Genomic DNA, 57,671 nt, shown 5'->3' with positions numbered 1-57,671 from the left:
AATGGTTTTTCATTCTCTTTTAATATAGTGATAGCTTGGTCCAATGTTTGAAATACCAATTTATTATTGTTTGAATGACCCAATACTTAGCTAATAATAGAGCCATCATAAAGATCTAAAATGGCGCTTAAATATGTTTTTCTTCCGTTTCTTAATTTGAACTCTGTGACATCTGTTACCCATTTTTCATTAGGCTTGCTTGCAGTAAATTCACGATTGAGGCGATTTTCAGCGACATATTGCGCTGACGAGGGAACATAGCGTTTTCTTTTTCGACGAATCACGGACTGTAATCCAGCGATGTGCATTAAGCGATAAATGCGTTTATGGTTAAACTTTTTATGGTATCTTCTATTAATATTTAATTTCATTCTTCGATACCCATAAATGCCTCCTACTTGTTCATAAATAGCTTGAATATCTTGAAGAATTGCTTCATTTTCTAACTCTCTAGCTGTTGGCGTACGTTGTAGCCATTTGTAATAAGCGGCACGAGATACACCGGCAATTTCACATAAAAGGATCACTGGCAGATTTTCGTTCGCATGTAAATCTTGAATTGCTTTATATTTATTTTGTAGACGAATGCTTGTTAACGACGCCTCCTTTCGAGTTCCTCTAACTTTTTTAAAAAAGCATTTTCTGCACGTAATCGTTCATTTTCTCGCTCTAAACGTTTCATTTCCAGCTTAAACTTTTCTTCATCTGTTAATTCATATTCCTCTTTCTTTCGACCACGTTTGTCTTGTAGTGCCTTTTCACCATGTGCTTCAAACTTCTTGACCCATTGATATACCTGTTGATAAGAAACTTCATAGCTTTTGGCTGCGAGTTGATAGCTTTTCTGATGTTGTAGACAGTAATTTACAATTTGAATTCGTTCTTCTAATGTTGTTTTTCTTCTACTTGTCATAGAGTTTTTCATTCCTTTACCAGTATCATTTAATTCTCTATGACTATTATACTTTTTAATCCATTTTCCTAAAACCGCAGTACTGGATATATTGTATTTTTGGATAACCTTGCTTAACGAATAGTGTCCTGATAGATAATCATTGACCGCTGCTAACTTTAGCTCTTTTGAATAAGACTTCCAAGAAGTCGCTTCTGTTAAACCGTCTTCACCATTCATTTCATATCTTCTCTTCCAATCTCTAATCGTACCAGGATCAACAGAAAACTTAGCTGTAATGTCAGCTATTGAATGATGACCATCTTTATAAAGGGTTAAAATAGCCAGTTTTTCAGCTTTAGAATACTTTATTCGAGCCATAGAAAATACTCCCCTTAGATAAACAAATTTTATTTTTTATCTGTCTACCTAATGGGGAGCATATCAAGATTGATCAAAACGGATTCATTTTTTAAAGAATCCAGTTGCAACAATATATTATGTCTTCTAGTTTGAATATCCTCTTTTTAACTTTAGTAATGAAAATAAGCCGATATTATGCAACTTTGTATAAAAAGCTGCATAATATCGGCTCTAAGGATTTTATACGTTATAGAAGATTAGCTTTTTGTTACATTAACAGAGCCTTTCTAATTAAAAATTATAGGAAAAGTAAATGTAACGAAAGCTGCCCAAATTCCGTAGACTGGCAAATACTTAGTAACGGCATCTTGGATAGTTGAAGGTCCAGATTTGTTTTGTAGAAAACGCATATAGGAGAGCATAATCCAAATTAGATTTGCCCAGATAAGTATGTTTACTCCTAAAACAGCAAGTCTATTAGGCGTAATCCCATAAGAAGAAAGTCTGAACACGATGGCTGACAAAGCCACACTGTCAATGATAAGCGTAAGAACAATTAAGGCGAAATTTATATAATCTGAAATGTTCTTTTTCTCGTCTGAGTCGCTCTCGGTAATGGAAAATATGGTAACGGCCAATACACCAAGGAGTATTCCGTTGAAGGCTATCAGGAAATTGCGGTCCAAGAATGGATTTTTTCCGGCCCATATAACCGTTATAAGATAGACCAACAATGTGACCAGGACAAGAGGACTAAAAATTTTAGCTATATATGGTGTAATATTCTTAGCAAGTTTAAGATTCATTGATACCAGATATGCAGCCACAATAGCTAGAGCGGCGGCACCAAATAAAACGACATTACTAAAATAAAAGTCTTCTATATCCAAGTCAACAAAGCTAAATAACTGCATGGTTAATGCTGCTAGTATCATTCCGCTAACTGCCATGCTGGCGTAGAGAATACAATATTCCAAATTAAATTTAATATAGGCTAATCTTGTACTGCCTTTTGAATATTCATTTCCTGTAAATGCAAGCCCTACCAATACCCATAAGAATATGGGAAGGTGTAAATAAGCAAGGATAATACTGTCTTTATAATTTAATGGCAGCATATTAAGATAAAGCCCGGAGATTAGGAACAACGCTGCAAGGGAATAAATAACACTTTTTTTCGGAGTATTATTGTAAACAAAATAGGCAGCAATAAAGGGAATTATACCAAAAGCCAGGTTAATTGGAGCAATTGCTTCCTGTTCGACAAAATGGAAAATGATTCTGGTGCTTATCCCGGCCAGAATGGCTAAAATGCCCATGAATAAGAAACCTTTTTGAAGCAAGGAAGATTTTTCTGTATTTGCCGTCTCATTGAAATGCAATCTTTCATACCAAACGCCAAGAACCTGAGAATCAGAATTTTGTTCCCATGCGTGTGAGAATGACTTTTTAAAAGTTTTCGGGTCTTTTCTATACATTCTCTCCAGCTCATGAGGGTTAGCAAGATTTTCAACAATCAAATTGTTAATGTCCATAGTTATACCTCCCCTAATAATTGTTACATTAAGTCTCCTCAATATGTTTAACTGTCTTCGTCACTTATGTATTCTAAAATATCTCCAGGCTGACATTCTAAAGCCTTACAAATTGTCTCTAAAGTGGATAGTCGAATCGCTTTTGCCTTTCCATTTTTCAATATAGAAAGGTTCGCCATTGTTATTCCAACCTTCTCCGAAAGTTCTATTACGCTCATTTTCCTTTTTGCTAACATCACATCAATATTGATTATAATTGCCATTGTTATTCACCTCAGACCGTTAAATCATTTTCTGATTTGATATTAATTGCTTCTTGTAAAAGTTTTTGGAGAACAGCCGCAAAGACTGCGATAACCATCGAAGCAAAAGGAACAACCAATCCGACAAAGATAACTCCTGGTGCGTCGTCTACTTCCGCAAAGATATAGAAGAGCGGCCAAACTAGCAAATGAAAAATAATGATTGTGATGGCACAGTATTTGATTTTCTTTAAAGCTTTTACAGATAAATCGGAGAAAGCTTTATTTTTGTCAATATAGCGTAAGAGTTTGAAAGCCTGATACAAAGCAAAGTAAAAAGGTATCGCCGATGCATCAAAAGCGATGAAAACGAGATATTTTATAAAAGAAAACTCTGGAAGAAATTTTGCTGCAAGATTCGCCATCTCAGGCACAAAAAAGATGCACAGAGCAAGAACTGGGATTCCTAAAAGAATAACAGCTACTTTTAAAAATAACGTTGTTACTTTTTCTATAAAAAGCACCTCGCTTATTTATTCTGATTTTGATTTTAATATATATTTTATTGTTTTACAATAAAATTTTATTAATTTGAATAAAATTTTTATTGTGAGTTTTTGTTTTAAGCAAAAATAAAAAGCATTCCTCATTCAAAGAAATGCTCTATAATTTTAAACCACTAAATTTATAACTTTTACAGCTATTCTTTATATCTGATGTGCTAAGTCCATGATAAAAACATAAAGATACTAACAACGATTCTTCAGGGAAATTTAACATATTTTGTTTAATTGCTTTTTCTACAGCCTTTTGTTCCTCTATGGTTAAAGGGGGAGTAGTTGGAGGTAAAGCTCTTGATTTCTCTTTCGTTAAAGGCACATGTGTTATAAATTTTTTTCGCTTTGCCAACTTAAGCAACACCAATAAATCTTTCCTGACAATCTTTCTATTTTTAGGATTCAAAGTAAGTAAAAAATCATATGTATCATCTTATTGAATCATCTTCCAAGAACGAATATGTGGCTTAAACTCCACAATGAATCTTACACACTATGAATAAATGACTTTTTTTATTGGCTTATGAACATACACACACCGCTTATTATCGCTCTACTTCATAGGTAATCCCATACTTCTTCAGCTTCTTATATAAATTAGCCCGGGACATGCCCAGCTTTTTCGCAGCAATGCTTTTATTTCCGTACGTGTCTTCGAGAGCTTGTATAATTCTAGTTTTCTCCAAGTTCTTTTTCGCATCAGTGAGTGAACGCTCTGTGTGATGGACAGGCCTCTGCAACGGCAATAGCTGTAAAATATTTGATTCACGTATTTCTTTACCGTCATGAAGGACAATCAATCTTTCTATTATATTGCGCAGTTCACGAATATTACCCGGCCAAAAGTACGCATGCAGTCGATTCATTGCTTCTTGATGAACGAAAGGAGCGGGCTTGTTATATTTAAAAGAAAATTCCTTTAAGAAATGATGCACTAAAAAAGAAATATCATCCGTTCGCTCTCTTAGCGGCGGGATGTGAGCTGTGAAAACATTTAGTCTATAAAATAAATCAGATCGAAATGTCCCGCTGAGCACCATATCTTCTAACATACGATTCGTTGCGGCGATCACTCTTACGTTTATCTTTTTCGGAGCTTGCCCACCAATTCGGTAAATCTCTTTTTCTTGTAAAGCGCGAAGTAGTTTCACTTGCATATCAAGCGGTAGTTCTCCCACTTCATCTAAAAATAAAGTGCCGCCATTTGCTAGTTCTAACTTTCCTGCTTTTCCGCCTTTAGCGGCTCCAGTATATGCACCAGATTCATAACCGAATAACTCACTTTCAAATAGAGCGGCAGGGATAGCGCCGCAATTAATCGGGATAAAAGGTTGCTTGTTTCTAAGACTCGCTTCATGAATGGCCTGGGCAAAGAGCTCTTTCCCAACGCCGCTTTCTCCTGTGATTAAAATCGTCGCAGCGGTTTTGGCTACTTTTTTCATGTTGTGGATAATGTGTTGAAGTGTTGCATTATTTCCTTTAATCGTGCTGAAGGGGTCATCTTGCTGATGTTGAATCATTTGTTTTAATTGCTGTAATTCTTCAGAAGTAGAGGATAATTTTTCATTTAACTTAATCGTCGCGGTAATATCTCTTTCTACAGACATAGAACCAACTAATTCATCGCTGTCGTTATAAATAGGAGTCGTACTAATTAGTACGTGCTTATCTGGCCGAGGAAGATGATAAATATCTCGAACCGGTTGCCCGCTCTCAAGAACTTTTAAATTCATAATATCTTCTTTTGAAAAGAACTCCTGCACATTTCTACCGATAATATCTTCTTTTCTTATGTCATACATTTTTTCTGCTGCCTCATTCCAGTACAACATAACACCCTTCGTATTTACGATAGAAATCGCTTCTTCCACGTAAGAAAGGAGTGTATGTAACGTTGGAACTGCAAAGTTATCGAATTGTTTCATAGTATATCCTCCAAAGATTTTATCCCGCTATTTGTGGACAGTAAGATTCCCACCTCAAAAATCAGCGAATGCGAGGGTGTTAGGTGGAAGTCGGGCTATCCGTAAAGGCCCGATTGGTGTGGGCTAATAATCAGTGGGAATGGAAAAGACACCCACTGATTAAAGTGTAACTTTATAAAAAAGTAGACAGTGGTATACAGATTTGTTGCCAAAAGGATACACCTTTTTCAGAAAAATGTAAACAAATTAACGCTCGGCATGTTGGCATGATACTTGCAATGAAAAGGTTATAGAAAATATGAAGGAGAGATAGAAATGAAGATTAGTAAAATATACACGACAATTGATGCTCACGTAGCTGGAGAACCACTTCGAATCATTACGGGCGGAGTGCCAGAGATAAAGGGAGAAACGCAGCTAGAAAGACGCGCGTACTGTATGGAACATTTGGATCATCTTCGTGAGATTCTTATGTATGAACCGAGAGGACATCACGGCATGTACGGTTGTATCATTACTCCGCCTGCAAGTCCTCATGCTGATTTTGGCGTGTTATTTATGCACAATGAAGGCTGGAGTACGATGTGTGGTCATGGAATTATTGCTGTTATTACAGTTGGAATTGAGACGGGTATGTTTGAAGTGAAAGGTGAAAAACAAAAATTCATTATTGATAGCCCTGCTGGGGAAGTCATTGCGTACGCAAAATATAACGGGAGCGAAGTAGAGTCAGTATCATTTGAAAACGTTCCTTCGTTCGTATATAAGAAAGACGTTCCTATCAAAATAGATGACTATGAATTTCAAGTAGATATTGCATTTGGCGGAGCATTCTACGCTGTTGTAGACTGTAAAGAATTTGGTTTGAAAGTCGATTTCAAAGATTTACCTGCTATTCAAACGTGGGGCGGTAAAATTAAGCACTACATTGAGAGTCAAATGGAAGTAAAACATCCACTTGAAGAAGGTTTAAAAGGAATATACGGCGTTATTTTCTCAGATGAATCGAAAGGAAAAGACGCTACTTTACGAAATGTAACGATCTTCGCTGACGGGCAAGTAGACCGTTCCCCTTGCGGCACAGGAACTTCCGCAAGAATCGCAACCCTTTTTGAAAAAGATGCCTTACAAAAGGGAGAAACTTTCATCCACGAATGTATCACTGACGGCCAATTTGAGGGAGAAGTATTATCCGTAACAGAGGTAGATAAATATGAAGCAATCGTTCCGAAAGTGACAGGGCAGGCATTTATTACAGGGTTTCATCAGTTTGTTGTAGATCCGAGGGATGTTTTGAATCGGGGGTTTTTGTTAGCTTAATGTTTTCTTAAGGGAGGGACCTTTGGATGAAGTGGTGGCGGAAATTAAATTTACCTGTGAAAATTTTGATAGGGGCATTAATCGGTATTGCGTTAGGGGTAGTATTTGGACCGAAAGTAGCTGTTTTAAAACCGATTGGGGATATATTTATTCGTTTATTACAAATGATTATCGTGCCGTTAACTTTTTTAAGTATCGTCTCAGGTATCGCACAACTTGAAAATCCGAAAATGTTAAGGGCAATTGGCGGAAGAATTTTCATTTACTATGCAATGACAGCTGTATTAGCGACAAGTATCGGCGTAGTAATTGCTTATATTATCAATCCTGGTAAAGGAGTAGAAGGTCTTCTTGCGAATGGGCAGAACTTTAAAGAAGAGGAATTTAGTTTTATAGATAATATCGTACAATGGTTTCCTTCTAACATCATTCAAGCGGCTGCAGAAACAAGTATGCTTCAAATTATTATCTTTGCTATTTTTGTCGGCATGGCACTTATTCTTCTTGGCGATCAAGCGAAAGGAACTCGTAAATTAGTTCATGAAGGATCAAAAATAATGATTAAAATTGCAGAAATCATTATTGGATTTGCTCCGTACGGAATTATGGCGTTAATTGCTCATGTAGTTGGCACATTTGGAGCAGACATGCTTACTGCGGTCGTTAGCTATGTAGTAGCTGATTACTTATCATTACTACTCATTCTGTTCATTATGTACCCAATTGTACTGAAAATTTTCGGGAAGATAAGCCCACTTCACTTCTACAAACAAGTGAGTCCAGCTATGCTCGTAGCTGCTAGTACAACATCAAGTAGCGCTACTCTTCCGGTAACGATGGAAGTTGCGCAAAAAAGACTTCGTATCCCTGAATCGGTAGCTGGTTTCACCATTCCGCTTGGAGCCACTGTTAATATGAACGGACTATCAGCGGCGCTCGGTGTTTTAGCGGTCTTCGCATTAAATGTATATGGAATTCCGATTACATTTGGGCTTATTATGCAAACTGTATTTTTAGGAATTGTCCTTGCAGCCGGCTGTGCCGGAGTAAAAGGTGCGGACGTTATTACCGCGACCATTTTACTCTCTACACTAGGGCTTCCGCTAACAATTATCCCGATCATCGCAGCTGTTTCTCCGCTCGTTGATATGGGCCACACAGTTGTAAATATTACGGGTGATTTAGTAGGAGCACAGGTCGTAAACGAAAATATTGCATCTAGTGAAGAGAAGAATTTAGAAAAGGGTGAACAAATATGCTAGTCATAAGCGCGAACGAACAAAAAAACTTAGTAAATATGAAGGAAGTCATTGAATATGCGGCGCTTGCTTTAAAAGAATTTTCCGCAGAAAGAACGATCACACCAATTCGCGGCTCATTACCATTTGCGAGTGAACAAAATACCGCGTTAATTATGCCTTCAGTCGCGGAAGGACTTGAGGCGCTTGGAGTAAAAATAGTAACGGTAGCCCCTCATAATAAGAAGCTCGGAAAGAAAACGATAAACGGGATTGTGATGCTATCAGACTTTCAAACGGGAGAACCACTCGCACTTTTAGAAGGTTCTTATTTAACAATGATCCGAACAGGCGCCTTATCAGGTGTAGCGACAAAACATTTAGCTCGTCATAACGCAAAAAACTTATGCATCATCGGCACAGGGGAACAAGCGAAAGGAATTGCAGAAGCTGTATTCGCGGTTAGAGATATCGAAAAAGTCATTCTATATAACCGAACGGAAGAAAAGGCCTATGCATTTGCACAATATATACAAGAGAAATTCAATAAACCTGCATACGTTTACAGGGATCCAGATGAAGCAATAAGTGAAGCCGACATCATCGTCACAACAACGAATGCATCCATACCAGTCTTCACAGAAACATTGCAAAAAGGCGTCCACATAAACGCCGTCGGTTCATTCAGACCGAGCATGCAAGAACTACCATCTCACGCCGTCGCGAACGCAAACAAAGTAGTAGTTGAATCAAAAGCAGCAGCACTAGAAGAAACCGGTGACCTTCAAGTTCCGATAAAAGAAGGCTTATTTAAGGCAAGTGACATCCACGCCGAACTTGGTCAAATTATAAGCGGGGAAAAAACTGGTAGAGAGAACGATGAAGAGATTACTATTTTCAAATCAGTAGGTTTAGCGGTAGTAGATATTATTGTTGCAAAGTATTTGTATGAGAAAGCGGTGGAGCGTGGAGTGGGGAATATGATTGAGTTTTGAGGCTGCCTTTTGGTGGTCTTTTTTTTGTATGGGTGGGGTTGGTTGACAGGTTATACAAAGAGGCCACCTCTTCAAGGTGACCTTCTGTAATTCACTATTTTGAACTAGTACCGTTCTTTAAACTATCTTCACCACTCAACTCCGCCTCAATCTGCGAAGTCTTCGAAGATTCTGCCATACGCCAATATGTGATAAAGCTGATCGCGATACATCCAGCTACGTAGAAGTAGAATAGTGACTCCATTCCGATACTCTTTAGCCATAAAGCGATGAACTCAGCTGTTCCGCCGAATATCGCAACTGTTAGTGCATATGGTAAACCTACGCCAAGTGCGCGAATTTCAGTTGGGAAGAGTTCTGCTTTTACAATTGCGTTGATTGAAGTGTACCCAGTAACGATAATGAGGCCGACCATCATAAGTAAGAATGCTACGATGGGTTCTGTTGTTTTTTCCATAAAGAAGAAGATTGGTGCTGTTAGTAAGGTTCCAAGAATACCGAAAGCCATTAATAGTGGGCGACGTCCAATTCGATCGGATAGTAGCCCCGCAATTGGTTGAAGTACTACGAAAATAAGTAGTGCGACAAAGTTAATCCAGCTTACAACTTCTTTCGGGAGACCGACTGTGTTTACCATGAATTTTTGTAAATATGTTGTGTACGTATAGAATGCAACAGTGCCTCCTAGTGTTAGGCCGACTACTGTTAATACTGCTTTTGGGTGTTTCATAAGAGCGCGAATTGTTCCTGCGCTTTCACGATTTTTAGATTCCATGTTTGAGAACTGCTCCGATTCATCCATCGTGCGGCGAAGCCATAATACAGCTACTGCGCCCATCGCTCCAATAATGAACGGAATACGCCAGCCCCAAGCTTTCATATCTGGTTCGCTTAGTAATTGCTGAAGAACAATTTGAACACCTAACGCAACCATCTGCCCTGCAACGAGCGTTACATACTGGAAGCTTGAATAGAACCCACGGCGTCCACTACTAGCCATTTCAGATAAATACGTTGCGGAAGTTCCGTACTCTCCGCCGAGTGACAATCCTTGAAGTAAACGAGCAAGAACTAAAATAATTGGTGCCATAATACCGATGCTTTCGTAACTAGGTGTACAGGCAATAATTAAAGAACCACCGGCCATAACCGTAATGGAAAGAGTTAATGCTGCCCGGCGTCCGTGCCGATCTGCATATCGTCCCATTAATAAACTTCCGATAGGGCGCATTAAAAATCCAACTGCGAAAATAGCGGCTGTGTTCAGTAATTGACTAGTCGGATCTCCTTTAGGAAAGAACTCTGCTGAAAAATAAACGGCGAAAGCAGAGTAAACATACCAGTCGTACCATTCAATTAAATTGCCGACAGAACCTTTAAAGATATTGCCAGCGACTCGGTTAGATTTTGCTTGAGCCATAATAATTCCTCCTCGTGCTTATAAACAAAAAATATATATGAAAGCGCGTTCATTATAGTTGAATTGTACTATTCTTGAGTTGTAATCTCAATATTATGACAATTTTATTCTTTTTGTACTTTATGTACATGGAGATTTTAATAGTTGATTCATTTTCAGTTTTGTCATAATAATAGAAAAGGAGATTGATATTTTTGAATATTTTATCAAAGGATATGAAGGATGAAAAAATCACGTAAAGTGTCATTACAAACGAAAATATTAGGCTTAATTATTACATTAATTTTATTTGTCGTTCTCCTGTTAGCGGGAATATTTGTTTACATTCAGTCCGTTGATACGAAGCGCCAAGTGGAACAGTTAGCACTGCAAACGGCTAAATCTCTTTCTTTTATGCCAGCTATAAAAGAGGCTTTTCAATATAACGAGCATAAAAGTACCATTCAATCCATTGCGGAACAAGTTCGCGAGCAAGCTGGTGCAGATTATGTAATTGTGGAAGATCGCTATGGGGTTATGTATTCACATTCTAATTCGGAGTTGATTGGTACAAAGAGTAACAATCCATATAACTATGAAGCACTTACTTTTGGAGGGTATTATACGCTCGAAGGAAAGGGAGTAAGTGGTCCGGCTTTAATGGCGAAAGCACCCATTATCGTTCATAACGGAGACTACGATCAAGTTGTAGGCATTGTTACAGTAGAGTTTTTAATAAAGGGTATTGAATCTAACATATTGAGCAGAACGAAAGAAATTATCCTCTTTTCTTTAGCGGTATTACTAGTTGGAATTGTTGGCGGCATTCTTTTAGCACGTAGTATCAGGAAAGATACACTTGGTTTAGAGCCGAATGAAATCGCAGCGTTATACCGGGAACGAAGCGCAATACTACTATCTATAAAAGAAGGGATTATTGCGATTGATCAAAACGGTTTTATTACTATGATGAACATTTCGGCAGAAGAGATGCTGCATGTAAACGGTGATTATATGCAGCAGCACATTTCAAAAGTTTTACCTGATTTTAATATGGAGAGAGTACTAGAAAACGATCAAGAAATCGCGTTTCAAGATAAAGTGTTTATTTTAAACATGACACCGATACTTGAAAATAATAGTACGGTAGGTGTTGTCTGTAGTTTTAGAGATAAAACTGAATTGCAAAACCTTGTTAACACAATATCTGAGGTAAGAAAGTATTCAGAGGACTTACGCGCTCAAACACATGAATTTACAAATAAACTTTTCGTCTTATCAGGTTTATTGCAGTTAGGGCACTACAGAGAAGCAATTGAATTTATCCAACAAGAATCTAATATTCATCAAAGCCAAAACCATATTTTATTCCATCAAATTCATGATGCGAAAGTACAAGCTATTTTATTGGGGAAACTTGGAACAGCGTCTGAGAAGAAAATCGATTTTCATATTGAAGGAGATAGTGCACTTCATCCGCTACCAGATCATATAAAAGTTTCGCACCTTATTACGATCCTTGGAAACATTATCGATAATGCGTTTGATACGGTGAGTGAACAAGGGGAGAAGAACGTTTCTTTCTTCGTTACGGATATTGGGCACGATATTGTTTTTGAAGTAGTAGATAGCGGGATAGGAATACCAGCAGAGAAAATCATGAATATTTTTCAAAAAGGATTTTCAACGAAAGGAAACAATCGTGGTTACGGGCTAGCGAATGTGAAAGAAATGGTAGATCTACTAGAAGGAACAATTGAAATTCAGAACGAGAAAAATGGAGGAGCTATTTTTACAATCTACCTTCCGAAAACATTAAGAGAAAGTAAATGACAAACAGGGGGATGGGTATATGTTAAAGGTTGCAATTGCAGAAGATGATTTCCGCGTAGCACAAATTCAGGCGGAGTTTTTATCAAAAATAAAAGATGTAAAAGTTATCGGAAAAGCATTAAACGCAAAAGAAACGATGGAACTACTACAAAAGGAAGAAATCGATTTACTTCTATTAGATAATTATTTACCAGATGGAATTGGAACCGACTTATTATCGAAAATCCATGCTGACTTTCCAAACGTTGACGTCATTATGGTTACAGCGGCGAATGAAAACCATATGTTAGAAAAAGCAATTCGAAATGGCGTAAGCAACTACCTTATAAAACCGGTCACGTTAGAAAAATTTGTTCGCACAATTGAAGACTATAAAAGAAAGAAGCAACTATTACATAGTAACAATGAAGTAAATCAAGCGCTAATCGATAACTTCTTCGGAACTTCACAAATACAAGATTTGAAAAACTTACCGACAGGTGTTGATCCGTTAACACTGCAAAAAGTGAAAGGAATTATAAAAGGATTCGAAGAGGGAATTACAATAGAAGAAATGGGAGAACAAATGGGGGCCTCCAGAACAACCGCAAGAAGATATTTAGAATACTTAGTAGCGACAAATGAATGCACAGTAGAGTACACATACGGCATTATCGGACGACCAGAACGAAAGTATCGAATAGGACGAGGGTGATGAAAAAACGATTATTGTTATGTATATGGATCGTGACAGGAGTAATAGCTGGTTGTTCTTCGGAAAAACCTCAAACGAATACAGTAAACATAGACAAAGTAGAAATCGTTGCGCCAAACGTTCAAGGAGCGGGCTGGGACTTAACAGCGCGAGCGATGCAAAAAACGCTGACAGAAGAAAAAATCTTCACAAAACCAATCACTGTCACAAACAAAGTAGGCGGCAGCGGTGATGTCGGATGGAAATATACGAAACAAAAAGGCGGTCACGTACTTGCGATTAACTCAAGCTTACTTATAACGAATAACCTACTAGGCCACAGTAAACTAACATATAAAGACTTCACACCGCTCGCAACATTAGCGTCGGATTGGGAAGTCGTTGTCGTATCAAAAGACTCAAACATAGACAACGCGAACCAACTAATGGAACAACTAAAACAAGACAAGAAAGACTTCAAAATCGGTGTTGCCCCAGGCCTAGGAAACGACGATCACCTATCCTTCGTACAAGTAAGCAAAGCGTTCGGCATAAACCCTGCCGAACTAGAATTCTTCGTCTATGAAAACAAAGAAAAAATCATAAACGCCCTAACGAACAAACAAATCAACGCCGCAACAATGACCCTATCCGAAGCCGAAAAGCAATACAAAGCCGGCAAAATAAAAATATTAGCCGTATCCTCCGAAAAACGTCTAGACCGATTACCTGAAATTCCAACATGGAAAGAACAAGGAATCGACGTCGTCTTCCAGCATTGGAAAGGAATTATGGGACCGAAAGATATGACGGAAGAAGAGGTTGCTTATTGGGATGATGTGATTAGGAGGATGGCCCAGAGTGATACTTGGAAGGGGATTTTGAGGGAGAGGGGTTGGGAGAGTTTTTATAAGGGGAGTGGGGATAGTAGAGTGTTTTTGGAGGAGAGTGATGGGTGGTATGGGGGGATGGTGAAAAAAGAGGCTTAAGAGGGAAGTGTTCAATCATGCTTTATTTTTGGAGTTACTTCTATATAATATAAAAGAGATGAGAGTGTTAGGCTAATTACATTAAAGGTGCTAGATAGGAATAGATAAAATCTATCTTACTGATTAAAAATATATTAGTCGTTAAAAGATATAAAAGCATTTTTCAGTCTATAAGGTGTGGGAACGTAAATTATAGAGTTTCAGTGAGATTTAAGGAGGACATAATGAAGAAAAATATTTATGTTGTTGGAGCGGTAATTGTTCAAGATGAGAAAATTTTATGTGCGCAAAGAGGACCTTCTAAGTCGCTACCTCTTATGTGGGAATTTCCAGGTGGAAAAATAGAAGAGGGAGAATCACCTCAAGAGGCTCTAAAACGTGAAATTAATGAAGAAATGCATTGTAGTGTGCAGATTGGTGAACAAATTGATTATACAGCCTATGAGTATGATTTTGGTATTGTTCATTTGAAAACTTTTTATTGTAAGCTTGTTGAAGGAAGCCCAGTTTTAACTGAGCATGTAGCCATTAAATGGTTATATCCCAATGAACTAGCAGCTTTAGAGTGGGCACCTGCGGATATCCCAACTATTGAGAAATTATCAAAGGCATCGATTGTAAAGTGATTTGATTAAAAACTATTCGTTTTATGCGGATAGTTTTTTACATTGCAATAAATTTGCACTTTAAATCAGTGAGTAATACAATTAGTATAAAAATTTGTCATAAATGGTGATCATATGGAGAATTTCATTCAAAAATTAGAGGGATCTTTATATAAAGGGTTTATTGATCAAAAACATAATCATCCCGGAATATATAAGCCAAAATTATTAGTAAACAATACGAAAAAAAATGAAAATGTTTTAAGCTCATTGTTGGAGGAGTTAGAAAATAGTACATCCTTTATTTTCTCAGTGGCTTTTATTACGGAAAGTGGGCTGGCGACTTTAAAATCACATTTCCTTGATCTTAAACAAAAAGGGGTTAAAGGACGTATATTAACATCTACATTCTTAAATTTTAATACACCGAAAGTGTTTAGAGAGTTAATAAAACTTGAAAATGTAGAAGTAAGATTAACAAACTTATCTGGTTTTCATTCAAAGGGATACATATTTGATAACAAAACACATTGTTCATTAATTGTCGGTAGTTCAAATCTGACTGCACATGCTTTGAAGGTAAACTATGAATGGAACGTCAAGTTAACATCGCATGAAGATGGAGAGATTGTTCAACATTTTAAAAATCAATTTGAAGAAGTCTGGGAGCATTCTCAAGTATTAACTGAAGAATTGATTGGAAATTACGAAACAATATATGAGCAAGTTGCAGAAAATAAGATGCTAGATCGAGTTATAGAATTACCTAGTCAATACCATAATTCAATTGAAGAAGCTTTGAAAATTACTCCGAATAAAATGCAACAAGCTGCGTTAAAAGAAATACAAGCTATTCGAGAAGCTGGAAAAGAAAAAGGATTAGTTATTTCCGCAACAGGAACAGGGAAGACATATCTTTCAGCATTTGATGTCAGAAATTTTGCACCTAAACGGATGCTATTTATAGTTCATCGAGAACAAATATTAAATAAAGCGAAATCAGATTTTCAAAAAGTTCTTGGTGGAGCAGATGAGGATTTTGGGATTTTATCAGGATCAAATAAGCAAATGAATGCTAAATATTTATTTGCGACGATCCAAACCATTTCAAAAGAGGAAAATTTACATCAATTTGATCCTGAGCTATTCGATTATATTTTAATAGATGAAGTTCATAAAGCTGGTGCTAGTTCTTATCATAGGGTTATTGATTATTTTGAACCGAAATTTTTAATGGGAATGACTGCTACACCTGAACGTACAGATAATTTTAATATTTATGAGCTATTTGATTACAACATTGCTTATGAAATTCGTTTGCAAGAAGCGCTTGAAGAAGATATGCTTTGTCCTTTCCATTATTTTGGAGTAACTGATTTTGAATATAATGGTGAAAAGATAGATGACACTACGGTTTTATCTAAACTTGTTACGGAAGAACGAGTAGATCATATAGTTGAAAAAGTAAAATATTACGGTTTTTCCGGTGAGAAAGTAACAGGACTAATGTTTTGCAGCAGAAAAGATGAGGCAGAACAATTATCACATGCCTTAAATAATAGAGGTTTTCGCACATTTGCATTAACCGGCGATCATTCCCAACAGGAAAGAGAACTGCGCGTGAATCAATTAGAAAATGGCGTGCTCGATTATATTTTAACGGTAGATATATTTAATGAAGGAATTGATATTCCGAGTGTGAACCAAGTTGTTATGTTAAGACAAACTCAATCAAGTATTATCTTTATACAGCAGCTGGGGCGTGGACTTCGAAAACACGATTCGAAAGATTTTGTTACGATTATTGATTTTATTGGAAACTATAAAAACAACTATTTAATTCCGATTGCCCTTTCAGGAGATAGATCGCAAAATAAAGATAATATACGTAGATATACAAATGATACGAGTTATATTAAAGGTATTTCAACAGTTAACTTTGAAGAGATAGCGAAAAAGCAAATCTTTAAAGCTATTAATAATAGTAATTTAACAGCAATGAAAGTATTAAAGGAAGCTTTTGCTGAGTTGAAAAATAGAATAGGAAGAATTCCATATCTATATGACTTTATAGTAAATCATTCTATTGATCCGGTTGTACTTGTGGAAGGATATTCGAACTATTATCAGTTCCTATTGAAAATGAAAGAAGATGTCCCAGCATTAACAGAGTACGAGAATAAAGTTTTAACAATGTTTTCATTGGAAGTATTGAATGGAAAACGTAAAAATGAAATTGTTTTATTAGAATTATTACTAAAGCAAGAAAAAGTTGAGAAAGATGCGTATCTAAAACAACTGGAGAAATCTAATTGCTTAACAAATGATGAGACGATTACTTCTGTGCAGCGGGTCTTTGAGTTATCGTTTTTTACACAGAATGGCCAGAAAAAATATGGGGAAAAGCCAATTATCGCATTGCAAGAAGATAAGACGTATATGTTTAATGATTTAATCCGAGAAAGTTTAGAACAGAATGAATACTTTAAGTATATGGTAATGGACATCATTAGAAGTGCGAAAGAAAAAAACAAAAACTATGAGTGTGATAGTAACCTGACTATATATAAAAAGTACTCAAGAAAAGATGTATGCAAACTTTTAAATTGGCATATTGATGAAACTTCAACTGTATATGGTTATAAAACAAAACATTATACTTGTCCAATATTTATCACATATCATAAAAATGATGAAGTAGAATCCAGTGTGAACTATGGTGATGAATTCCTTAATCAAGATGTTCTTAAATGGTATACAAGAAGTAATAGAACATTAAAGTCAAATGAAGTTCAGACAATTATTGATGCTAAAGAAAATAATATTGACGTCCATATTTTTGTGAAAAAAGATGATGACGAGGGAAGCGACTTTTACTATTTAGGGAAAGCAACGCCTGATAAAGCGAGTGTAGAACAAACTGAAATGCAAGACAAAAACGGAAAAGAGCTACCGGTTGTTACGATGAATATGATTATGGAGAAACCAGTTGATAATAAGCTTTATGATTATATAAAGGATGGTAATGTTTTGTAGGTAGATTTGACTTCTAATGCCTTTATGCCCCTAAAATGATTAAAGGGATAGTAGCATTAGTAGATAAGATAAGGCTGTATCAAAATGACATCGGAGTATGCTTTTGATACGGCCTTATTTATTGGATTGTAATGTGTTGTTTAAATTGAAGCGTGGTTACAAGAAATTGAAAAGACAGGAATGGAAAAAAGCTATAAAATGCTGTTACTGTTAGCGATGTTACAATGCGGGAAAGAGAGGGTACCATCCTATCTCACCAGAAAAAGTTGCACCATTCTTCCATAAATTCTTAATGGAAAAAGAGTACCGTAAGCGAATTGATTTTAGCGATAAGCAAACGCAACGTATGTGGGAATATGATGAAGAAAAAGTTAGTAAACTAATCGCTACAATGCCAATGACAAAATGGATTGGTAGTTCGAAAGGCTTACTATCATTTGATGAAAACTTATTTTCTCTAAATATGGATGTTAGAAAAGAAGATGAAGAAATTTTATTTGAATGGACGAAGGAGATATGTGAATATCGTCTTCATACATATTTTGAAAGAAGGACAGCAACGCTTAAATAGGCGTTGCTGTTTTATTAACTGATAAAATCTAGATAATATGGCAATGTTTTTTCAGAAAAATAGAATAGATTACCGTTTCGAGCAGGATTTTAGGACTTTTTATTGATGTTAACTAATATTGTATGTTCTTGATACTTTTTAATAGAAGTGGAAAATGTTTTTTGGGGAGGAGTGGGTGAAGTAGGAGATAACCCAATTTTATTAGAAAGTATTTTTATTTTTCTTTGTAAATCCTTCTTTTGAATGGGGGTAAGGTGATTAACCAAGTTATGACAGCAAATATCTGTTAATTTATCAAATAGATGAAGAACTTTATCAAATACATACTGATGTATTGAGAGAGTGTATTGTTGTTTTAATGATCTTGTAAAAACAATATCTTTAAGTCTCTCATTATCTAAATTCTTATCGTTGATCATATCGTTAATGCAATTCATTTGGATATTTTTGGGGGATTTATTAAATGCATCTAATGTGGTTAATTTTTTTATATCTTCTATATTGTTAGCATTTATTCCACGTTTAATATAAATATCAGCTACGTATTCTTTATTTTCAGGATGTATATTTGTCAAATGATGGATCTCAGTTAATCCATGTCTTCCAGCTCCAGATTGTTCCGCTCTAATTTTCCAGTGAATGTTAACATCTTTGCCATTAATGTATTTTTTTACAGTCTTTTTTTGTATGTTACATTGCTTAGCTATATTTTCTTCTGTGTAACCATAATCAAGTAAAAAACTAATCATTCGTTCTAGCTCATAGCCTGTTTTTTTCTTGTATTTTAATTCAATACGGAGACGATTTAGAACTCTAGAGTCTTTTGAGGTGAGTTTTTCCACTTTGCATGTTACGAATGGAATATTTAAATGTTTTAAAGCCCAAAAACGACGATAACCTTCGACTAATATAAAACAATTAGAATTTTTTTCTTCTACAATAAGTGGTTCTATTAATCCATTTTGTTTAATGTTTGTAGCAAGACTAAAATCTTCTAAATTCTTTCGGAATTCATCTTCTAGTTTAATATGTTCTAAAGGGATGTTTTTAAATTTCAAAATAAACCACCTACTTGTTTTAGGGTTTTATTAATGGATATTCAAAAGGTAATTTGTACGATTACTTAACTTATAAATTTATTGTTGTAGGTAGTGCAAAGAGAGCGAATGATTTTAAGATACTAAAAAGACGAAAGAGGCACCTTCCAAAACAAAACCTTCCTAATCAAACTAACCCACACTAAGCCCCTTCCATACCCCTTCCATACCCCTCCCAAGCCCCTCCCAAGTAATAAATCACTAAGAAAAAACAAAACAAAAACAACTACAAGAACAAACACCGTAGTAGTAGTAGTAGTAGTCAAAAAAATTTGAAATAACACGCCAAAAACCCACCCCTCCTTCCTATATATAGTACAAAGAAGAAATTTTTACTTTTGAATGAGGACGGGAGGAATTGGGATGGCGGTGTATCGTAATGTGCAGGTGAATTTTTGGCAGGATGATTTTGTTTTGGATTTGACGCCGGAGGAGCGGTATTTTTATGTGTATTTGTTAACTTGTTCGAAGACGACGCAGTGCGGGATTTTTCCGTTTCCGAAGCGGTTAGCTGAGATGGAGACGGGTTATAACAGGGAGACGGTTGATAAGTTGGTGCAGCGCTTCATTGATTATGGAAAGATTCTTTATGATGCGGAGACGAGGGAGTTATTTATTTTAAATTGGCTTCGTTATAATCCTGTGACGAATACGAATGTGGAGAAGTGTGTGCTTCGTGAGCTTAAGGGTGTGAAGAATAAGGAGTTTGTACATATGTTTCTTCAGAAGTGTGCGGAGGAGGAGCTGAGTGTTCCGATGCTTTTAGCTCATTTCGGTATGCCTGGTGATTTGGCCGTTCATGATGTTGATCCGATTTGTGAAGAGGTGGAAGAAGAGGTTATAGAGGAAGAGACGGGAAGTCGCGTGTTTTCTTTTTACGAGCAACATTTTGGTAGTTTGTCTCCTCATACGGTAGAGGAACTGAGTGCGTGGATGGTTGATTTATCAGAGGAGCTTGTGCTGAAGGCTCTTCAAATTGCGTATGAGAATAATAAGCGGACGGTTGCTTATGTGAAGGGGATTTTGAGGGGGTGGCACGGGAAAGGATTTACGAAGGTGTCTGAGGTTGAGGCAGATACGGCGAATTTTCGAAAGAAAGAGTCGTCTGTTAGTACCGGGGAGACGGAGGAGTTTTTGACGAGGTGCGAGGAGTGGGAGAAGAATGCGCTGTCAGAGGAAGAGTTGCAGCGGTTCTTAACTGAACGCGGGTGGCGGCCATGAGTATTCAAAATGTGGAGGCGGAAAAGACGGTGTTAGGTTCTCTTTTAATTGATGGAGAGCTTATTAAGGAGTGCCGTTTGACGGAGCAGTATTTTTCTATGCCAGTGCACAAGTCTATATTTCAGTTAATGCGAAAAATGGAAGAAGAGGGGCAACCGATTGATCTTGTAACGTTCATTTCTAGGGTAGATCCGAATTTTTTGAATGGGATCGGGGGAATGGAGTATTTTATAGCATTAATGGAAGGAGTGCCTACAACTGCCAACTTTTCTTATTATGAGGGGCTTGTTCGAGGTGCATGGAAAATGTATCAGGCTGGCGTTCTCGGGCACAAGATGGGAGAGCGTCTTATTGCGGAGAAGGATGAAAAAATTATTGGCGAGACGATTACGGCGCTTTGTGAGTTAGAGGAAAAGGACTATGTATGTGAGTTTGATTTGAAGGATGCTTTAGTTGGGCTATATGAGGAGCTTCATCAAGATACGAAAGAGAATACTGGTATTGAGACTGGTTATAAGTCGTTAAATAAGATGACGTGCGGATTGCAGGAAGGTGATTTTGTCGTTCTTGGTGCGCGTCCTTCTATGGGGAAAACGGCGTTTGCGTTAAATATTGCACTGCATGCGGCGAAGTCTGGAGCGGCGGTTGGGTTGTTTTCATTAGAGATGAGTAGTAAGCAATTGTTAAAAAGGATGGTGTCTTGCGCGGGCGAAGTGTCAGGAGGTAGGCTGAAAAATCCGAAGCATCGTTTTACGGTAGAAGACTGGGAAAAGGTGAGTAAGGCGTTTGCGGAGATTGGTGAGTTGCCTCTTGAGATTTATGATAAGGCCGGTGTTATGATGCAGGATATTTGGATGCAGACTCGTAAGTTAAAGCGGAAGCACGGTGATAAAAAGCTTTTAGTTATTGTGGATTATTTGCAGCTTATTACGGGCGATCCGAAGCATAAGGGCAATCGGTTTCAAGAGATTAGTGAGATTTCTCGTAAGCTTAAGTTGTTAGCGCGTGATTTGAATGTTTGTGTAGTGGCGTTGTCGCAATTGTCTCGTTCTGTAGAGTCACGGCAAGATAAGCGTCCTCTTTTATCTGATTTAAGAGAGACGGGACAAATTGAGCAAGATGCGGATGTTATTATGCTTATGTATCGAGAGGATTATTACGATAAAGAAACGATGCAGAAAGAGATGACGGAGATCCATGTGGCGAAGCATCGGAATGGACCTGTGGGCAGTTTTAAGCTGAGATTTTTGAAGGAGATTGGGCGGTTTGTGGAAAGTGGATGATAGAATAGAAGAAGGCATATAAAAAGGTAAAGGGATGGTTACGGATGACTAAAGTGGGTCGTTTATATGAGCAAGAGAAGCAAGAAGAAATAGATAAAGCTCTTTCAGCAGCTGGAATGCTCTTTAAGGGAATGAGTATAGAAGAAGTAGCTAAGAAATTAGGTGTAACAATTGAAAAGGTGAAAGAGTGGGAGAAGCGTTTATCCCATTAAAAGGGAGCGATATTTAGTGTTGCTCCTTTTTTATTTCTTGTGACATAATGCGACAAAATTTGAGCCGGAGCTTTGTTAAGATTGGCTTGGGAATCTTACTTTATATGTAATGGAAGGTAGTTGAATATAAAAAAGGTAAGGACACTTGTTTGAGGGAGTGCTGTGGTATTCAGTTTAGTAGTCTGTCATAGTAAGACAGGTGATTCTGTAACAGGGAAAGGCGGGGATACATACGAGTATACGGTTGCGGCGTTTGGAGTATGAAACTGATTGTCGCTAGTTGGATAAAAATAGCAACGGAGACTTTGGAGCAAGTATATGGGATAATGTCGCCGGAAATTTGCTGTAGGTAAAACACAAATAGGAATGAAGTAAGGAGCGGATATTCAAAATGAAACGTACAACAGAATTTGTATTAGGACTTATTGGTGGCATTTTCGGTATTTTATGCGCGTTTATTGCGTTATTTATTGGTGGACTTGGTTCTGCTTTAGATGCGGATGGAGCGAATACACTTATCGGTTTAGGATGGGGAAGTGTTCTTCTCTCTATAGTAGGGATTTGTGGATCTGTTGTAGTGAAGAGTAGAGCAAAGCTTGGCGGTGCGATGATGACAATCGCTGCAGTTGGTGGATTAATTTGTATTTCTTTCTTTTATATTTTACCGGCCGTTCTCCTATTAATCGGCGGGCTAATGGGAATTTTGCGTAAAGAGAAAAAGCTAGTTTCCGCATAATGAAGGGGAACTGTTACATGCAGTTCATCTAGTCTATGTAAAACAATAGGTTGAAAATCTAAATGCCCGACTATTATATGGAATAATAGTCGGGTATTTGTTTTTTCTAATGAACCGCAGATGTGTGTAGTTACCTATTCCACATTCTTTTTATAATTAGGCCTCAACAACCCCTTAAAATCCACCTCAGCAATCAACACACTTACTAATATAAGCGTCGCCCCTAAGTATCCTTTCCCTGTGAGCGTTTCGCCTGTGAAGAAGAAGGCGAATCCTGCTGAAAAGACAGGTTCTAATGAAAATATAAGACCTGTATGTGTGGGCGTAGTGTATTGCTGGGCGATAACTTGAACAATGAATGCGACCGCTGTGCAAAATATGCTTAAGGCTAAGATGATTAGCCATGAGTCAGTAGTACCAGGAAGTTTTTGGGTTTCCATCACTAATGAAAAAATAAGACTAAATAGGCCGACAAAACCGAGTTGTACTACCCCAAGTGCAATTGAATTCACATGTTTTGTTACGCTTCCAGTAATGATGACGTGAATCGCATAAAATAAGGCAGACAGTATGCAAAATATATCGCCGTTACCGATCTTGAATTCACTAGTTAATGTTAGTAATCCGATTCCTATTATCGTTAACACAATTCCTAATATAACTTTCTTTTCAGGAATGTGTTTTAAAAATATAGCTGATAATATCGGAATGAAAATGACCGTGAGACATAGTAAGAAACCAGCATTAGAAACGCTTGTATACTTTGTACCGAAAGTCGCGAAAATATAGACGATAAATAAAACGGAAGCTAGTATAAAAGAATATTTTACAGTTTTAAAATCAATTTTGAATAAGTGTTTGTAAAATATTAAACCTGATAAAAGAAAGGCAATAATAAATCGTAATGCGATTAAATTATATTCTTCTATGTCATCAAGTCCAAGCTTTGTAAGTAGGATGGATGCACCCCAAAAAAATGTAACTAGTAGTAGCATTAAATCAGCTTTTAATTGTATTTTCATTTCTAGTCCCTCGTTATGTATAATTTGTAATACCCGTAGCTCCATTGTTTATTTTAATATTAATTCTGAATATTTGGAACAAAAATTTATCGACGCTTTTTTCTTCATAATGAAGAGGCTATTTAAAAATTCCTATTTAACAACATACCAAGCTACTTTGCAACCACTTTTGCCGGAAGAACAAGTATCAGGTTAGCGTATGAACGAGGTGGGAAAGGTGGATATTCTCATTCAATCATTGAAAGTTCGGATTTGAAGAAGTGTGCAGAGATAATAAAGTTGTTTAATTTATCAGTGTAAAAATAAGAGCCTTGCTACCCTTCTTATGTAACAAGGCTTTTTAAAGTTGTGTCATTTTAAATGTATTCAATTCTGTTTCCCCTCAAAAATGAATAATAAAGTTATTTAATTGAAGTACCCGTTAGTTAAAGTAAGCTTTTTAAACGATTCCTATTTTAGGATAAATTCCAATTTGTAATCATGTAATGTAATATATAGGGTTACTTTGATTATTGTACGCCTATACTTTTATATACGAATTGTACGACAAATTAACCATAAATATTACGAAAACATCTTTATATTAAACAAAAATGACCAACAAATTAGCATACAATTTGTTGGTCATTTTATAATGTTTTGTTAAATTTACTTGTTGTTCTCTTTTATTTACATCATCAAATATGAAAATTAAAATAGTCATTCGGCTTCTCTCTTTTTTGTAAAATCAGAACATACGTTCTCATGCAGTCGCCAAATCATGTGAAAAACGACATACATAGGGTCTCAATTCAAACCATTGTAACACTATTAAAATCCTTCTTTTATATGGATTGCTGTAGAAATGGAATAATGCGTCTAACTTTTTAAGTATATTTTAACGCAAAGAATTGTTCTACAAGTAAACAGAAACCAATGATTAATAGTTGTTACATTTGATAATTACCATATATAATATAAGTTGACTTAAAAGGAAGCAGGAGGAAACAACATGAGAAAGGTCTTATTCATCGCCCTTTTTATAATCTTGGTAACATTAACTGGTTGTAGTGATAATGCAAACACTGGAACAAGTTTCAAAGCATCGGAAACCGCAAAATTAATTGGAGATTTTGCCTCATATGTAGATTCCCAACATCGAGAAGTGGATGATAGTAAAGGAACTTCAATCACTAAAGATTCGTTACAATTTATTGAAAAGAATCTTGATATGTTTATGAATCATGATAAGGAAGCATCTCAGAAGCTTGTGGATTCAAGCATTGACTATCGTTATTTGGAAAAAGACATTGAAAAATATTCTGGGACAATGTATAAGGACAAAGGTGCAATTATTAGCATCCAAGAAATAAAAGATGAGAATTTAAACAAGACTTTTACACTTATTCATTTGTTCAATAATGAGGCACAGGTAGACTACGATGTCTTATATATAGAAAAAACAGATTTATTAAAAGAGGATAATGTAGAATTCATAGGATTACCTCTTATGGAAACCTCTTTTAAAAACGTAAGCGGAGGTACAACGAAACCATTTATGATACTTGCAAGTGACATAGAGAAAATTGAATAGGAACAAATGAGAAAGAACTTGGAAACTCTCCAAGTTCTTTTTTGTGTCAATTTCAAAATGATTTCCTGCTTAATTCAACTCGTTTCCAGAAATTACTAACCCTCTCCATTTGTTTTATTCTGATTGGACTTTTTCATGTATATTATAAAAAGAATTAAACTGACTTATTAGTTGAACCAATCGGACATTTGCGGGCAGTTGATTCCCCACCTAACTTCTCTGCTTTCTTTTAAACGACTTTATTGTAAATTAAACAACTTTATTATTTCTATACAAGAAGATTGGTATGTGAGTTTCTAAAGTAAATAGAAATAATGAAAAAAGAACCCAATTTCTCTATTTTATATGGAGAAGTTGGGTTCTTTCGTTTTGGAATAATTATGAGGAAATTTTTAGATATTTCTCATATATTCATCATGTTTCTTTCATCCTCTTCTCACGTCTAAGTTTTACACTCATATGTATCAAAGGTAAAGGGAGGTAATACATTTTTTACTTATCTCAAAACGAATGATAGATGGTGGTGAGCAGATGAAAAAGAATAAACGTAAAAAATTGCGTTGGTTAAAATGGATTTTGATCCTTCCGTTACTTCTGGCATTACTATTGTTTGGATTACATAGTATGAAGTTTGAAAGGTGGGATCATGAGAAACATAAGCAAGCGGCGTATACTGTTTCTCACGATAAAGAAAGGGAAGCTTTCGTTACACAAAAAGAAAAGGTTAATAAATTTGAGCGAAATCAGCATCATGAAAAACACCATGAAAAAGAGTTTGAAGGTTTATTCTTTATACCATTCCTCTTAGCGTTTGGACTTGTTCTTTTCGGCTGGTTCATGATTCGTAAGTCTGAAGGGAATACGGTTAAAAAATGGACAGGCATATTGCTCCTAGTTATTGGTTTATTACCAGTCCTTCCGATGATTGCATTTGTTGCAATGATTGTTTGGGCATATAAAAAATTAAAAGAAAAAAGAACGGCAACTGATATAGATGTATACAGCGACTTTCAAGTACAAAAACAAGTAGATATTTTAGATCAATGGGAACGCAATATTCGTAAGGAGGAGAAGTAGTAATGGGTATTTTAAAACGTATTAAAAATATTGTAGTGGCGGATGTGCATCAAACGTTAGATAAGATAGAAAAACCTATTAACATGTTAAAGCACTATCTTCGTGAAACAGAACAGCAAATTACGAAGGCTGAAAAAGCACTTTCTCATCAATATTATTTAGAAAAGAAATATGAAGCATTAATTTCAGAAACGGATGCTCTTATTGCAAAAAGAATTCGCCAAGCTGAGCTTGCAGTATCACGCGAAGAAGATCATATGGCGCAGTTAGCCCTGCAAGAAAAGATTGTAAATGAGAAAAAAGCGGAACTATATCGTAAGCAGTACGAAATAACAAAAGAGCAAACAGCGATGCTTTATGAACAAATTGACAAATTGCAAAAGAAATATGGAGAGTTGCAATATAAAGAACTAGTTCTTGTTTCGCGGTTAAATGCGGCGCAAGCGATAAAAGAAAGCAACAGAGCGATTGATTCGTTCCATACAGAAAGTGCAGCGAAAGGCTTTGCGCGTATTGAATCGTATGTGCAAAAACTAGAAGCAGAAACAGCTGCTAGTAACTATTTTTATAATTTGAAGTCTCCTAATCAACAAGAAGTGTTAGATCAAAATTTGCAAGAAGAAGTACAGCGAGAGTTAGAGAAGTTAAAAGAGAATAAATAGTGTGCAAAAAAGCCCATTTCATATGGGCTTTTTTTATCGATATTGCTTTTATCGTATCATTGTTCTTAAAAGAAGAGAAAAAGGAAGTAAAGGCAGCGGGGGTTTTACAGAACGAGAATTAAGGTTCATATAAAAAGACATCTTTATCTCGTAAAGATGCCTTTCTACATTTCTTTCGTTATATCATACTGCAACAATTGCTTTTGATCATAAAACTTCTCAAAAATAATGCCCATTACGTAGAAGAACGATAGACCAAAGCAAATGTGAATGAGTGTAAAGGTAGCTCCGAATGAAGAAAATTCATACACCATAATTGGTAATTTCGCAGTTGTCCAAACGCCTAAGAAAAATACGATGTACCTAATGCTTGCGCCTTTTTTTAATAGTAGTGCTGCAATCGGAAAGGCGATGTAGAGGGGACCAGCTGCAATTCCGCCTAATAATAGGGAGAATAAGATTCCATATATGCCGGACTTTTCTCCCATATATTTCATTAGTGTTTCTTTCTTCACCCACTGATCAAGTAACCCTACAAATATTAGGACAGGGGGGAGTAGAAACAGCATATCTAAAATGCTATTTCCCGTTAATTTTAATGCGCTCCATCCTAAAGATTGGTTTATAAAAGTTAATAAGAGGAGCCCAAACAGTAATATGAAAAAGAAGCGATATCTTTTTAGTTCATTCATACCATCACCACCCAAATGATATATGAGAATAGAAGTGACATGAGTAATGCAGATGCATTACGTGCGTAAGCAAAGCTTCGTCCGAATATCTTTTGTTCCATCGGCAAGGTTGTAATTCCTACTGACATTAATGTAGACATGAGTGCCGCAACTTGAGGAAGGCCTGCGCCGTGCTGTACTAACGTATTACCAAGTGGGAACACGACAAAGCTTGGGATAAGTGCAACGGAGCCGAGTATTGCAGAATAAATAATACCTAAGAATCCAGACTGTTCTCCAATGATGGAAGAGATGAAGGACGGCGTTAAGATAGAAAGTGATAGTCCAACGAAAAGCATAATGGAGAGCATGGCAGGGAGAAGGTTTTGAAATATTTTCCATGATTTTAATAGGGCAGCTTTCGTTTTATTCCGATCCTTCATAAAAGAAATCCCCGTAAGAATAATAGCCAAAGTGTAAAGGATAGCACCATTAATCATGATTAGATTCCTTTAAGTCTTTATATTTGTCTAAGAAAAATGATAAGTTTTTCATTTTTTCTTCAATATCCATTTGAAAATCTGCTAATTGTTCTTTTCCGGCTGTAGTAATTTTGTACATCTTTCTCGGCTTATCTGGAACGGATGTACTTACATAAGATTCAATAGCACCTTCGTTTTCTAATTTCTTCAGCGTGCGGTAAAGGATGGCACTATCGATTGGATTGACCGGAAGTTCTTCTTCACATTTCTGAAGTAGTTGCCCGCCATAGTTATCACCTTCTGCTAAAAATAACAAAAGAAATGCACCTGTATGTCTTCCTGTATGTTTCATGAATATACCTCCTAGAATGAATTGGAATATATACTGTTAATGACAGTATACTGTTGTTAACAGTATATGGTGAATGAATTTCTATGTCAATTTTAAAATGTGCAATTCAAATGTTACTGAGGGGAAATGATAATCCCTGTTTTAATCTTATTAAATAACAAAATAAAAGCCTACTGTTTTCTTGTGACAGTGGCTTTCATAGTTGGTAAACTACTATATTACGCTTAGGGAATCTCGCACTTTGATAGTAACACATATATGTTAATTGCATATTGAGAAATAAAAAAAAGACACTCTCAAGAGTGCCTCTTATTAGCAGCCTAATCCGCCGCCCCAACAGCTAGCTCCAACGATGATTAATAAAATAAAGAGCACAACAAGTAAGGCGAATCCACCGCCAAAACCACAGCCTCCACCACAACTACCACCATAGCCTCCACCATAGCCCATATTAACTCCTCCTTCCATAAAGTCCATATATTAATGGATTTATTTCACTTTATGTTTTTACGGATGAATTGAGCAGGTCCTTTTGAAAAAATAAAAGAACTCGGTATTTTAAGAGAGGTGACGAACTTAAAATACCGAGTATTACGCTTATTACATATGGTATTTTATTCTGTGCATTTGGGGAAAGGAGATCGTTATGGCTAATTCTGAGATGATATTACGTTTACTTACGGATTTAAAGATTGAGCAGCAAGCTTTGAGAGCACAGCTGGAGAAAATACAAATAGCATTAACTATACTTGAAGAAAAATCAGCTACTGTTGAAGGGAAATCAACTACTCTTGAGGAAAAACCAGCTGCTACAAAGCAAAGAGCTTATTCTGGACGCCCGACATCTTTTCGTGATTGGAGAGCAGCTAGTCAAAGGGACTAGTACGTTTTATGAAGGATTACAATCATCCCATTAAAAAGAACCCCATAAATGATAAACCATTCCACTAACAAAAAACACTAATCCTAAAAATAAAACAAGTAAAGCAAGCATTCCATTTTTATTATGTTCCATAAAACTAGCTCCTTTTCATTATACTTTTGTGATCTATATTACTTTATCCCGCTATTTGTGGGAGTCGGGCTGTCCGTAAACGTCCGATTGGTGAAGGCTAATAATCAGTGGGGGATGAACAAAACCCCCACTGATTAAAGTTTCACTTTATCTAGCTGTATCCGAGTAATATTCTTCCGCATTAAATTCTTTAATGAGTGATATGTCGTTTGTATCAGGGTTAAACTTAAATATTTTAATTTGACCAAAGTTATCTTTGTCTGCAAATGTATTCTCACCAATTTGGGTCATATTACTGATATTTGGGGTAGAATCGTTACCATGATCAGTAATTTCCACAACTTTTTCACGGTCCCAGAATGCAACAACAATAATCAAGATGATAAGGCATACACGTATGTAACGCAGTTCTCTTGCAACAGGATGTTCCATATGATAGTCTCCTTTGTCATTTGATAGATTTTGTGTATAAAAGAGATACTTTCTATGAAAAAATAATGAATTGAATATAAATAAAAAAGACACAGTAAAGTGTCTTTTTTATTTGAGTTATGCGCATTGCTAATAAGACGTTAGTTCCTCAGTCTGACTATGAGTAACTATGTAGGATAATTCAATTATAACATTTTAACCAATAATGGGTCTATATGGAATTTGAAGAAGGGCTAAAAAAATGAAGGAAAAGGCTCATAAAAAAGATCGAAAAAGAAAGGCTTTGATTGGTGAGAGCCTGAAATCTTAAGTATAAAAAGAAGACATCAATTAAGATGTCTTTTTTGTACTATGGTAAGTAAAGCGTGGGGATATATTTCCCTTGCTTAGAATGATGAATCGGTTTGCAGCCGCGATACTCGGTGCGATTATTATGTATGAAATTGAACATCATAATTTCATGTGGACGTTTGCTGCTGCAAATACGTTTTTAAAAGCGAGGAAAGTAGCTATTGAAAATATGGAGAGCTTTTTATTATAAAGAAAAGACACCCATATAAGAGTGTCTTTTCCGATAGTTTTTTAGCAGAAGCAAGAAGCTCCAACAATGATTAATAAAATAAACAATACAACTAATAAAGCAAAGCCTCCAGAAAATCCACAGCCGCCACAACTACCACCAAATCCCATAATAGTTCCTCCTTTAATAAGAGGGGAAAACAAGGGGTCACTCATGTATTTTAACGGATTCAAATTACTTTATGTTTTTTACGCAATAATTGAGCAGGTCCTTTTGAAAATAAAGAAAAGACACCCTAAGGTGCCTTTCTCCGACTTGAACCATCTTAATTTTAATAATATGTATTGGACTCCCATCCAAATATTATTTTACCATGTTAAGTTGTTTTATTCATTGAGAAATAAAATTCAAATCTATATTTTGTTGTTTTTGGAAATATTCCATATCAATCATTACAATACACGTTTTAGTTTTTGAATTATGTATCTGTCTAAAAGTTGAAATTAAAAAGAACCCCATAAATGATAAACCATTCCACTAACAAAAAACACTAATCCTAAAACAAAAACAATTAAAGCAAGTATTCCATTTTGATTATGTTCCATAAAATTAGCTCCTTTTAGATTTATTTTTATATACAAAAAAGCCTTTAGTCGTAATTATGGCTAAAGGCTTTGAGCATTATACTTTTTAGTTAATAAAAATTTATCCCGCTATTTGCGGGCTACCCGTAAACGCCCGATTGGTGAAGGCTAATAATCAGTGGGAGATGAACAAACCCCCCACTGATTATAGTTTCACTTTATGATTTTTTATGGATAAAATCCAAATTGGGAACTGAAAATGTACTAGCTTGATAATGAAGCCTGGCTATTAGAATTGAAAAATTTTAGTTTTATTATAATTAATAGAAATGAGAGTAGTGTGAATATAAATCCGCTCCAAATAAGCTGGTGAATACCTAGGTTTGAAATAAACCAGCCTCCAATAGTTGTTCCTAGAGTAATTCCGAGATTTGAGAACGAAACGAATAGACTATTACCAAATTCAGGTACTTCTTTTGCTTCGCTTATTAACCATGTTTGACCAACAATTAATCCACCAGCATGTACGATTCCCCAAATGAATACGATAAAAATCATTGGAACAAGGTAGGAACCTAAATAATAAACCAATATGTAAACAACAGAATATAGAATAGGGAATGATATTACGGTGTTTATTATGCTTTTTTGCAGGAGACTACCAAATAAATGATTACCTAAAATCATAACTATACCAAATATGAATAGCATGATACTGATGAGAGATCCATTCATGGAAGTTACTTTTGCAAGGTACTCGGCGAAGTAGCTGTATACGGAAAACATGGCTGCAAAAAGGAATGTGACGGTTAAAATATTTAACCATAATCCTGGTTTGCTGAGTATACGAATTTGTTTGCCGAAAGACATTTTTTCTTTAACAGGCATAGAAGGAAGGAAGATTAGTATTCCAATGAATGCAAGGGCGTTAACAAGCGCTCCGAATAAGAAAGCAATTTCGAGTGAAAATTGGTCTGCAAGGTAAGAGGTTAGTGGTACACCTAAAGCAAAGCCAACCGTAATTCCCATAAAAACTTTTGTAACCGCTTGACCGCTTTTTTCTGGAGGGACAAGTTTAGCAGCTGTTACAAGAGCGATTGAAAAGAAGAGTGGGTGAAGTGCTGCCGGTAAAATACGAAAAATAAGCATGATTTCAAATTGTGTTGTATAAGCGTAGATTATATTTGAAATAACAAATGTAAAAATTGCTGTTAATAAAATTATTTTGCGATTAATACTAGAGACGAGCAGAATTAAAAACGGACCAGAAATAGCAACAACTAGTGCGAATATACTTACTAAAAATCCGGCTTGTGCAGTTGAAATACCGAATTTTTGAGTGATTTGTGGTAATACGCCGACAATACCCATCTCGGTAGTAATAATTCCGAACACACCTATTGCGAGTGTCAGAATAAGTAAAGGATTTACTTTTTTCATTTATAAAACTCTCCATTCGTATCAGTATTTTGAAAGTGAATTCATTAACAAAGAAGCATTATTACAAGGATGATTGGATGTCAATATTATTAGGATTATGTAATTCGAAACACAATAACAGATATCTAAATAACTAGATATGATATGTTAAAAAAATTCTCCTTTCTATGTTTCTTGCTTTTATAGGTAGTGCAATTTTATAAAAAAGTAATTGGATGCCTGTAAAAAAGCAGATTATGTGAAAGCTAATAATCAATTGATATGCAGATTGATTATTAGCCTTCATTTTATAATTCGTTTTGAACGTATTCAGAAAACTCTCGTATTGTTTTTTCATTTCGACGATAGTATGTCCATTTTCCAATTCGGTCAGAGTCTAGTAGTCCTGCTTTTTTCATAGTTAATAAATAACTAGAAATAACCGATTGGGCTAAGCCAGTTTTAAGCTGGATATCTCCTACACACACTCCAACTTGAAAGTTAAGGCCTTGCTCTAGATAAGGTTTTTCATCGAAATGGTTTTCTGGATTTTTTAACCATGATAAAATTTGACATCTTGTTTCATTTGACAATGCTTTATAAATTAATAAAGGTTCCATAAGGATATTATATCTACTTTTATAGATTTGTAAATGGGTTTTTGCTCATTTTAAGGAAAGAAGGTATACGCGATCCCCTTAAATAGGAATGAGGTGCTCTAGTAATGAGGGCTTTTTTATTTGATGATGATACTACTTGCGATGTGAAAGAATAATTTGTTGAGTATTTAGATGAGTTCGATATTGATGAAGATTTAGAGATTATGTCTTTAGTATTTATCGGTCTTGCGGCAATACAACTGGAGAAAGATTGTCTTCAAGAAGAAGTGCGCAGCCATGCGATTATATTAATTGAGCAAGGTTCCGATGAGGAAGATTATGAAGAGAGAAAGAAAGTTTTAATTGCATTAAAGCGACAGTTAATAAACTGTTAGTAGCTTGAAAAAGTACAAATGCCTGTTTAAAATGATGTGGCATTTGTTTTTCCTTGTAAAAAAATGTTCAATAATTTATCGTTGCAAACGCTTACTCTTTGTGTATAATAAGGGTAAGTTAATAATTAAAAGGATTGTTACTGTTCGGCAGGCAAAACCTAAATTGATCCAAGGAGGCTACATATGTAGTTTTTTGGAATCAGTTTAGGTTTTTTTATTACCTTTTGTGACTTTAAGAAAAAGAAGGCGGAACAATATGAGAATCCACAAAATCTTAAATAACAATGTTGTTTGTACGAAAAAGGAGAATGAAACTGAAGTAGTACTAATGGGCAGAGGTTTGGGATTTCAGAAAAAAGTAGGCGACACAATTGATGAATCTAAAATAGAAAAAACCTTTGTTTTAGAAACAAAAGAATTATCAGAGAAACTTGCTAGATTGTTAACTGAAATTCCTGTACAGAATTTAGAAATTACAGAGAGAATTATTCAGTTTGCTAAAACAGTTTTGCCGGGATCTTTAAGTGATTATATTTATCTTACGTTAACGGATCACTTAAGTTTTGCGTTAACGCGGCATAAAGAAGGAATGGATCTCAAAAATACCTTGCTTTGGGAAATTAAGAGGTTTTATCAGAAAGAGTTTGAAATCGGTCTACAAGCTTTACGTATTATTGAAGAAGAGACTGGGTTTAAACTTTCTGAAGATGAAGCAGGGTCAATTGCACTACATTTTGTTAATGCACAGCAAGGAGAGCCGGCGATGCAGCAAACGGTGGCGATGACGAAAATCGTCCAAGATATTTTAAATGTTGTAAAGTACCACTATAAGATGAACTTAGATGAAAGTTCATTTAATTATAGTCGGTTTGTAACGCATTTACGATATTTTGCCCAGCGTTTAATGCAGAAGGAATTAAATTCGGCAGATGATGATTTTTTATATGAGCAAGTGAAAAGTAAGTATCATGAAGCGTATTGTTGTACAGAAAAAATAGAAGCATACTTACGAAAAGCACATAATAGTCATCTTTCAAAAGATGAAAAAGTTTATTTAACGTTGCACATTCATCGTGTAACGAAACGCAATGAATTATGTAATTGAATAAACGGGATTGTTACTGTTTGGCAGGCAAAACCTAAATTGACTTCTAATTGAGTGATTCGTATGTATCACGCGGTTAGAGTTAGTTTAGGTTTTTTCTTTTATAAATGATAAATGGGATGATTGTAAGGAGGGGGAACTACTATGAAGTATGAACAATTGGCAAAAGACATACTGAAACATGTAGGCGGAAGAGAAAATATAAATAGCGTTGTACATTGTATAACGCGTTTACGGTTTCAGTTAAAAGATGAAGGGAAAGCGAATACGGAAATACTGAAAAATATGGAAGATGTTGTGACTGTTATGAAAAGCGGTGGGCAGTATCAGGTTGTTATTGGTAATCATGTGTCTGATGTATATAAAGCAGTCGTTTCGGTTGGAGGATTTCTAGAAAAAGAAGAAGAAGCAGATGGTGAGAAGGGAAAGAGCAGTCTTATAGATATTCTTTCTAGTATTTTCACTCCTATTTTAGGAGTATTAGCTGCAACAGGGATGATTAAAGGATTTAATGCACTATTTGTAGCTTTAGGTTGGTTAAGTACTCAGTCAGGAACGTATCAAATATTAAATGCGGTAGGCGATTCGTTATTTTATTTCTTCCCAATCTTCTTAGGGTATACAGCAAGTAAGAAATTTGGAGGATCGCCGTTTATTGGTATGGCGATTGGGGGCTCTTTAGTTTATCCAGCTTTATCAGGGTTACAAGCAAGTGAACCATTATATACGTTATTTGCAGGAACGATGTTTGAATCACCAATTCATATTATGTTTTTAGGAATACCAGTTATTTTGATGAGTTATGCATCATCTGTTATTCCAATTATCATCGCTGCTTATTTTGGATCGAAAGTAGAAAAGTCTTTAAAGAAAGTTATTCCGGATGTTGTGAAAACATTTTTAGTACCATTCTTTACATTACTAATCGTTGTACCGGTTACATTTCTTGTTATTGGCCCAATTGCGACGTGGGCAGGACAATTTTTAGGACAAGTTACACTTTGGGTTTATAATTTAAGCCCGTTAGTAGCAGGTGTGCTACTTGGCGCTTTCTGGCAAGTACTTGTTATTTTCGGTCTTCATTGGGGAATCATTCCGATTGGCTTTAATAATTTAGCAGTGCACGGTATCGATCCTATACTAGCGCTCATATTTGCTGCTTCATTCGCTCAAATTGGTGCTGTTCTTGGGGTTTGGATGAAAACGAAAGAGCAGAAATTAAAAACGCTAAGCATTCCAGCTTTTATTTCAGGTATTTTCGGCGTTACAGAGCCGGCGATTTATGGTATTACACTTCCTCTTAAAAAGCCGTTTATTATGAGCTGTATTGCGGGAGGAATTGGCGGTGGAATACTTGGTGTATTCGGTACACAAGGATTTATGACAGGTGGACTTGGTATATTTGCGCTTCCAACATTTATTAGTCCGAAAGAAGGAATCACGGCTGGATTTTGGGGAGCGATTATTGCGATGGTTGTATCCTTCGTAATAGGTTTTGTTCTTACTTACTTATTTGGTTTTACTAAAAAGCAAACATCTACAGAAACAGCTGAAGCAATTGATAAAATAGCTGCATCAAATCATGATGAAGTAATCTTTAGTCCTTTTCATGGTGTAGTTAAGCCGCTCCAAAATATTGATGATGCTGCATTTGCATCCGGTGCGTTAGGTGAAGGGGTTGCAATTGAGCCTTCAGAAGGAAAGTTGTTTTCACCAGTATCAGGTACGATTTCTGCACTTTTCCCAACGAATCATGCAGTAGGAATTACGGCGGATTCAGGTGCTGAAATTTTAATCCATATTGGGATGGATACAGTGAAACTAGATGGGGAATTTTTCTCTTCTCATATTGAACAAGGAGCGAGAGTAGAAAAAGGACAATTACTTATTGAATTTAATATAGCTGAAATTCAAAAGGCGGGTTATATTGTGACAACACCAGTTGTTGTTACAAATTATGATAAATATAGCATCAAGAAAATTGAATTAGAAAATATTCAAGCAGGAGATTCCTTACTAGAGTTAGGAGTTAAATAGTAGTTATATTTCATACAGGTTCAAACGAAGAAAGGTATTCTTTGAAAATCGTAATACCTTTCCTCGTTAATTCTTATATAAAGGAGTTTTTATATATGTCTAAAGTTATTTTTCCTAAAGGATTTTTATGGGGTGGAGCGATTGCGGCCAATCAAGTTGAAGGAGCATATTTAGAAGACGGAAAAGGATTAACGACGGTTGATCTATTACCAACTGGCGAAAAACGTTGGGACATTATGAAAGGGAATATTCATTCTTTTGCACCGGTAGAAGGGGATTTTTATCCATCACACGAAGCGATTGATTTTTATCATCGTTATAAAGAAGATATTGCTCTGTTTGCAGAGATGGGATTTAAAGCGTTACGCGTATCTATTGCTTGGACACGTATTTTCCCAAATGGTAATGATGAACAGCCGAATGAAGCAGGATTACAGTTTTATGATGAATTATTTGATGAACTTTTGAAGCATGGCATTGAACCAGTCGTTACGATGGCTCACTTTGATGTTCCAGTTCATTTAGTAGAAAAGTATGGAAGCTGGAGAAATAGAAAACTTGTGAGCTTCTTTGAAACGTATGCAAAAACTATTTTTAATAGATACAAAGATAAAGTGAAATATTGGATGACATTTAATGAAATTAATATGCTTTTACACTTACCTTTCATGGGAGCAGGGTTAGCTTTTAAAGAAGATGAGAATAAAAAACAAATTCAGTATCAAGCAGCGCATCACCAGCTTGTCGCAAGTGCTTTAGCTGTGAAAGCGTGTCATGAAATTATTCCAGATGCGAAGATTGGTTGTATGCTTGCTGCAGGTGCGACGTATCCATATACATGTAATCCAGATGATGTTTTACGCGCGATGGAACAAGACCGTGAATCATTCTTCTTCATTGATGTACAAGCGAGAGGAGCATATCCTGGGTATGCGAAACGATTCTTTAAAGATAACAATTTAACAATTGAAATGGAAAAAGAAGACGAATCCATTTTGAAAGAGTATACCGTTGATTATATTGGATTTAGCTACTATGCAAGTAGAGCAACAAGTACGGATCCGGAAGTGCTAAAAAGTATAACGAGCGGAAATGTATTTGGTTCTGTTGAAAACCCATATCTTGAAAAATCAGAGTGGGGATGGACGATTGATCCGAAAGGCTTCCGTATTACAGCGAACCAACTTTATGATCGCTATCAAAAACCTTTATTTGTCGTTGAAAATGGTCTTGGTGCAATTGATCAATTAAATGCTGAAGACGAAGTAAACGACGACTACCGTATTGATTACTTGCAAAAACATATGACGGAAATGTCAGAAGCAATCCAAGATGGAGTAGATATTATCGGATATACAAGCTGGGGACCGATTGATCTTGTAAGTGCCTCTACTGGAGAAATGAAAAAACGTTACGGATATATATACGTTGATAAAGATAATGAAGGAAAAGGGTCATTAAAAAGATCGAAGAAGAACAGCTTCAATTGGTATAAAGAAGTAATTGAGACGAATGGTGAGAGTCTGGAATCTTAAGTATAAAAGGAAGACATCAATTAAGATGTCTTCTTTTACTTGTACAATCCAAATGAGTTAAGGAGGTATATGTAGATCCTTGAAAATGAGAATGAGGTGCTCTAATAACGGGCTTATTTTTGCTTCGTTTGCTGTTACATAGTATGTTTGTTAACGTCAAGAAGCATTAGAAAAAGCAGGATAATAATGTTAAATTGGCTGCCATTCGCAGGAATTTAAGCCTTGCACTTATGACTATTTGGTTTAGCAATCGATATGTTGTGTTGAAACGTCAATATATCTTAAAAAGGAGCTCTCTTTATCAAGAGAGCTCCTTTTCCTATTTCTTCTTCTTTTCTGTCGGTTGGCTTTGTTTAGCGAAATTAGATGAATCATCGAAATTCGGTTGCTTTTTACCAGCATTATTACTTCTACCTTTTCCCATATGTAATGCACCTCCCCTCACCCTTACTATTCCCAATAAAAAAATCCTCTTGCATCCAAGAGAATTTTTTATTTGGCTCTTATTAATAATGCCCAACTGTTCCCGTGCATCATTGTTTATAGGGGTAGCGTCAGGTTTATGCGGATTTATAACGTTTAGGAAGTTTTAACCCATTAAAAAAGATCGAATTTTTTAAACGAACGACGAACCGCAGGCTCGGTGTCAGTCTTCGATTGCCTGGTAGACCATGGTCCAGAAGTCGTGGATAAGCCGTGCGGAATTCGGGACTGATAGCCCGACCTGGGTAAGCAGGATTCCGGTGAGCTGGTTGTCCGGGTCGGCGTAGGTCGTGGTGCCGCTTCCACCGTCCCAGCCGAACTGGCCGATGGGCGCGTAGTCGCCACGGTAGGTGCGCACCGCCATCCCGAAGCCCCATCCACCGTGCTGCCCTTGGCCGAATGACACATGGACGTTGCCCTTGGCCATGGCGTTTCGAGCTGCTTGCTGCTCGGGCGTGAGGCGGTTGGTGGTCATCAGCTGGACGGCGGGCCGGGACAGGATCCGTTCGCTTTCGTGCATCCCATGATTCAGCAGCATCCGTAAATAAGCGTTGTAATCGTCGACGGTGGAGACCAGCCCACCGCCGCCGCCCTGGAACGCCGGAGGCTGGCTCCAGCGTCCCCCCTTGGCCTCGTCCCACACGATGAACTCTCCAGTCTGTGGGTCGGGGGCGTAGAGGGTGGGCAACCGGTCGATCTTGTTGGCGGGCACGTGAAACCCGGTGTCCTTCATGCCTAGGGGGTCGAAGATGCGTTCGCGCAGGAACGTCTCAAACGACTGGCCCGTGACCCTGGCGATGAGTACGCCGAGTAGATCGTTGCTGATATGGTATTGCCAGCGCTCTCCGGGCTGGTACATCAGCGGAAGCTCGCCAAGGCGGCGCATCCACTCATCCGGCTCGGGCATCGGCACCGGTAGATCGGGCGTGAGCCCCTTCTCGAAGATCGCGTTCATGATCGGAGTGCCCAGCGACGTAATATCCATGCCGAGCCCGAACGTGGAAGTCAGCAGGTCCCGTACGGTAATCGGCCGCCGCGCTGGCACGGTATCGTCCAGCGGGCCGTCGATCCGCTTCAGCACCCGCCGGTCAGCGAGTTCCGGTAGCCATGTGTCTACCAGGTCATCCAGCCGCAGCTTGCACTCGTCGAGCAGGATCATTGCCGCCGCAATCGTAAGCGGCTTGGACGTCGAGGCCATCCGAAAGATCGTGTCCCGGCGCATCGGCGCACCACCATCATGGCGCATCGTGCCGAGCGCTTCGACTTGCGTCTCACCGTTCCGGCTGACTAAGGCGACGACCCCAGGAATCTTCCCGGAATCGACATGTCGTGCCAGCATGTTGCGCATTTTGTGCAGCCCTGTTTCGGAGAAGCCTTTGTTACTTTGTCCCATCATGAATCTCTCCTTTTTTCCCAGCCCTATTGTTTTAAAAATACAAATTCTCTTTTGTTATTCATGCTTGAAAGACCTTTGTCAAAAAGGTGGATTCGATGCATGAATAACAAAAGAGAATGAATATTGGCAATCAAAATCTGACTCACTTCCTTTTCTAGGTTATCAGAATTGAGATATGTCCTGCACTTAGCATAGAGCCATGTGTTCATCAGATGTTTATTCTACAAGCGTTGTCTTGCCCACCCCATTGGAGCCGAGCAGGGCGAAAATACTGCCCTTTTTGGGGAATAACTTTAGCTTTCTAGATGCCCTATCTAAATCCCTTCCATAAAGATTGAAGCCCACAAAAAATTGTAGCTAATATAAATGAAGCATATAATAATAGAACTTATGAATTTGGTAACACATACTCAGGAATAGGCTCAGATGGTATAGAGATTAGCGTGTATCTAGATAAAAATGGGGAAATCATCTCTGCTTTCCCATCGGAATAAATTTTATTTTTAGTATAAAGGAGTACAATAGTAATGAAATATCCATATAGTTTTGAAGTACTTACCAACGGAAAATTAGTTATGAGACTTCCCAGAGAAATTAAACTTATTGAAACTTGTTTAGGCGTTGAAGTTTCTGCGTTTGGAGATTGGATTTTAGAAGAAATAGTGTTTTAAACGGGGAAAAAGATTGCGTGGAAGTAAATGGCAACATTTGCGGTTTAGAAATTCGGAAAGATACAACTATCGTCCTAGACAATTTGGCCGAAGATGGTAAGGGAGAATTTTGCGAGATAGAAACGGTTGAATTAGTAGACTTAATTCATATTTGGCTAGATAAACGAAAAGAATTTAAAAAAGGGAAAAATAAAGAATTGTAATAATTTAAGTGGCTGACTTCTATATGAAGTCGGCTTTATCTATTGTTTCACACACCTCCCGTTATCTTACGTTTTAAGATCGTTTTTTCTAGATAATTATTAGCAATAGTCATCGCAAGAGGTTCTGAAGATATTTTAGAGATGACTATTGCTAAAATTGTCTTACAAAAGAAGAGCAAGGACGTTATATTCGAACAGGATATCCCGTAAGATAGAAATTTAGGAGGCTATTTATGAATGATAAAGATTATATTTATGAAGAATTAAGTGACTTTTTAGATGGAACATTCCATCAAGATATGGGAACACCAGAAAAAGCCTTACACGAATTTATAGAAGAAGCCCACAAAGTTTGTATAGAAAATACTATAAAGTACATAACTGCATTTTTAAACAGTGATCCATCCACGGAAAAAAAAGAAGAATTCATTGAATATTATACTGACATTTATTTTCCTGCTTTAAAACTAACTCCCCTAGAATGGCTTGAACAAACAGGTGAAACGTTAAAACAAGCATTAAAAAATACTTAGTAAAAATCGATCGCCCATAGTAGGCGGTCTTTTTTTCTTAAAGGATCTGCTCAATTAATGCTTAAAAACATAAAGTAAAATGAATCCGTTAAAATACATGTGTGACCTTGCATTTCCCCTCCTACTCAAAGGAGAGATTAACATGGGCTTTGGTGGTAGTTGCGGCGGAGGCTGCGGTTTTGCTGGAGGATTTGCTTTATTAGTTGTACTATTTATTTTATTAATCATAGTTGGAGCCTCTTGCTTCTGCTAAAAAAACTATCGGAAAAGACACTCATATATGAGTGTCTTTTCTTTATGAAAAAATACCTACACAATGTGCAAGTATTATATTTAGTTATATCAAATCTTCAATCACAGGATCATCATAACAAAATGTACCGTCAATCTTCTTCTTGGGGTCAATCCGTTCTATTAGCTTAATGGCTATGCGGCGAGAACCCTAAAAGAAAAAGAATAAATCCAAAAAGTACCCACATTTTTTAAAATGTGGGTACTTTTTGGATTTATAAGGGCATTTTGGCACAGGTGCTCGGTAAAGTTTCTGTTTGTCCGAAACTTTACGTAGATTACAGATAACATTCACAGTAACTCCAGATACGTGTTTTAAGATGAAGTTCATCAAACACAAGGAGATGATAGACATGTTTAAAACATTATTAGCAGGAACACTTTTAAGTACAGGATTATTAGCGGGTGGTGCAGTAGGCACAGAAGATGTGAAAACGGACAAACTAAAGTCAAATGAAAAAATAGAATGGAGACAAACAAATAAAAGTGAAAAAGAATCCGCAAAAAAGATGGGAAAAGGTACAGAAGTTGGTCAAAATCAACCGATGTCAGTTACAACAAGTGTAGATGGAACAACAACTTCTTCGCCAATCCATAACTTACCTGAAGACGCAGTGCCAGCAATTCCTAACGAAGATGTAAAATCTAACAATAGTCAAACTTTTGAAATGCCTGAGGACACTGAATCACAAACTGGATTCGAAATTGGAGCCCCTGAAAAAATGGAACATGCAAAAACTGTTGAAAGATCAGAAGGTACAGATTTTCAACAAGGGAAAAATTCACCAACAAAAAAGGAAATTAAATAGTATATAGTTATAACGAAGAGCATCCAAAAAGTGGTGCTCTTTTTATATTATAGGGTCACCATATCGTAAACTTTATGTAATTATACATATTTGTAAAAAATACACTAAATAAATATTACATGTAGTAAAATACAAATTGTGGACACGTTCTATAAAGCAGATTCTTTTGAAAGGCGTAACATATCAATCAGTATATAAGATGTGGCGTCACTCCAATACTGATCTCAAATCTCTTATATTTTGTGAACTAACAATCTGGTGTATATAGACGATTCTGTTTTATAGGGTGTGTTTACAGGTATAACAAGGGGTAATACGGATAGATTTGTATTAAATGAAAATGGTTCAAGTCGGAGGAAGGCACCTTAGGGTGTCTTTTCTTTATTTACAAAGGGACCTGCTCAATTAATCCCTAAAAACATAAGGTAAAGTGAACCCAGTGGAATGCATGTGTTACCTCGCGTTTTCTCCTAAAAAAGGAGGGATTGATATGGGATATGGCGGTAGTTGCGGTGGAGGCTGTGGCTTTGGTGGTGGATTCGCGTTACTTGTTGTGCTCTTTATTTTATTAATAATAGTTGGAGCTAGCTGCAACGGATTCGGCTGCTAAGGAGAGGCACTCATGAGAGTGTCTTTTTTTATAGGGTATTGCACCATAAAATGAAGAAATTCATTGTTCTCCATAACGAAAATTTGATTTTTTTACAGTTATTCAAGATAAGCGGTTCTGGTGCAAAAATAGGTCATAGTCTTACTTTCATTCCTAGATACAACTTGTTGAACTGATAAATGGGGGTGATGACAGGGTAGTTGGTACTACTCCTTAACGTAGAATGGTGAAGGGAAACTTTTTTGTCATAGAGAATATATACAGAATAGGAATCTAAGTATGTACTTTCAGGTGGAGGGAGAAATCTCATGAATAAATTTGTAAATGACAAGTTTTATGAAACGAGAAATAACCTATTAAAGGAGATTAATTTATTGAGTGATGCTCAATTCAATAGTAAGCCAGATATGAATAAATGGAGTGTAGTACAAGTTTGTCACCACTTAGTTTTATTAGATGAGGCAGCTATAAAAGTTATTTCATTTGGATTAAAAGAGATTGATAATACCCAAAAAGAGCGTCAAGAAATTCACTCTATATTGTTAGATAGAACGAAAAAATTTACAGCTCCAGAAATTCTTGAACCAAGCTTGGAACCATTTGAAGTTCAACAAATGATTGATTTGTTAAACGATTCGAGAAAAAAATTGATGACTTTTCTTAGTACAATAGAAGATGAATCTATGTTAGCGAAAAAATCAGTGAAGCATCCTGCTCTGGGAGAATTACTTCTTGATCAATGGATAGAACTGATATATTTGCATGAACAGCGTCACATAGAACAAATAAAAGAGATAAAACTACTTTTTGAAAATAGTTTAAAATAATGAAGTCTTTGCTAAATATATATTTAGCAAAATAAGGATAAATCATAGTTACATAAGCAAAAAGACACCATGTATGGTGTCTTTAATAATCAAATCTATATTTTGTAGCAAAAGTAATATCTTTAAAAAAAGATATTACTTATATAAATTATTTACTTAATGCATCGCATAATTTCTATTTGGAAATTTCAGGATTCATTTTACTAACTGATTTATAATTACTATAGATTCAGCCAATGGAAGAGAAGAAGGGGGATGGATATTTATATTGGATAGTATAAACCCCTATATTCTCTGATCAATTTTATTTAATCTTACCAACTACCCACTCCAACATCAGCCTTCAACCACTTTACCCAATCCAAATCCTCTACCTTAAGCAAACTCAATGAAACACCCTTCATATCTAAAGAAGTTAACAGCGTACCAACCTTTACGAATTTAACTTGTAAGCCTTCCAGCTCGCATAAACGGCGAATGTCGTTTGCGAAAATGTATTGTTCCATTACTGGTGTCGCACCGAGTCCATTAATGAGGATGGCGAAGTTGTCACCTTTTCTCCAGCGGTAAATGCTTTTTAGTTTGTTCATCAGTTCGATCGCTAATATTTCAGAAGAGGATAGCGCTTCTTTACGGTAACCTTGTTCACCGTGGATACCGACGCCGTAAAAGACTTCATCGTCGTTTAATGTGAAGGAAGCTTTTCCTTGGACTGGATCATTCGCAGGTGAAAGGGCAACTCCTAATGTATGTAAGTTTTCGATTACCGAGCGACCAAGTGTTGTTAGTTTTTCTAAAGAATGACCTTCAAGAGCGGCCGCACCTAATATTTTTTGCACGAAAACAGTGCCAGCTACGCCGCGTCTTCTTTTATTAAAGGAAGCATCATCTTCAATTGAAACGTCGTCATTTACGATGATGTGGTCAACCTGTCTACCTTCTTCTTTTGCGATTTGTTCTGCAGCTAGAAAGTTTGCTACGTCATCTTTAAAGTTTTTAATGATGAATAAAATACTTTTTTCTTTTGGCATGAGGCGAGTGGCCATGGCGATTTGTTCCACTGTAGGCGGAGTGAAAATATTTCCGTTTACTGCCGCTGTAAGCATTCCTTTTCCTACATAGCCAATATCAGCAGGTTCATGTCCGCTACCACCACCACTAATAATGACAACGTTTTGCTTCATTTTTGCGATACCTTTTACATAAATGATGTTATTTGTTTCGTCGTAATTTACTTTGTCGTTATGTTCAAAATAAAAGCCATGTAGCATATCTTGAACAATATTTTCTACATCATTCATAATCTTTTTCATTGTTCTTGCCACCTTATGATTTGTTTGCTGATTGTTCGAGTAAAAGTAATAATTGATTATTTATCATATTCTTCATGAGTGAAGACATAATGGATGGATCTACTTCGCACTTGCTTTCAATCCAATCTTTTATCGTTCCAACGAAGCCGTGACTATAAAAGGAGGCAATTGTATTTTTTGTCTCATTCGAAAGGCTGAATCTACAGCTCATGGATAGTTCATCAATAATCTTCATATATAAGTTTTTCGTATGCTCAAATAAATAGTGATTAAATGAGTTTTGCTCTGTTACTTTAAATGCATTTCGGTAAAACTTTTGATTTTCATAAAAGTAATCAAATAATAAATCGAAAATATTTTCCCATGTTTCATAATCGAGAAAGTCTATAATGTTTTCCTTCGTTTCTTCTCTATAAATCCAGCTTAATAGTTCGAATTTATCTTTAAAATGATAATAAAAGGTTTGCCTGCGCATTTGACAGTGTAACATAATATCGCTTACTGATATTTTATGAAACGATTCCGTTTCCATTAAATGTTTCAATGAGTTAGCGATTATCTTTTTAGAAATTATAGAAGAGGTCATCTTAATCATCCCTAGAATGTAGTAATATGAAAATCCTATCTACAAATGAAAGAAGTGTCTTTAGACAAATTGCCCATTTTGTCCGTTTACTATAAAACGCTTTCATTTTAACATGAGTAGTAAGAAGAAGATTTCAAATATATCACAATATATTAAAGGAATTGAGGGAGAATCACAATGAAAAAGATTATAAATAAACCTGAAACATTAGTAATGGAGATGTGCAACGGAATGGTTATGGCTCATCCAGAACTTGAGTTTTTGAAAAAATATAAAGTCATTAAGAAGAAAGAAATGAATGAAAATAAAGTGACGTTAATTAGCGGCGGCGGTAGTGGTCATGAGCCAGCGCATGCAGGGCTAGTCGGAAAAGGGATGTTAGATGCAGCAGTGTGCGGAGATGTGTTTGCTTCTCCTTCACAAATTCAGGTATATCAAGCAATTAAAGAGACAGCTAGTAAAAAAGGAACGTTATTAATTATTAAAAATTACAGCGGCGATATTATGAATTTCAAAAATGGTTCGCATTTAGCGACTGAAGATGGAATTGAAGTCGACTACGTAAAAGTGGACGATGATATTGCGGTAGAAGATAGTCTTTATACAGTAGGACGCCGCGGCGTTGCGGGAGTTATTTTAGTTCATAAAATTGCCGGCGCAGCAGCGGAAGCAGGTATGGATTTAGGAGCGGTGAAAGCCGCCTCGGAAAAAGCAGCGGCTAACGTGCGTACGATCGGTTTAGCACTAACTTCTTGTACAGTTCCAGCGAGTGGATCACCTACTTTTACACTTGCTGAAGATGAAATGGAATACGGCGTTGGTATTCACGGTGAACCAGGAATTAAACGTGAAAAAACGATGTCAGCAGATGAATTAGCTAACCGTATGACAAATGATTTAATAAAAGATTTAGGAGTAAAAGCTGGCGAGGAAATCGCGCTTCTAGTAAATGGTTTTGGCGGAACACCACTGCAAGAATTATACTTATTTAATAACGCAGTTACGAGAGAATTAGCTGCTAGAAACATTAAAATTAATAGAGTATTCGTCGGTAACTATATGACGAGTATCGATATGGCTGGTATGTCTTTAACAGTAATGAAGTTAGATGATGAGCTAAAAACATTATTATCGAAAGAGTGCAATACACCTGCATTTAAAGTAGATGGACCAGTTGAGAGTGTAGAGTATGTTAATGTGCTTGAAGATGTAGAAGAGAAAGAAGTTTCATTTGAAATAGAAACAGCGGAAGAGCATGCTGTTATAAAAGATAATGTCATTACATTAAACAACATGATTTATCTCGTTGATAAAATGAGCGACGTCATTATTAAAAATGAAGTACCGTTCTGTGAGTTAGATACACATGCAGGTGACGGCGACTTCGGAATGAGTGTGGCGAAAGGGTTTAAGCAATTAAAACGTGAATGGCAATCTATTTTAGGACAAGAGAATGTAACGATTGGATTGTTCCTTGACAGTTGTTCAATGATTATTATGGAACATTGCGGCGGCGCTTCAGGTCCAATTTGGGGCGGAGCATTCCGCGCAGCTAGTAAAGCGGCAGGCGAAAAATGTGAGCTAACAGCCAAAGAGTTCGCTGAAATGTTACAAGCGGCACTTCACGGCATACAGTCTATCGGTGAAAGATCATTCGGTAGAGGAGCGGTAGTTGGTGATAAAACGCTTGTTGACGCACTTGCGCCATGTGTAGACTCTTGGATCGATAGCGCTTCAAACGAAGTAGACGTGAAAACGGCCTTTGAAAAAGGAGCAGAAGCAGCGGTTAAAGGAGCAGAATATACGAAAGAAATCGTCGCTCGCATGGGCCGCGCCGGTACAGTTGGTGAAAGAAGTTTAGGATATCCAGATGCAGGTGCGCATGCGCTTGGGGTTATCTTTACGGAGATTGCGGGTAGTTTGAAATAGAAATTAGAAGATCCCCTCTACCTTAAGGTGGAGGGGATCTTTTAATATAGTTGAATGATATATTAATGTGGTTTAGAAGCAAATCAATTACTTTAGTTGCAAATGATTTCGGTGCAGAGTTCAAGGTTAAATGGGCTGAAGTTAATAAGTAGTCTGCTATATGTTGTTTAAGAAAGGGCACTCCATTGAGGGAGTGCCCTTTTCGTAATTAATGATGTTAACGGATAAAAAACTCTTTGTATTACCAGGAGTCACCGTGGCTGGATTGCATGTACATAATTGTACTAGATTTAGTCGAATCAACTTGTTCCTTAGATTCTGATTGTGAAGGTGATGCTAATCCTATAGATAAAGCAGCTGAAAGGGTTAAACCTAAAATCGTTCCGAAAATTTTCTTCATTATTTTAACGCTCCTTTTTCGAAAGTTTTTTCTTTAGCTTGATGACTAAGATAAAAGTATTTACTAGCAGTTAAGTCGTTACTTTCTTCGTAAAACTTAACTGCTAGTTTTTCAGTGTATTCTTGTGTGTAATTATAGAGTTGTTGTGTGTCGAAAAATGAGATAGCTTCCAAAGATAATTCTTCGAGAATAACAGCTGGAACACCTTTATTCATACAATCTAAAAGTTTGAAATGATATAGGTATTCTTTGTTGTCTAGCTTCTCACAAATTGCTAATCCTCGTTCGATTAACTCGGCAGACTGTTCAAGTTCACCAATCTTTAAATGTTCTCTAGCTTTAAGGAAGATGGCCCTAAAATGCTCTGGAGTTTTAGTTGTTACTTCTGATAAGTGTCGAATTGCTAAAGTGGATAAGTTTTGGCTACTATATAAAAAACCTAAATTATTGCGGACTCTTAATATTAGGGAATCCTCATTATTTTTACGTAAAATATCTATTGCAGAATTAAATTTTTCTTCTGCCACAGGGAATTGTCTTATATCAATACATGCTAAACCGTATAAGTTCTCACAAGCGGCAACATTATTTTCATAACCATTATGTTTAGAGAAAATCTCTTTAGCTTTAGTCACATGTTGAATTGCTAATAGAGGTTGATAGGTATGAAGATAGAAGTTAGCAAAACGATAGCTAAATTCGGCTATTTCAAGATCGTCATGAATATGTTGTAATAGCGTTTCGGCTTTTTCGTAGTATTCCCAGGCTTCATTGTTGTTTGAAATTAGTGTGGCGTGAATTCCTTTGAAAAAGTGATAATAATAAGACAACGATTCATTTTTTGGTATATCCAGTGAATCAATTGCCTGGAAGCTTGTTGGTGTGATGCTTAAATGATCAAGCAGAACTTTAAAGCGAAAAGTAAGAAGTGAGTAATGGAATAGTAAATTTGAATCTTCATTAATACTATTTATGTATTTATCAATCTCGTCTTTTAAGTGCTGTGCTTCCTTTAGATGCTGAGCACGTATCTCTTGATACCAGGTATTTAGCAGTTGTGTAATTTTATCGCCAATTTTAAGCTGATTTACCATGATTCTCCCCGCTTTCAACTGTATTTTATTTATATATGAGTATGTATATACTAGCAAGAAAAATGTGGTAGTAGAGCTTCGTTTTGAAAGAAAAATGTTTTTTAACAATTTTCAGATAATTTAAAAGTGATTAGAATACAATAAAAAGGAATCTAATTGGATTCACTAGGGCATATATTATTTAATGAGTTTTATTTAAATAAAACCTTTAATGAATGTAGTAATATCAGTAGAATATAAGGTCATAATTACAACGACTATATACATAGCTAATAGAGATTTGGCATTTTTTTGTTCTTTTACTTGATTCTTATTAAGAGTCATTAGGTAAAGGAAAGTGAGTGCAGTTCCAATAACGGTACATGCTAGTAATATTTTTGGGAATAGATCCGCCTGTTCTGATGCAACACGTATTAAAGTATTAACATCGATTCTGAATGCTACAAGTGGTACCTATGTTAAATATGGGGTGAATAGTAGTAATCAAGAAGTGTTTTTTTCGTATTTTCTTCATAAGGATTGTGTCCTTCCGTTGGTAAATTATTCGCTTTTACATAAAACGTATTAGATAGTATAGCGAAGTGGGTATATTGTGCTACAGAATATTTGTGTCCTCTTTAGTTCGAGTTATAAATGGATTGTAAGGGTAGGATCTTACAATCCATTTTTTTATGATTTCCTATAAATCTTCTTAATTATAGTCAGATGTAATTAGCATTAAGTATATTGTAAAATCTTGATTGGAATAACTATAAATTCCCAACTGTCTTCCTTTTAATTTTGCTATCCTACGCATCCCCACCCTGCACGGAAAAATATTTCTCAACATTTTATCTATTGAAAAATATTGAATATTCTTATTATAAAGAATATTATATTGCTATCGGCAAAAAAAACGATAATTCGCAGACACTGGGGAGGAAATACATTGAAAAAGAATAAGAAGTTAAAACCTTTATCAGTTTTAGCAACAGCCGCAGTACTAAGTAGTAGTTTTGCTTTTGGAAGTCATGCAGCGTATGCTGATGCGCCATCATCTCTACCAATAGATGAGCATTTAATACCGGAGGAGCGTTTGGCAGAAGCGCTAAAACAACGGGGCGTAATTGATCAATCTGCATCACAAGCTGAGACGTCAAAGGCTGTCGAAAAATATGTTGAGAAAAAGAAAGGGGAAAACCCTGGTAAAGAAATCTTGACAGGAGATAGTCTTACGCAAGAAGCTTCTGATTTTATGAAAAAAGTAAAAGATGCAAAAATGAAGGAAAATGAACAGGCGCAGCAGCCTGCAGTAGGACCAGTAGCTGGACAAGATGCAGGATTGAATTCTAGTAAATTAAATGGAAAAGTACCTACTGCACCAGCGAAGCAAGAAGAGTACAACGGAGCTGTTCGAAAAGATAAAGTACTTGTTTTACTCGTAGAATTTAGCGATTTTAAGCATAACAATATTGATCAAGAGCCAGGATACATGTATTCTAAGGACTTCAATCGTGAACATTATCAAAAAATGTTATTTGGTGATGAACCATTTACGTTATTTGATGGATCGAAAATTAATACATTTAAACAATATTATGAAGAACAATCTGGTGGCAGCTACACAGTTGATGGAACTGTAACGGAATGGCTTACTGTTCCAGGGAAAGCTTCAGATTACGGTTCGGATGCGGGCACTGGACATGATAACAAAGGTCCTTTAGGGCCACGTGATCTTGTGAAAGAAGCATTAAAAGCAGCGGTAGCAAAAGGAATCAACTTAGCTGATTATGACCAATTTGATCAATACGATCAAAATGGTGATGGAAATAAAAACGAGCCAGATGGCATTATTGATCATTTAATGGTTGTACATGCTGGCGTAGGTCAAGAAGCTGGCGGCGGTAAATTGAAAGATGATGCGATTTGGTCTCATCGTTCAAAACTTGGGTCAAAACCATATGCGATTGATGGCACAAAATCTTCTGTTTCAAATTGGGGCGGAAAGATGGCTGCATACGATTATACAATCGAGCCAGAAGATGGAGCGGTTGGTGTGTTTGCGCATGAGTATGGTCATGATTTAGGATTACCAGATGAGTACGATACGAAGTACTCAGGACAAGGTGAACCTGTTGAGTCATGGTCTATTATGAGCGGCGGCAGCTGGGCTGGAAAAATTGCAGGAACAGAGCCAACAAGTTTCTCACCACAAAATAAAGAGTTTTTCCAAAAGAATATGAAGGGCAACTGGGCGAATATCGTTGAGGTAGATTATGATAAACTTCGCACAGGAGTCGGTGTTGCAACATATTTAGATCAAAGTGTTACAAAATCAAAACGACCAGGAATCGTTCGTGTTAACTTGCCAGACAAAGATATTAAAAATATCGAGTCGGCATTTGGTAAGAAGTTTTATTACAGCACAAAAGGAAATGACATTCATACAACACTTGAAACACCAGTATTTGACTTAACAAATGCAAAAGATGCTAAGTTCGATTATAAGGCATTCTACGAACTTGAAGCGAAGTATGATTTCCTTGATGTAAATGCAATTACAGAAGATGGAACGAAGGTACGTATTGATAGAATGGGCGAAAAAGATGTAAAAGGCGGCGCGGATACAACTGATGGTAAGTGGGTTGATAAATCATATGATTTAAGCCAATTCAAAGGGAAAAAAGTAAAACTGCAATTTGAGTATTTAACAGATATTGCAGTAGCTTATAAAGGATTTGCGTTAGATAATGCAACATTAACTGTAGATGGCAAAGTTGTTTTCTCGGATGATGCAGAAGGCCAGCCAGCAATGACATTAAAAGGATTTACTGTATCTAACGGATTGGAACAGAAAAAAAATAACTACTATGTAGAGTGGAGAAATTACGCTGGTTCTGACACGGCGTTACAACATGCGCGTGGCCCAGTGTTTAATACAGGAATGGTTGTATGGTATGCGGATCAAAGCTTTACAGATAACTGGGTAGGCGTTCATCCAGGTGAAGGATTCTTAGGAGTAGTAGATTCTCATCCAGAGGCAATCGTAGGTACATTAAACGGACAACCGACTGTGAAGAGCAGTACGCGTTATCAAATTGCCGATGCGGCATTCTCATTTGATCAAGCGCCAGCATGGAGAGTAGATTCGCCAACTCGCGGTATCTTTGACTATAAAGGATTACCAGGAGTTGCAAAATTTGATGATTCTAAGCAGTACATCAACAGTGCCATTCCAGATGCAGGACGTAAGTTGCCGAAACTAGGATTGAAGTTTGAAGTAGTAGGTCAAGCTGACGACAAGTCTGCAGGTGCAGTTTGGATTCATCGATAGAATAAGGTGAAACTATGAGGAGCTGTCCATAAGTTGGTGAAACCGACTTATGGACAGCTCTCTTCTTATTGTAGAAACAGGGCAGTTTAGTTTAGGAACCAGTTCATTGGAAAACAATTCTTTGAAAGTGAAAGAGACTATAGTAAAAAATATATAGACTATCAAATATGGAAATGGAATTAAAACTCTATACTTTCGGAATTTTTTACGCAAGCAAACCATTGACCTATTATCTCGTTATGATGCTTAATAATTTGAGACGCTGATAATACTGTAGAATTATATGTACTATGTCCATTCTTTACAAGAGTAACGTCATATCCTAAGCTGTATGCACGCCGGCATGTTGCATCTATGCAAATTTCAGATTGAATTCCTGCTATAACAACTCGGTTTATATTTCTCATTTCCAGCTCTTGTTGAAGACTCGTTTTATGAAAAGAATCCGGATGATTCTTTTCAAGAACGACATCTTCTGTTGCTGGAGCAATTGATTTATGAATTTCCCATCCAGGTGTCCCTTGTCTAAGCGAGGAACCAGACTTCCCGTTAAACTTCATATAAAAAATAGGGGCTGAAGCAGAACGGGCTTTAGAAATCAATAATTGAATAACTCTTAATAATTCCATTCCATTATACAGGACTTTTCTCTCTTCAAATGAACCTACCTGTACATCAACAATAAGGAATGCTGTACAGCTTTTCATCATAAATACCCTCCTAATACTTGGTTCAAAAATACAAAAGTGAAATATATACAAACTACAATGCTATGCATATTTAATGTGTCCAAAAGTTCCAAAGAATATTGCATGGAGGTATGAAGTGGATTCCAATAATTATAATTAGTAAAAACTGTTTTAAATAAAGGACATGAAATTGGCAATCATATAATGAATCGTGTTAAAAGGTATGTTCTCAGGATTCTATTGCGATTTTAATGAGGATAGCATTGTTTTTATCGGTTACATTTTAGCGAAATAAAAGCTCAAAAAGCGATATGTATATTAACAATGTTACATTAGTGTTTTTCTTTTTATTTATATATTCGTAAGTAAAATAGCATAATATCAATATGAATTCCTATAACAATATGAGTTTTTGCATATTTTAAAATTTAGTATATCCTCCAAAAAGTTTTAATTGTATAATGTGTTTTGTCATAGTCTTTTAGATTTTCCGACAAAAAATAACAACAATAGAAGACGTATGGGGAGAGGGTATTATGTACACAAAACTATTAAAATCAATTACATCATTAACGCTTATTGGTAGCGCTTTATTATATACAAATGTTGGTGAGATTAAAGCGGCTGAAGCAGGCATTTTTTCTGATGTGCCGACATCGCACTGGTCTTATCCTGCGATTAAAGACTTAGCGAGTAAAAATATTATTTCAGGCTATGGAAATGGGAAGTTTGGTTTTGGTGATGTTGCGACGAGGGAGCAAGTTGCGGCTTTAGTTTATCGAGTGTTAGTACCGAATAAGCAAGGCGGTTCGTTTAGTAATGATGGAACTCGTTATGTATTAAAAGATGGATCTACTTTAAACAATCCGTATCGTGATATTCGCTCAGGTTCTACACTGTTTCCTGAAGAGGTTTTAACGTTAACGAAATTAGGGATTTTTAAAGGTGATGGAAATGGCGGTTTTAGACCGAAAGATTCTGTTAGTCGTGCGGAAATGGCACAAATTCTTACAAATGCTTTTCAAGTCTCTGCAACGAAAAAACATACATTTAACGATGTTCCAAATGGTTTTTGGGCAGAAAACGCGATTAGTGCGGTGCAGTCAAATGGGATTGCAGCTGGGACAGGTGAAGGGAAGTTTGGGCCATATTCTACTGTAACACGTGAACAATATGCACAGTTTTTATATAAAGCTTTGGAATATAAAAACCCTGATGTGAAAAGTACAGGAGATGCGGCGTTATTAACAGCATTTAAAGATGAAGTACAAAAGCGTATTAATACATACGAAACGAATATTACACTTCCATATAAAACGAAAAATAGTAATACAGAAGAAGTGATGAATACACTTTTTAACGCATATAAAGAAGTCGCAAGTAAAAATGAGTATACAAATTATAATAGATCGAATGTTTCATATGGACTTTCTGGATCACCTGGAAATTATACATTCACGCTGAAAATTACATATCGTGAAACGAAAGAACAGACAGAGTATGTAATGAAACAAGCGAAAGCAATCGTTTCATCTATTATTCAAGTGGGAATGGATGATCACGAAAAAGTGAAGGCAATTCATGATTACGTAGTGAAACATGTTTCTTATGATACGTCTTATAAAGCGTATACAGCATATGAGGCGTTGGCGAATCGTTCAGCAGTTTGCCAAGGTTACGCACTATTAACCTACCAATTATTAAAAGAAGCTGGAATTGAGAATCATTTTGTAGTAGGAACTGGAGACGGACAACCTCATGCTTGGAATTTAGTGAAAATCGATAATAAATGGTACCATCTTGATACAACATTTGATGATCCAATACCTGATAAACAAGGGCGAGTAACGTATTCTTATTTCAACTTATCGGATGAACAAATTGCAACAAATCATGAGTGGAACCGTGGTGAATATCCACAGGCTACTACAAATTATTATGATACACTTACAAATAAAATTGCAGCAGGCGGTTCTAAAGCACCTGCATACGGGCAAATATTAAAAGATACAAAACTAAATTATTTAGCAAACGAGTACGTTGCGAATAACTATAACGAATTGAAAAATAAAATGCAGCAGCGCTATAGTGTAAAAACAGAAAAGATTGAAGTTCTTTATAAGCAATCAATGGACGGTTCACTGCAAGATGTGAAAAAAGCAATTGGAGAAATCGGTTATCCAAAAGGAGCGAACCGTGTTTCTTATAAAGCGGAGCCGTATAATGCAAAAGAAGGATATTCTTTGGTGACGATTACGTTTATATATTAAAAACAACCTAGATCCATGTATGGGATCTAGGTTGTTTTTTTATACCTTAATTTGACATATACAGTTAGACTGTATAAAATAAAACTATACAGTTGAACTATATAGTTTAGCTATATATTTATCGTTACATTGGAGGTCTTTATGAATAGAGATAAAAATTTACCATTAACGGAAACAACGTATTACGTTCTTTTAGCTTTATTAGAGCCAGCACATGGGTATTTAATTATGCAAAAGGTGGAAGAACTTAGTAATCATCAAGTGAAAATCGCAGCGGGTACACTGTATGGTGCGGTTGAAAATTTATTGAAACAACAATTAATAGAATCGGTAAAAAGTGAAGACAAACGAAGAAAAGTGTATGTCATTACTGAACGAGGGAAAGAAGTATTACATTTAGACTTTATGAGAATGCAGCACATTGTGGGGGTTACGAAAAATTTATTAAGCCAATAGTTTAGGGGGATTACATGATGTGGAGATTGAAGTTTTTCATTGATTTCGAGAAAGAGGAAAAATGGTTAGAAGAGATGGCTTGGAAAGGCTATCACCTAAAAAGTAATACATTTGGTTATAAATTTAGAATCGCAGAACCTGAGGATGCGACAATTAAAATAGATCATAGAATATTTAATAGACGAAGTGATTTTATTAACTACTGTACGTTATTTGAAGACAGTGGCTGGAAACATATAGCCGGTAATTGGTGGTCAGGTACGCAATATTTTCAAAAGGTAGATGAGGAAAGTGAAGATGACATTTTTTCAGATCAAATGTCACGAGCAGGGAAGTACAAGCGTCTATCTAAAACATTTTTAGAATTAGCAATATGTTATTTACCGCTATTAATCCTATTTATGTTTAATAATACAATTGATTTAGGAGCGATTGTAAATCCGAAAGGCCTATACTATACACCAGGATTATGGGATATGCACGGCGCAGCATTTGTAGAATCATTCTTATTTGAAACGCCATTTGCATTAATGAGGGGCATTTCATGGTTGTTTATCCCAGTTGCGATTGGTATGTTTTTCGTTTTCTCATATAAAGCAAACAGGCTGTATGAAGCGAGAAAATGATAGGAGGGATCCCCTTAAAGCTGATGCTTTGAGGGGATTTTTTTGAATTTGTAAATGGCATCTTCTTAAAATAGATTAATGAAAAGGATGCGGATTGGAAACAAATTATGATGATTTTACTTTCTATAAATCAAAAAAGGCATTTAATTAAGTAGGAGTCTCGACGCATTTCCTATAATGATTGATATGTTACGTCTTTCAAAAGAATCTACTTTATAGAGCATGCCTACAATTTATATTTTACTATTTGTATTTTCATGAATATGTATAATTACATAAAATTTAAGGGGAAAAGAGAGTATACTTTGGTATTGTGTAATAAAGATAAGGCCCGCCTACGGAAATAGGTGGGATTTTTTAACGTATAAAGAAAAGACACTCATATGAGAGTGTCTTTTCCGATAGTTTTTTAGCAGAAGCAGCTAGCTCCAACTATGATTAATAAAATAAATAATACAACTAATAAAGCAAATCCTCCAGCGAAGCCGCCGCCGCCACAACTACCACCAAAGCCCATAATAGTTCCTCCTTTAGATAAGAGGATAAAACAAGGGGTCACTCATGTATTTTAACGGGTTCAATTTACTTTATGTATTTACGCATTAATTGAGCAGGTCCTTTTGAAAATAAAGAAAAGACACCCTCTAAGGCGTCTTCCTTCGATTTGAAACATTTTAAGTTTAATAATAGGGGTCTCACCACACATCCATCAACTTAAGGATTTAGACTATTCTTGAAGTTAAAAGCACGTTACTATTCTCTTATGTTAATAAGAAAGGGTGACGTACTTTTTATGAATATGCATCAAAAACAAGAGTTGTCTTTATTTGCCGAAGAGTTATATCGCTATATGTCTCCCGCTACACTTAATCAATTAGCTATAGAAGCAGGCGGAATGAAACGAAAACGTAAGTGCCATGGGCACCATTTTTTATCTTTGTGTGTATGGTTAAATCAACAAATCGCTACT

Annotated in this window: 53 protein-coding genes and 6 pseudogenes (1 of these 59 running past the window's edge); 35 read left to right on the top strand and 24 right to left on the bottom strand. The window is 36.3% G+C overall.

The features are described 5' to 3' along the window. The 6 genes and pseudogenes from MR071_RS15940 to MR071_RS15915 all read right to left on the bottom strand — a co-directional run. Positions 1-1,273, bottom strand: a pseudogene (locus MR071_RS15940) (IS3 family transposase) (it extends 289 nt beyond the left edge of the window). A 269-nt stretch (positions 1,274-1,542) separates the two neighbouring features. Beyond that, the gene (locus MR071_RS15935) at positions 1,543-2,790 is read right to left on the bottom strand and encodes a DUF4153 domain-containing protein (protein WP_242236856.1); all 1,248 of its coding nucleotides are present in this window, start codon (positions 2,788-2,790) and stop codon (positions 1,543-1,545) included. Between the two features lie 47 nt (positions 2,791-2,837). Then, positions 2,838-3,053, bottom strand: coding sequence for a helix-turn-helix domain-containing protein (locus tag MR071_RS15930; RefSeq protein WP_242236854.1), 216 nt, complete (start codon positions 3,051-3,053; stop codon positions 2,838-2,840). An 11-nt stretch (positions 3,054-3,064) separates the two neighbouring features. Beyond that, on the bottom strand, positions 3,065-3,547 hold the full coding sequence (locus tag MR071_RS15925) for a DUF2975 domain-containing protein (protein WP_242236918.1): 483 nt from the start codon (positions 3,545-3,547) through the stop codon (positions 3,065-3,067). A gap of 148 nt (positions 3,548-3,695) precedes the next feature. After that, entirely contained in the window at positions 3,696-3,941 is a 246-nt protein-coding gene (locus tag MR071_RS15920) for a hypothetical protein (protein WP_242236852.1), read from the bottom strand. Positions 3,942-4,134: 193 nt separating this feature from the next. Beyond that, positions 4,135-5,514, bottom strand: coding sequence for a sigma-54 interaction domain-containing protein (locus tag MR071_RS15915; RefSeq protein WP_242236849.1), 1,380 nt, complete (start codon positions 5,512-5,514; stop codon positions 4,135-4,137). A gap of 315 nt (positions 5,515-5,829) precedes the next feature. Here MR071_RS15915 and MR071_RS15910 point away from each other — a divergent pair, with 315 nt between their 5' ends. Genes MR071_RS15910 through MR071_RS15900 form a run of 3 tightly spaced genes read left to right on the top strand, consistent with a single transcriptional unit; the run spans position 5,830 to position 9,067 of the window. Then, positions 5,830-6,834: a proline racemase family protein gene (locus MR071_RS15910; protein ID WP_242236847.1), complete on the top strand. Its 1,005-nt coding sequence runs from the start codon at positions 5,830-5,832 to the stop codon at positions 6,832-6,834. A gap of 26 nt (positions 6,835-6,860) precedes the next feature. Next, positions 6,861-8,096, top strand: coding sequence for a dicarboxylate/amino acid:cation symporter (locus MR071_RS15905; protein ID WP_242236844.1), 1,236 nt, complete (start codon positions 6,861-6,863; stop codon positions 8,094-8,096). Beyond that, positions 8,090-9,067: an ornithine cyclodeaminase family protein gene (locus tag MR071_RS15900; protein WP_242236840.1), complete on the top strand. Its 978-nt coding sequence runs from the start codon at positions 8,090-8,092 to the stop codon at positions 9,065-9,067. The genes MR071_RS15905 and MR071_RS15900 overlap by 7 nt, the downstream gene beginning before the upstream one ends. A gap of 94 nt (positions 9,068-9,161) precedes the next feature. Here the strand turns inward: MR071_RS15900 and MR071_RS15895 are convergent, their stop codons facing one another. Beyond that, positions 9,162-10,487: an MFS transporter gene (locus tag MR071_RS15895; protein WP_242236837.1), complete on the bottom strand. Its 1,326-nt coding sequence runs from the start codon at positions 10,485-10,487 to the stop codon at positions 9,162-9,164. 222 nt (positions 10,488-10,709) lie between these two features. Between MR071_RS15895 and MR071_RS15890 the strand changes: the two genes are divergently transcribed. From MR071_RS15890 to MR071_RS15865, 6 genes and pseudogenes are all read left to right on the top strand, one after another. Next, positions 10,710-12,299 (top strand): ATP-binding protein, encoded by a 1,590-nt coding sequence (locus MR071_RS15890; protein ID WP_242236834.1) that lies wholly within the window; start codon positions 10,710-10,712, stop codon positions 12,297-12,299. A 19-nt stretch (positions 12,300-12,318) separates the two neighbouring features. Then, entirely contained in the window at positions 12,319-12,993 is a 675-nt protein-coding gene (locus MR071_RS15885; RefSeq protein ID WP_242236831.1) for a response regulator, read from the top strand. Continuing rightward, positions 12,993-13,961, top strand: a complete 969-nt coding sequence (locus MR071_RS15880) for a tripartite tricarboxylate transporter substrate binding protein (RefSeq protein ID WP_242236829.1) — start codon at positions 12,993-12,995, stop codon at positions 13,959-13,961. The genes MR071_RS15885 and MR071_RS15880 overlap by 1 nt, the downstream gene beginning before the upstream one ends. Positions 13,962-14,185: 224 nt before the next feature. Further along, positions 14,186-14,587, top strand: coding sequence for a (deoxy)nucleoside triphosphate pyrophosphohydrolase (locus MR071_RS15875; RefSeq protein ID WP_242236826.1), 402 nt, complete (start codon positions 14,186-14,188; stop codon positions 14,585-14,587). A 114-nt stretch (positions 14,588-14,701) separates the two neighbouring features. Further along, positions 14,702-17,602, top strand: a complete 2,901-nt coding sequence (locus MR071_RS15870) for a DEAD/DEAH box helicase (protein ID WP_242236824.1) — start codon at positions 14,702-14,704, stop codon at positions 17,600-17,602. Positions 17,603-17,749: 147 nt separating this feature from the next. Beyond that, positions 17,750-18,173: pseudogene (locus tag MR071_RS15865) on the top strand (DEAD/DEAH box helicase family protein); the annotation flags it as partial. Positions 18,174-18,262: 89 nt separating this feature from the next. Here the strand turns inward: MR071_RS15865 and MR071_RS15860 are convergent. After that, positions 18,263-19,231 carry a ParB/RepB/Spo0J family partition protein gene (locus tag MR071_RS15860; protein ID WP_242236821.1) on the bottom strand — a complete coding sequence of 323 codons (969 nt, stop codon included), beginning with the start codon at positions 19,229-19,231 and terminating at the stop codon, positions 18,263-18,265. Between the two features lie 402 nt (positions 19,232-19,633). Between MR071_RS15860 and MR071_RS15855 the strand changes: the two genes are divergently transcribed. From MR071_RS15855 to MR071_RS15840, 4 genes are all read left to right on the top strand, one after another. Next, on the top strand, positions 19,634-20,491 hold the full coding sequence (locus MR071_RS15855; protein WP_242236817.1) for a DnaD domain-containing protein: 858 nt from the start codon (positions 19,634-19,636) through the stop codon (positions 20,489-20,491). Further along, entirely contained in the window at positions 20,488-21,774 is a 1,287-nt protein-coding gene (gene dnaB, locus MR071_RS15850; protein ID WP_242236815.1) for a replicative DNA helicase, read from the top strand. The genes MR071_RS15855 and dnaB overlap by 4 nt, the downstream gene beginning before the upstream one ends. 44 nt (positions 21,775-21,818) lie before the next feature. Further along, positions 21,819-21,986, top strand: coding sequence for a MerR family transcriptional regulator (locus MR071_RS15845; RefSeq protein ID WP_105585691.1), 168 nt, complete (start codon positions 21,819-21,821; stop codon positions 21,984-21,986). 391 nt (positions 21,987-22,377) lie between these two features. After that, entirely contained in the window at positions 22,378-22,722 is a 345-nt protein-coding gene (locus MR071_RS15840; RefSeq protein ID WP_105585690.1) for a DUF4064 domain-containing protein, read from the top strand. A gap of 134 nt (positions 22,723-22,856) precedes the next feature. Here the strand turns inward: MR071_RS15840 and MR071_RS15835 are convergent, their stop codons facing one another. Beyond that, positions 22,857-23,744, bottom strand: a complete 888-nt coding sequence (locus tag MR071_RS15835) for a DMT family transporter (protein WP_242236812.1) — start codon at positions 23,742-23,744, stop codon at positions 22,857-22,859. A gap of 991 nt (positions 23,745-24,735) precedes the next feature. On the opposite strand from MR071_RS15835, the gene MR071_RS15830 reads away from it, so the two are divergent. The 3 genes from MR071_RS15830 (at position 24,736) to MR071_RS15820 (ending at position 27,056) form a co-directional block, all read left to right on the top strand. Then, complete coding sequence (locus tag MR071_RS15830; RefSeq protein WP_242236809.1) at positions 24,736-25,317, top strand: hypothetical protein; 582 nt, start codon at positions 24,736-24,738, stop codon at positions 25,315-25,317. Between the two features lie 531 nt (positions 25,318-25,848). Then, entirely contained in the window at positions 25,849-26,394 is a 546-nt protein-coding gene (locus MR071_RS15825) for a hypothetical protein (RefSeq protein WP_242236806.1), read from the top strand. 2 nt (positions 26,395-26,396) lie between these two features. Next, complete coding sequence (locus MR071_RS15820) at positions 26,397-27,056, top strand: PspA/IM30 family protein (RefSeq protein WP_242236804.1); 660 nt, start codon at positions 26,397-26,399, stop codon at positions 27,054-27,056. Between the two features lie 164 nt (positions 27,057-27,220). On the opposite strand, the gene MR071_RS15815 is transcribed toward MR071_RS15820, so the two are convergent. The 4 genes from MR071_RS15815 to MR071_RS15800 all read right to left on the bottom strand — a co-directional run bounded on the left by MR071_RS15815 (position 27,221) and on the right by MR071_RS15800 (position 29,011). Next, positions 27,221-27,748, bottom strand: coding sequence for a permease (locus MR071_RS15815; protein ID WP_142395864.1), 528 nt, complete (start codon positions 27,746-27,748; stop codon positions 27,221-27,223). After that, positions 27,745-28,227, bottom strand: a complete 483-nt coding sequence (locus MR071_RS15810) for a hypothetical protein (RefSeq protein WP_242236801.1) — start codon at positions 28,225-28,227, stop codon at positions 27,745-27,747. The genes MR071_RS15815 and MR071_RS15810 overlap by 4 nt, the downstream gene beginning before the upstream one ends. Beyond that, complete coding sequence (locus MR071_RS15805; protein WP_002159060.1) at positions 28,220-28,561, bottom strand: PadR family transcriptional regulator; 342 nt, start codon at positions 28,559-28,561, stop codon at positions 28,220-28,222. Before MR071_RS15805 ends, MR071_RS15810 begins: the two co-directional genes overlap by 8 nt. A 312-nt stretch (positions 28,562-28,873) precedes the next feature. Then, positions 28,874-29,011, bottom strand: coding sequence for a YjcZ family sporulation protein (locus MR071_RS15800; RefSeq protein WP_242236799.1), 138 nt, complete (start codon positions 29,009-29,011; stop codon positions 28,874-28,876). A 196-nt stretch (positions 29,012-29,207) separates the two neighbouring features. Between MR071_RS15800 and MR071_RS15795 the strand changes: the two genes are divergently transcribed. After that, positions 29,208-29,444 (top strand): preprotein translocase, encoded by a 237-nt coding sequence (locus MR071_RS15795; RefSeq protein WP_242236796.1) that lies wholly within the window; start codon positions 29,208-29,210, stop codon positions 29,442-29,444. A gap of 279 nt (positions 29,445-29,723) precedes the next feature. Here the strand turns inward: MR071_RS15795 and MR071_RS15790 are convergent, their stop codons facing one another. Beyond that, positions 29,724-30,008, bottom strand: coding sequence for a YmzC family protein (locus MR071_RS15790; protein ID WP_242236793.1), 285 nt, complete (start codon positions 30,006-30,008; stop codon positions 29,724-29,726). A 379-nt stretch (positions 30,009-30,387) separates the two neighbouring features. Between MR071_RS15790 and MR071_RS25825 the strand changes: the two are divergent. Continuing rightward, positions 30,388-30,486 (top strand): annotated as a pseudogene (locus MR071_RS25825) (ATP synthase I); the annotation flags it as partial. A 104-nt stretch (positions 30,487-30,590) separates the two neighbouring features. Here MR071_RS25825 and MR071_RS15780 read toward each other — a convergent pair. The 3 genes from MR071_RS15780 to MR071_RS15770 form a co-directional block, all read right to left on the bottom strand. Beyond that, positions 30,591-30,698 (bottom strand): YjcZ family sporulation protein, encoded by a 108-nt coding sequence (locus MR071_RS15780; RefSeq protein ID WP_000505673.1) that lies wholly within the window; start codon positions 30,696-30,698, stop codon positions 30,591-30,593. A 678-nt stretch (positions 30,699-31,376) separates the two neighbouring features. Further along, a complete protein-coding gene (locus tag MR071_RS15775) occupies positions 31,377-32,552 on the bottom strand; it encodes an MFS transporter (RefSeq protein ID WP_242236790.1) in 1,176 nt (391 codons plus the stop codon). Between the two features lie 287 nt (positions 32,553-32,839). After that, complete coding sequence (locus MR071_RS15770; RefSeq protein ID WP_002011018.1) at positions 32,840-33,151, bottom strand: ArsR/SmtB family transcription factor; 312 nt, start codon at positions 33,149-33,151, stop codon at positions 32,840-32,842. Positions 33,152-33,255: 104 nt separating this feature from the next. Here MR071_RS15770 and MR071_RS15765 point away from each other — a divergent pair. From MR071_RS15765 to MR071_RS15750, 4 genes and pseudogenes are all read left to right on the top strand, one after another. Further along, positions 33,256-33,525, top strand: a pseudogene (locus MR071_RS15765) (MarR family transcriptional regulator). 256 nt (positions 33,526-33,781) lie between these two features. Next, on the top strand, positions 33,782-34,630 hold the full coding sequence (gene licT, locus MR071_RS15760; protein WP_242236787.1) for a BglG family transcription antiterminator LicT: 849 nt from the start codon (positions 33,782-33,784) through the stop codon (positions 34,628-34,630). A 144-nt stretch (positions 34,631-34,774) separates the two neighbouring features. Continuing rightward, positions 34,775-36,667, top strand: a complete 1,893-nt coding sequence (locus MR071_RS15755; RefSeq protein ID WP_242236784.1) for a beta-glucoside-specific PTS transporter subunit IIABC — start codon at positions 34,775-34,777, stop codon at positions 36,665-36,667. Positions 36,668-36,762: 95 nt separating this feature from the next. Then, positions 36,763-38,202, top strand: a complete 1,440-nt coding sequence (locus MR071_RS15750; RefSeq protein ID WP_242236782.1) for a 6-phospho-beta-glucosidase — start codon at positions 36,763-36,765, stop codon at positions 38,200-38,202. Between the two features lie 646 nt (positions 38,203-38,848). Here the strand turns inward: MR071_RS15750 and MR071_RS15745 are convergent. Continuing rightward, positions 38,849-40,078 carry a serine hydrolase domain-containing protein gene (locus MR071_RS15745; RefSeq protein ID WP_242236915.1) on the bottom strand — a complete coding sequence of 410 codons (1,230 nt, stop codon included), beginning with the start codon at positions 40,076-40,078 and terminating at the stop codon, positions 38,849-38,851. A gap of 353 nt (positions 40,079-40,431) precedes the next feature. On the opposite strand from MR071_RS15745, the gene MR071_RS15740 reads away from it, so the two are divergent. The 7 genes and pseudogenes from MR071_RS15740 to MR071_RS15710 all read left to right on the top strand — a co-directional run bounded on the left by MR071_RS15740 (position 40,432) and on the right by MR071_RS15710 (position 44,025). Beyond that, positions 40,432-40,575, top strand: coding sequence for an EndoU domain-containing protein (locus MR071_RS15740; protein ID WP_309243137.1), 144 nt, complete (start codon positions 40,432-40,434; stop codon positions 40,573-40,575). A 33-nt stretch (positions 40,576-40,608) separates the two neighbouring features. Further along, positions 40,609-40,955 (top strand): annotated as a pseudogene (locus tag MR071_RS15735) (hypothetical protein). 233 nt (positions 40,956-41,188) lie between these two features. Continuing rightward, entirely contained in the window at positions 41,189-41,488 is a 300-nt protein-coding gene (locus MR071_RS15730) for a contact-dependent growth inhibition system immunity protein (RefSeq protein WP_070141114.1), read from the top strand. 142 nt (positions 41,489-41,630) lie between these two features. After that, a complete protein-coding gene (locus MR071_RS15725; RefSeq protein WP_000505681.1) occupies positions 41,631-41,741 on the top strand; it encodes a YjcZ family sporulation protein in 111 nt (36 codons plus the stop codon). 391 nt (positions 41,742-42,132) lie between these two features. Next, the gene (locus tag MR071_RS15720; RefSeq protein ID WP_105586504.1) at positions 42,133-42,588 is read left to right on the top strand and encodes a hypothetical protein; all 456 of its coding nucleotides are present in this window, start codon (positions 42,133-42,135) and stop codon (positions 42,586-42,588) included. A gap of 490 nt (positions 42,589-43,078) precedes the next feature. Further along, complete coding sequence (locus MR071_RS15715) at positions 43,079-43,198, top strand: YjcZ family sporulation protein (protein WP_105586505.1); 120 nt, start codon at positions 43,079-43,081, stop codon at positions 43,196-43,198. Positions 43,199-43,506: 308 nt separating this feature from the next. Further along, the gene (locus MR071_RS15710) at positions 43,507-44,025 is read left to right on the top strand and encodes a DinB family protein (protein ID WP_242236779.1); all 519 of its coding nucleotides are present in this window, start codon (positions 43,507-43,509) and stop codon (positions 44,023-44,025) included. A 314-nt stretch (positions 44,026-44,339) separates the two neighbouring features. Here the strand turns inward: MR071_RS15710 and dhaQ are convergent, their stop codons facing one another. Both dhaQ and dhaS read right to left on the bottom strand, forming a co-directional pair. After that, positions 44,340-45,338 (bottom strand): DhaKLM operon coactivator DhaQ, encoded by a 999-nt coding sequence (gene dhaQ, locus MR071_RS15705; RefSeq protein ID WP_242236777.1) that lies wholly within the window; start codon positions 45,336-45,338, stop codon positions 44,340-44,342. A gap of 13 nt (positions 45,339-45,351) precedes the next feature. Further along, positions 45,352-45,924, bottom strand: a complete 573-nt coding sequence (dhaS, locus tag MR071_RS15700) for a dihydroxyacetone kinase transcriptional activator DhaS (protein ID WP_105586508.1) — start codon at positions 45,922-45,924, stop codon at positions 45,352-45,354. A 177-nt stretch (positions 45,925-46,101) separates the two neighbouring features. Between dhaS and dhaK the strand changes: the two genes are divergently transcribed. After that, positions 46,102-47,853 (top strand): dihydroxyacetone kinase subunit DhaK, encoded by a 1,752-nt coding sequence (dhaK, locus tag MR071_RS15695; RefSeq protein ID WP_242236771.1) that lies wholly within the window; start codon positions 46,102-46,104, stop codon positions 47,851-47,853. Between the two features lie 241 nt (positions 47,854-48,094). Here the strand turns inward: dhaK and MR071_RS15690 are convergent, their stop codons facing one another. Further along, complete coding sequence (locus MR071_RS15690) at positions 48,095-48,253, bottom strand: general stress protein (RefSeq protein ID WP_105586510.1); 159 nt, start codon at positions 48,251-48,253, stop codon at positions 48,095-48,097. Then, positions 48,253-49,347: a response regulator aspartate phosphatase gene (locus MR071_RS15685; RefSeq protein ID WP_242236767.1), complete on the bottom strand. Its 1,095-nt coding sequence runs from the start codon at positions 49,345-49,347 to the stop codon at positions 48,253-48,255. The genes MR071_RS15690 and MR071_RS15685 overlap by 1 nt, the downstream gene beginning before the upstream one ends. A gap of 928 nt (positions 49,348-50,275) precedes the next feature. Here MR071_RS15685 and MR071_RS15680 point away from each other — a divergent pair. Beyond that, positions 50,276-52,660 (top strand): immune inhibitor A domain-containing protein, encoded by a 2,385-nt coding sequence (locus MR071_RS15680; protein WP_242236764.1) that lies wholly within the window; start codon positions 50,276-50,278, stop codon positions 52,658-52,660. A gap of 179 nt (positions 52,661-52,839) precedes the next feature. Here the strand turns inward: MR071_RS15680 and MR071_RS15675 are convergent, their stop codons facing one another. After that, positions 52,840-53,370: a cysteine hydrolase family protein gene (locus tag MR071_RS15675; protein WP_105586513.1), complete on the bottom strand. Its 531-nt coding sequence runs from the start codon at positions 53,368-53,370 to the stop codon at positions 52,840-52,842. A 515-nt stretch (positions 53,371-53,885) separates the two neighbouring features. On the opposite strand from MR071_RS15675, the gene MR071_RS15670 reads away from it, so the two are divergent. The 3 genes from MR071_RS15670 (at position 53,886) to MR071_RS15660 (ending at position 56,701) form a co-directional block, all read left to right on the top strand. Then, positions 53,886-55,619, top strand: coding sequence for an S-layer homology domain-containing protein (locus tag MR071_RS15670; RefSeq protein ID WP_242236761.1), 1,734 nt, complete (start codon positions 53,886-53,888; stop codon positions 55,617-55,619). A 141-nt stretch (positions 55,620-55,760) separates the two neighbouring features. Continuing rightward, positions 55,761-56,075 (top strand): PadR family transcriptional regulator, encoded by a 315-nt coding sequence (locus MR071_RS15665; RefSeq protein ID WP_242236759.1) that lies wholly within the window; start codon positions 55,761-55,763, stop codon positions 56,073-56,075. A gap of 17 nt (positions 56,076-56,092) precedes the next feature. Beyond that, positions 56,093-56,701 carry a DUF2812 domain-containing protein gene (locus MR071_RS15660; RefSeq protein ID WP_242236755.1) on the top strand — a complete coding sequence of 203 codons (609 nt, stop codon included), beginning with the start codon at positions 56,093-56,095 and terminating at the stop codon, positions 56,699-56,701. Between the two features lie 409 nt (positions 56,702-57,110). Here the strand turns inward: MR071_RS15660 and MR071_RS15655 are convergent, their stop codons facing one another. Then, entirely contained in the window at positions 57,111-57,218 is a 108-nt protein-coding gene (locus MR071_RS15655) for a YjcZ family sporulation protein (protein WP_078178596.1), read from the bottom strand. Positions 57,219-57,494: 276 nt separating this feature from the next. On the opposite strand from MR071_RS15655, the pseudogene MR071_RS15650 reads away from it, so the two are divergent. Then, positions 57,495-57,671 (top strand): annotated as a pseudogene (locus MR071_RS15650) (IS4 family transposase); the annotation flags it as partial.

Origin of the sequence: Bacillus cereus group sp. BfR-BA-01316, from assembly GCF_022664195.1 — a bacterium.
Taxonomy (GTDB): Bacteria; Bacillota; Bacilli; order Bacillales; family Bacillaceae_G; genus Bacillus_A.
Note: the sequence above shows the minus strand (reverse complement) of the source record. Positions and strands in the feature narration are given on the sequence as shown.

Excerpts from the sequence above, each read along its gene's own strand:
- MR071_RS15935 (WP_242236856.1), bottom strand. The coding sequence starts at position 2,790 with ATGGACATTAACAATTTGATTGTTGAAAATCTTGCTAACCCTCATGAG.
- MR071_RS15930 (WP_242236854.1), bottom strand. The coding sequence starts at position 3,053 with ATGGCAATTATAATCAATATTGATGTGATGTTAGCAAAAAGGAAAATG.
- MR071_RS15915 (WP_242236849.1), bottom strand. The coding sequence starts at position 5,514 with ATGAAACAATTCGATAACTTTGCAGTTCCAACGTTACATACACTCCTT.
- MR071_RS15910 (WP_242236847.1), top strand. The coding sequence starts at position 5,830 with ATGAAGATTAGTAAAATATACACGACAATTGATGCTCACGTAGCTGGA.
- MR071_RS15905 (WP_242236844.1), top strand. The coding sequence starts at position 6,861 with ATGAAGTGGTGGCGGAAATTAAATTTACCTGTGAAAATTTTGATAGGG.
- MR071_RS15900 (WP_242236840.1), top strand. The coding sequence starts at position 8,090 with ATGCTAGTCATAAGCGCGAACGAACAAAAAAACTTAGTAAATATGAAG.
- MR071_RS15895 (WP_242236837.1), bottom strand. The coding sequence starts at position 10,487 with ATGGCTCAAGCAAAATCTAACCGAGTCGCTGGCAATATCTTTAAAGGT.
- MR071_RS15890 (WP_242236834.1), top strand. The coding sequence starts at position 10,710 with ATGAAAAAATCACGTAAAGTGTCATTACAAACGAAAATATTAGGCTTA.
- MR071_RS15885 (WP_242236831.1), top strand. The coding sequence starts at position 12,319 with ATGTTAAAGGTTGCAATTGCAGAAGATGATTTCCGCGTAGCACAAATT.
- MR071_RS15880 (WP_242236829.1), top strand. The coding sequence starts at position 12,993 with ATGAAAAAACGATTATTGTTATGTATATGGATCGTGACAGGAGTAATA.
- MR071_RS15875 (WP_242236826.1), top strand. The coding sequence starts at position 14,186 with ATGAAGAAAAATATTTATGTTGTTGGAGCGGTAATTGTTCAAGATGAG.
- MR071_RS15870 (WP_242236824.1), top strand. The coding sequence starts at position 14,702 with ATGGAGAATTTCATTCAAAAATTAGAGGGATCTTTATATAAAGGGTTT.
- MR071_RS15855 (WP_242236817.1), top strand. The coding sequence starts at position 19,634 with ATGGCGGTGTATCGTAATGTGCAGGTGAATTTTTGGCAGGATGATTTT.
- dnaB (WP_242236815.1), top strand. The coding sequence starts at position 20,488 with ATGAGTATTCAAAATGTGGAGGCGGAAAAGACGGTGTTAGGTTCTCTT.
- MR071_RS15845 (WP_105585691.1), top strand. The coding sequence starts at position 21,819 with ATGACTAAAGTGGGTCGTTTATATGAGCAAGAGAAGCAAGAAGAAATA.
- MR071_RS15840 (WP_105585690.1), top strand. The coding sequence starts at position 22,378 with ATGAAACGTACAACAGAATTTGTATTAGGACTTATTGGTGGCATTTTC.
- MR071_RS15835 (WP_242236812.1), bottom strand. The coding sequence starts at position 23,744 with ATGAAAATACAATTAAAAGCTGATTTAATGCTACTACTAGTTACATTT.
- MR071_RS15830 (WP_242236809.1), top strand. The coding sequence starts at position 24,736 with ATGAGAAAGGTCTTATTCATCGCCCTTTTTATAATCTTGGTAACATTA.
- MR071_RS15825 (WP_242236806.1), top strand. The coding sequence starts at position 25,849 with ATGAAAAAGAATAAACGTAAAAAATTGCGTTGGTTAAAATGGATTTTG.
- MR071_RS15820 (WP_242236804.1), top strand. The coding sequence starts at position 26,397 with ATGGGTATTTTAAAACGTATTAAAAATATTGTAGTGGCGGATGTGCAT.
- MR071_RS15815 (WP_142395864.1), bottom strand. The coding sequence starts at position 27,748 with ATGAATGAACTAAAAAGATATCGCTTCTTTTTCATATTACTGTTTGGG.
- MR071_RS15810 (WP_242236801.1), bottom strand. The coding sequence starts at position 28,227 with ATGATTAATGGTGCTATCCTTTACACTTTGGCTATTATTCTTACGGGG.
- MR071_RS15805 (WP_002159060.1), bottom strand. The coding sequence starts at position 28,561 with ATGAAACATACAGGAAGACATACAGGTGCATTTCTTTTGTTATTTTTA.
- MR071_RS15800 (WP_242236799.1), bottom strand. The coding sequence starts at position 29,011 with ATGGGCTATGGTGGAGGCTATGGTGGTAGTTGTGGTGGAGGCTGTGGT.
- MR071_RS15795 (WP_242236796.1), top strand. The coding sequence starts at position 29,208 with ATGGCTAATTCTGAGATGATATTACGTTTACTTACGGATTTAAAGATT.
- MR071_RS15790 (WP_242236793.1), bottom strand. The coding sequence starts at position 30,008 with ATGGAACATCCTGTTGCAAGAGAACTGCGTTACATACGTGTATGCCTT.
- MR071_RS15780 (WP_000505673.1), bottom strand. The coding sequence starts at position 30,698 with ATGGGATTTGGTGGTAGTTGTGGCGGCTGTGGATTTTCTGGAGGCTTT.
- MR071_RS15775 (WP_242236790.1), bottom strand. The coding sequence starts at position 32,552 with ATGAAAAAAGTAAATCCTTTACTTATTCTGACACTCGCAATAGGTGTG.
- MR071_RS15770 (WP_002011018.1), bottom strand. The coding sequence starts at position 33,151 with ATGGAACCTTTATTAATTTATAAAGCATTGTCAAATGAAACAAGATGT.
- licT (WP_242236787.1), top strand. The coding sequence starts at position 33,782 with ATGAGAATCCACAAAATCTTAAATAACAATGTTGTTTGTACGAAAAAG.
- MR071_RS15755 (WP_242236784.1), top strand. The coding sequence starts at position 34,775 with ATGAAGTATGAACAATTGGCAAAAGACATACTGAAACATGTAGGCGGA.
- MR071_RS15750 (WP_242236782.1), top strand. The coding sequence starts at position 36,763 with ATGTCTAAAGTTATTTTTCCTAAAGGATTTTTATGGGGTGGAGCGATT.
- MR071_RS15745 (WP_242236915.1), bottom strand. The coding sequence starts at position 40,078 with ATGGGACAAAGTAACAAAGGCTTCTCCGAAACAGGGCTGCACAAAATG.
- MR071_RS15730 (WP_070141114.1), top strand. The coding sequence starts at position 41,189 with ATGAATGATAAAGATTATATTTATGAAGAATTAAGTGACTTTTTAGAT.
- MR071_RS15725 (WP_000505681.1), top strand. The coding sequence starts at position 41,631 with ATGGGCTTTGGTGGTAGTTGCGGCGGAGGCTGCGGTTTTGCTGGAGGA.
- MR071_RS15720 (WP_105586504.1), top strand. The coding sequence starts at position 42,133 with ATGTTTAAAACATTATTAGCAGGAACACTTTTAAGTACAGGATTATTA.
- MR071_RS15715 (WP_105586505.1), top strand. The coding sequence starts at position 43,079 with ATGGGATATGGCGGTAGTTGCGGTGGAGGCTGTGGCTTTGGTGGTGGA.
- MR071_RS15710 (WP_242236779.1), top strand. The coding sequence starts at position 43,507 with ATGAATAAATTTGTAAATGACAAGTTTTATGAAACGAGAAATAACCTA.
- dhaQ (WP_242236777.1), bottom strand. The coding sequence starts at position 45,338 with ATGAAAAAGATTATGAATGATGTAGAAAATATTGTTCAAGATATGCTA.
- dhaS (WP_105586508.1), bottom strand. The coding sequence starts at position 45,924 with ATGACCTCTTCTATAATTTCTAAAAAGATAATCGCTAACTCATTGAAA.
- dhaK (WP_242236771.1), top strand. The coding sequence starts at position 46,102 with ATGAAAAAGATTATAAATAAACCTGAAACATTAGTAATGGAGATGTGC.
- MR071_RS15690 (WP_105586510.1), bottom strand. The coding sequence starts at position 48,253 with ATGAAGAAAATTTTCGGAACGATTTTAGGTTTAACCCTTTCAGCTGCT.
- MR071_RS15685 (WP_242236767.1), bottom strand. The coding sequence starts at position 49,347 with ATGGTAAATCAGCTTAAAATTGGCGATAAAATTACACAACTGCTAAAT.
- MR071_RS15675 (WP_105586513.1), bottom strand. The coding sequence starts at position 53,370 with ATGATGAAAAGCTGTACAGCATTCCTTATTGTTGATGTACAGGTAGGT.
- MR071_RS15670 (WP_242236761.1), top strand. The coding sequence starts at position 53,886 with ATGTACACAAAACTATTAAAATCAATTACATCATTAACGCTTATTGGT.
- MR071_RS15665 (WP_242236759.1), top strand. The coding sequence starts at position 55,761 with ATGAATAGAGATAAAAATTTACCATTAACGGAAACAACGTATTACGTT.
- MR071_RS15660 (WP_242236755.1), top strand. The coding sequence starts at position 56,093 with ATGTGGAGATTGAAGTTTTTCATTGATTTCGAGAAAGAGGAAAAATGG.
- MR071_RS15655 (WP_078178596.1), bottom strand. The coding sequence starts at position 57,218 with ATGGGCTTTGGTGGTAGTTGTGGCGGCGGCGGCTTCGCTGGAGGATTT.